The sequence below is a fragment of the Ignavibacteriales bacterium genome (assembly GCA_026390575.1).
Classification (GTDB): Bacteria; Bacteroidota; Ignavibacteria; order UBA10030; family UBA10030; genus Fen-1298.
The window spans coordinates 1-57671 of record JAPLFR010000015.1 but is presented as its reverse complement, the minus strand read 5'-3'; the positions used below and the strand labels follow the sequence as shown (position 1 = coordinate 57671).

43 protein-coding genes and 1 pseudogene (1 of these 44 running past the window's edge) are annotated in these 57671 nt (G+C 44.1%); 37 read left to right on the top strand and 7 right to left on the bottom strand.

The genetic code is table 11. The features are described from left to right. Both NTX44_11470 and NTX44_11465 read right to left on the bottom strand, forming a co-directional pair. On the bottom strand, positions 1-847 hold the 5' portion of the coding sequence (locus tag NTX44_11470) for an EamA family transporter (GenBank protein ID MCX6122221.1). The gene continues 35 nt to the left of window position 1, outside the view; the window shows 847 of its 882 coding nt (coding positions 1-847); the start codon lies at positions 845-847; its stop codon lies beyond the left edge, outside the window. 24 nt (positions 848-871) lie between these two features. Further along, positions 872-3193, bottom strand: a complete 2322-nt coding sequence (locus NTX44_11465) for a TonB-dependent receptor (GenBank protein MCX6122220.1) — start codon at positions 3191-3193, stop codon at positions 872-874. A 1112-nt stretch (positions 3194-4305) separates the two neighbouring features. On the opposite strand from NTX44_11465, the gene NTX44_11460 reads away from it, so the two are divergent. Genes NTX44_11460 through NTX44_11450 form a run of 3 tightly spaced genes read left to right on the top strand, consistent with a single transcriptional unit; the run spans position 4306 to position 9821 of the window. Next, complete coding sequence (locus NTX44_11460; protein MCX6122219.1) at positions 4306-4827, top strand: NAD(P)H-dependent oxidoreductase subunit E; 522 nt, start codon at positions 4306-4308, stop codon at positions 4825-4827. Beyond that, positions 4824-7985 carry an FAD-dependent oxidoreductase gene (locus tag NTX44_11455; GenBank protein MCX6122218.1) on the top strand — a complete coding sequence of 1054 codons (3162 nt, stop codon included), beginning with the start codon at positions 4824-4826 and terminating at the stop codon, positions 7983-7985. Before NTX44_11460 ends, NTX44_11455 begins: the two co-directional genes overlap by 4 nt. Before the next feature lie 9 nt (positions 7986-7994). Beyond that, positions 7995-9821 carry an NADH-dependent [FeFe] hydrogenase, group A6 gene (locus NTX44_11450; GenBank protein ID MCX6122217.1) on the top strand — a complete coding sequence of 609 codons (1827 nt, stop codon included), beginning with the start codon at positions 7995-7997 and terminating at the stop codon, positions 9819-9821. A gap of 90 nt (positions 9822-9911) precedes the next feature. On the opposite strand, the gene NTX44_11445 is transcribed toward NTX44_11450, so the two are convergent. Beyond that, positions 9912-11747 (bottom strand): tetratricopeptide repeat protein, encoded by a 1836-nt coding sequence (locus tag NTX44_11445; GenBank protein ID MCX6122216.1) that lies wholly within the window; start codon positions 11745-11747, stop codon positions 9912-9914. A 186-nt stretch (positions 11748-11933) separates the two neighbouring features. Here NTX44_11445 and NTX44_11440 point away from each other — a divergent pair, with 186 nt between their 5' ends. The 30 genes and pseudogenes from NTX44_11440 to ccsA all read left to right on the top strand — a co-directional run bounded on the left by NTX44_11440 (position 11934) and on the right by ccsA (position 49905). Next, positions 11934-13088: a 1-deoxy-D-xylulose-5-phosphate reductoisomerase gene (locus NTX44_11440; protein MCX6122215.1), complete on the top strand. Its 1155-nt coding sequence runs from the start codon at positions 11934-11936 to the stop codon at positions 13086-13088. A gap of 53 nt (positions 13089-13141) precedes the next feature. Continuing rightward, a complete protein-coding gene (rseP, locus tag NTX44_11435) occupies positions 13142-14455 on the top strand; it encodes an RIP metalloprotease RseP (GenBank protein ID MCX6122214.1) in 1314 nt (437 codons plus the stop codon). Positions 14456-14545: 90 nt separating this feature from the next. Beyond that, positions 14546-15715, top strand: coding sequence for a hypothetical protein (locus NTX44_11430; protein MCX6122213.1), 1170 nt, complete (start codon positions 14546-14548; stop codon positions 15713-15715). Between the two features lie 18 nt (positions 15716-15733). After that, complete coding sequence (locus NTX44_11425; protein MCX6122212.1) at positions 15734-17440, top strand: FecR domain-containing protein; 1707 nt, start codon at positions 15734-15736, stop codon at positions 17438-17440. Positions 17441-17582: 142 nt separating this feature from the next. Further along, positions 17583-18536, top strand: a complete 954-nt coding sequence (locus tag NTX44_11420) for a hypothetical protein (GenBank protein ID MCX6122211.1) — start codon at positions 17583-17585, stop codon at positions 18534-18536. Continuing rightward, on the top strand, positions 18451-20154 hold the full coding sequence (locus NTX44_11415; GenBank protein ID MCX6122210.1) for a hypothetical protein: 1704 nt from the start codon (positions 18451-18453) through the stop codon (positions 20152-20154). The genes NTX44_11420 and NTX44_11415 overlap by 86 nt, the downstream gene beginning before the upstream one ends. Before the next feature lie 94 nt (positions 20155-20248). After that, positions 20249-22489 carry an adenylate/guanylate cyclase domain-containing protein gene (locus tag NTX44_11410; GenBank protein ID MCX6122209.1) on the top strand — a complete coding sequence of 747 codons (2241 nt, stop codon included), beginning with the start codon at positions 20249-20251 and terminating at the stop codon, positions 22487-22489. 295 nt (positions 22490-22784) lie between these two features. Next, positions 22785-24032, top strand: a pseudogene (locus NTX44_11405) (NADP-dependent malic enzyme). 33 nt (positions 24033-24065) lie between these two features. Then, positions 24066-25088, top strand: a complete 1023-nt coding sequence (locus NTX44_11400) for a phosphate acyltransferase (GenBank protein ID MCX6122208.1) — start codon at positions 24066-24068, stop codon at positions 25086-25088. Positions 25089-25427: 339 nt separating this feature from the next. Next, positions 25428-25670 (top strand): 4Fe-4S dicluster domain-containing protein, encoded by a 243-nt coding sequence (locus NTX44_11395; GenBank protein MCX6122207.1) that lies wholly within the window; start codon positions 25428-25430, stop codon positions 25668-25670. 273 nt (positions 25671-25943) lie between these two features. Then, on the top strand, positions 25944-27038 hold the full coding sequence (gene vorB, locus NTX44_11390) for a 3-methyl-2-oxobutanoate dehydrogenase subunit VorB (GenBank protein ID MCX6122206.1): 1095 nt from the start codon (positions 25944-25946) through the stop codon (positions 27036-27038). A gap of 11 nt (positions 27039-27049) precedes the next feature. Then, positions 27050-27817 (top strand): thiamine pyrophosphate-dependent enzyme, encoded by a 768-nt coding sequence (locus NTX44_11385; GenBank protein MCX6122205.1) that lies wholly within the window; start codon positions 27050-27052, stop codon positions 27815-27817. A 90-nt stretch (positions 27818-27907) separates the two neighbouring features. Continuing rightward, positions 27908-28477 (top strand): 2-oxoacid:acceptor oxidoreductase family protein, encoded by a 570-nt coding sequence (locus tag NTX44_11380; GenBank protein MCX6122204.1) that lies wholly within the window; start codon positions 27908-27910, stop codon positions 28475-28477. A gap of 5 nt (positions 28478-28482) precedes the next feature. Then, entirely contained in the window at positions 28483-28797 is a 315-nt protein-coding gene (locus NTX44_11375) for a hypothetical protein (protein ID MCX6122203.1), read from the top strand. Positions 28798-29037: 240 nt separating this feature from the next. Beyond that, positions 29038-29292 (top strand): hypothetical protein, encoded by a 255-nt coding sequence (locus NTX44_11370; GenBank protein MCX6122202.1) that lies wholly within the window; start codon positions 29038-29040, stop codon positions 29290-29292. A gap of 73 nt (positions 29293-29365) precedes the next feature. Further along, entirely contained in the window at positions 29366-30505 is a 1140-nt protein-coding gene (gene ald / locus NTX44_11365) for an alanine dehydrogenase (GenBank protein MCX6122201.1), read from the top strand. 8 nt (positions 30506-30513) lie between these two features. Beyond that, positions 30514-31833 carry a 4-hydroxybutyrate CoA-transferase gene (locus tag NTX44_11360; GenBank protein MCX6122200.1) on the top strand — a complete coding sequence of 440 codons (1320 nt, stop codon included), beginning with the start codon at positions 30514-30516 and terminating at the stop codon, positions 31831-31833. A gap of 317 nt (positions 31834-32150) precedes the next feature. Next, positions 32151-34376: a cytochrome c3 family protein gene (locus tag NTX44_11355; GenBank protein MCX6122199.1), complete on the top strand. Its 2226-nt coding sequence runs from the start codon at positions 32151-32153 to the stop codon at positions 34374-34376. A 21-nt stretch (positions 34377-34397) separates the two neighbouring features. Then, positions 34398-36428, top strand: a complete 2031-nt coding sequence (locus NTX44_11350) for a hypothetical protein (protein MCX6122198.1) — start codon at positions 34398-34400, stop codon at positions 36426-36428. Next, positions 36428-37279 (top strand): cytochrome b/b6 domain-containing protein, encoded by an 852-nt coding sequence (locus NTX44_11345; GenBank protein ID MCX6122197.1) that lies wholly within the window; start codon positions 36428-36430, stop codon positions 37277-37279. Before NTX44_11350 ends, NTX44_11345 begins: the two co-directional genes overlap by 1 nt. A 30-nt stretch (positions 37280-37309) precedes the next feature. Then, entirely contained in the window at positions 37310-38803 is a 1494-nt protein-coding gene (locus NTX44_11340) for a NapC/NirT family cytochrome c (GenBank protein ID MCX6122196.1), read from the top strand. A 14-nt stretch (positions 38804-38817) separates the two neighbouring features. Continuing rightward, positions 38818-39273 carry a Rieske (2Fe-2S) protein gene (locus tag NTX44_11335; protein ID MCX6122195.1) on the top strand — a complete coding sequence of 152 codons (456 nt, stop codon included), beginning with the start codon at positions 38818-38820 and terminating at the stop codon, positions 39271-39273. Continuing rightward, positions 39270-40343: a cytochrome b N-terminal domain-containing protein gene (locus tag NTX44_11330; protein ID MCX6122194.1), complete on the top strand. Its 1074-nt coding sequence runs from the start codon at positions 39270-39272 to the stop codon at positions 40341-40343. Before NTX44_11335 ends, NTX44_11330 begins: the two co-directional genes overlap by 4 nt. Further along, positions 40340-41806, top strand: a complete 1467-nt coding sequence (locus tag NTX44_11325; protein ID MCX6122193.1) for a cytochrome c3 family protein — start codon at positions 40340-40342, stop codon at positions 41804-41806. Before NTX44_11330 ends, NTX44_11325 begins: the two co-directional genes overlap by 4 nt. Positions 41807-42216: 410 nt before the next feature. Further along, a complete protein-coding gene (locus NTX44_11320; GenBank protein MCX6122192.1) occupies positions 42217-42732 on the top strand; it encodes a multiheme c-type cytochrome in 516 nt (171 codons plus the stop codon). A gap of 201 nt (positions 42733-42933) precedes the next feature. Further along, positions 42934-44145, top strand: a complete 1212-nt coding sequence (locus tag NTX44_11315) for a hypothetical protein (protein MCX6122191.1) — start codon at positions 42934-42936, stop codon at positions 44143-44145. A 7-nt stretch (positions 44146-44152) separates the two neighbouring features. After that, positions 44153-45385, top strand: a complete 1233-nt coding sequence (locus NTX44_11310) for a cytochrome C (protein ID MCX6122190.1) — start codon at positions 44153-44155, stop codon at positions 45383-45385. A 15-nt stretch (positions 45386-45400) separates the two neighbouring features. After that, positions 45401-46231 carry a CxxxxCH/CxxCH domain-containing protein gene (locus NTX44_11305; GenBank protein ID MCX6122189.1) on the top strand — a complete coding sequence of 277 codons (831 nt, stop codon included), beginning with the start codon at positions 45401-45403 and terminating at the stop codon, positions 46229-46231. A 93-nt stretch (positions 46232-46324) separates the two neighbouring features. Further along, on the top strand, positions 46325-47497 hold the full coding sequence (locus tag NTX44_11300) for a hypothetical protein (protein MCX6122188.1): 1173 nt from the start codon (positions 46325-46327) through the stop codon (positions 47495-47497). Between the two features lie 158 nt (positions 47498-47655). Next, on the top strand, positions 47656-49905 hold the full coding sequence (gene ccsA / locus NTX44_11295; GenBank protein ID MCX6122187.1) for a cytochrome c biogenesis protein CcsA: 2250 nt from the start codon (positions 47656-47658) through the stop codon (positions 49903-49905). A 175-nt stretch (positions 49906-50080) separates the two neighbouring features. Here the strand turns inward: ccsA and NTX44_11290 are convergent, their stop codons facing one another. Further along, complete coding sequence (locus NTX44_11290) at positions 50081-50794, bottom strand: hypothetical protein (protein ID MCX6122186.1); 714 nt, start codon at positions 50792-50794, stop codon at positions 50081-50083. 34 nt (positions 50795-50828) lie between these two features. After that, on the bottom strand, positions 50829-52250 hold the full coding sequence (gene hemG, locus NTX44_11285; GenBank protein MCX6122185.1) for a protoporphyrinogen oxidase: 1422 nt from the start codon (positions 52248-52250) through the stop codon (positions 50829-50831). Between the two features lie 505 nt (positions 52251-52755). On the opposite strand from hemG, the gene NTX44_11280 reads away from it, so the two are divergent. Together NTX44_11280 and NTX44_11275 are read left to right on the top strand one after the other, a co-directional pair. Then, positions 52756-53466, top strand: a complete 711-nt coding sequence (locus NTX44_11280) for a hypothetical protein (protein MCX6122184.1) — start codon at positions 52756-52758, stop codon at positions 53464-53466. Between the two features lie 641 nt (positions 53467-54107). Next, positions 54108-54740, top strand: coding sequence for an HXXEE domain-containing protein (locus NTX44_11275; protein ID MCX6122183.1), 633 nt, complete (start codon positions 54108-54110; stop codon positions 54738-54740). A 78-nt stretch (positions 54741-54818) separates the two neighbouring features. On the opposite strand, the gene NTX44_11270 is transcribed toward NTX44_11275, so the two are convergent. Both NTX44_11270 and NTX44_11265 read right to left on the bottom strand, forming a co-directional pair. Further along, complete coding sequence (locus NTX44_11270; protein ID MCX6122182.1) at positions 54819-55043, bottom strand: hypothetical protein; 225 nt, start codon at positions 55041-55043, stop codon at positions 54819-54821. 15 nt (positions 55044-55058) lie between these two features. Then, positions 55059-55466, bottom strand: a complete 408-nt coding sequence (locus tag NTX44_11265; protein ID MCX6122181.1) for a hypothetical protein — start codon at positions 55464-55466, stop codon at positions 55059-55061. Positions 55467-55653: 187 nt separating this feature from the next. Between NTX44_11265 and NTX44_11260 the strand changes: the two genes are divergently transcribed. Next, entirely contained in the window at positions 55654-56622 is a 969-nt protein-coding gene (locus tag NTX44_11260) for a hypothetical protein (protein ID MCX6122180.1), read from the top strand. A gap of 285 nt (positions 56623-56907) precedes the next feature. Next, a complete protein-coding gene (locus tag NTX44_11255) occupies positions 56908-57363 on the top strand; it encodes a hypothetical protein (GenBank protein MCX6122179.1) in 456 nt (151 codons plus the stop codon). Positions 57364-57671 lie beyond the last annotated feature (308 nt).

Below are 57671 nucleotides of genomic sequence, written 5' to 3'. Positions count from 1 at the left end.
CGACGATAAGCGCTCCCCCAATAAGTTTTTGTGCAAGCCTCTCTTCAGAAAAGATTTTACCGCCATAGAATGATGCATAGAGTATGGAAGTACGTTTGACAGCTAATACCAATGCTACCGGTGCAAATTTTGTTGCTTCAAGTTGAGTAAAGCGATACGCAATAGTTAAAAATGCCACTGCAACAATAAACGGAAGTTGGAGCGCTCCTTTTTGTACTGCCGCTTGAAAAGATTGTTTGCGAATGAACAAGAGAGAACCGAACATTACACAATAGACAATGTGCTGATAGAAGAGGACGACAAGTGGATCGGTTTTATATCCACTCATAAGAAGTTTGTCAAAGACAGATGAAACCGAAAACAACCCGAGCGCACCGTACATATAGTAATGATTTTTTAAGCGAAGCATTTCTTTGAATGGCTGAAAGAATTTTTGCGCCGGACGCTTTTCTAAAACATAGGTTCCTGCCATCATCATTCCAATCCCCAGCCATTCCCACTGATGAAGTGATTCTCCAATAATCAACAGGGCGGCAAGGGCCGTGACAGCGGGTGTCATACCAAGAATCGGTAACGCAGTGCTAATCTGATTATATTCTAAGGACATCATCACGAAAAGAAATGCGGCTCCACCAAGAATACTTTTTCCGACGATGATCAAGAACATTGATGGTGTGATGGAAGTGACATCCATCGATAATGGTATGAATAATGAAAAAATCAAAATGATGACGGAAACAAAAAACGAAAATTCTAGGGCAGTGAGCCGAAATAGAACTTTTTTCTGAATGACCGCTGCTGCCGCCGAGAGCAGTGCAGAGCAGGAAGCTAATGCGAACCAGAACATTCTCTTGATCCTCTTAAGAATTCATCATACAGCAACGGTGAGAGAAAGAAAATAATTCCTGCCAGGTTCCTCTTTGAGGAGACCGCGCAAGGTTGAAAGATGATTTTGGTACGCGTTGTTCAACACATTTTGAATCCCAGATCGAAGAGTCCATGTGCAGCAGCCGATATTCCATGGAACACTTACAATAGTGACGTCAACAACCGCATACCCGGCTGTGTGTATTTCTCCTGATGAAAGATTTCCTTGTGAAGCAGCACCTGAGCAAGAAATACTCATCGTACCAACACGCCGGATGTAGCTGCTCCATTCAACTCGCCCGTTGAACGGTGCAATCTGAGGCAAATCGGCGTGCTTGCGCGTATCTTGTCCGCGGACGTACGCCAGTGATGTTTTCAGAACGCTCCACGCTGTGAGTTCTATTTCACCGAAAAACTCATACCCGTACAATCTGGCTTCTCCAATATTGGTATTCATTGTGGCTGGACGTCCTTCGAACACACCTGGTGCGACACTCACAAGGTTCCTCAGTTGATTCAAAAAAAAATCCGTTCGAATATTTAAAACATCCGCATGGATATGAACTCCTGAATTTAAACAGAGACTTCTTTCGGGTTGGAGATTTGGATTTCCCACCTGAACACTTCCATTCCCAAGATCCAAAAATTGGTATCGTTCTTCAAGTGAAGGAGATCGAAATGCGGTTGCTGCAAGAAACGTCAGATCCATATGAGAATTGAGCGCATACTGCAATCCCGCGTTTGCGCTCCACGATTCATCGTGCGCGGAGCTACCGTTCCAGAGAATAGTAGAATCTACAGTATTCGTATACAGAACTCCGGAGACGATTACATATTCAGGATTAAATGTTTTGTCATTGCTGACACGAATCCAATCGTATCGAGCTCCTACTGTCATTGTCAATTTGTTGGGCAGGATGCTCCACTCGTCTTGTGCATAGATGCCTCCGCTGAAAAACTTTGATGAAGGAATCGGACGTTCTCCAATAATTTTGTCCGCACTCTTATTGTTTTTTTCTCTCCGGCTGTCTAATTCTCGTTCCCATGCTTCTGCGCCCAGAACAAGAAGATGATCGGTTGTTGGAACTATCTTGGATTCCAGCTGGATGCTCATTGTTGTATGGATTGCATGCGGCGTCACGGTGAGTGTCGGACTTTGAATAATCTCAACATTCCGATCAATTTCCTGTCGCGACATCCGGAACGCGATCAGCGGCAGTCTTGAAAAACTATTTGGAATGTCATATTCTATTGCAAAAAGTTCGCGGCGAGCAAGTGTGTACCGAACTGCCGATGTTGCACCAAAGGCAGAACCACCGGGTATACCGGTATCCTCCGCTTGCGAACGCTGATAAGAAATAAAGAGAGATTGTTCATCAATTGTTTTTATTCCCAAAGAGCCCGTGAGACTGAAATCATGATACTGAGAGTTCGGAAGAACACCGTCGGGTGTGGCAGTATTCCCCGCGTTTCGGTATCCGCCGCTCATTCGCGCTGCATAGTGATCTGACGAACCTTCAACAGCCGCATACTGTGACCATCCTCCATCGACGCTGGATGCACTATTTGTCAATTCGGCTTTCATCTGCATTTGATCGGTGAACGAGGCACGCTTTGTTACGAGATGGAAGACACCTCCCAGCGCTCCCGTTCCATAAAGCACCGACCCGGAAGATTTCAGTATTTCGACTCTTTCAAGATCAAGGATGTTGATAAGAGAAAGCGCTCCGGCAATATCGTTGGCAGTTTCAATTCTTGTATTATCAATTAAAGAGACAATATTGGACCGGCTCATGCCACGGATCGAAATAGCGGTCTCCCATGTTCCATCGCGCACAAGAGCAATACCTGGCAATTTACTCAGTGCATCGGAGATGGTCACAGTGGAAAATTGTGTGAGACGGTCGTTCATTTCAATAACAACGGGATATGGTATATTGCTCATGACAGACGATGTACGTGTGCTTCGAACAACCACTTCATCAGACTTAAATAGCGCAGGACGAAGATTGATGACGATACTATCCTTTTGATGAAGAGAAAGAACGATACGACACTCAGTCTGGGCATAGGCAATATGACGCACGGAGAGTGTATATTGTCCGGAAGAAAGCTGTTCATACTGAAAACGACCTTCATCGTCCGTGCTCTTTCGCTTCCCTGTTTCGAGCACTTCTACGATTGCTTGAGCTACCGGTTGATGCGTCGACGCATCGACAACTTTTCCATTGAGCGAAATTGATTGTGAAAGGGCTAACGAAAAATCAAAAACAAAGAGCATGAAATATACTGATATTTGCTTACGATAGAACCAACAGACTTTCATAGGTACAGTGCTCCAAAAAAAATGCCGGTACACAATGTACCGGCCTACGAGTATACTATTATAAACTAATTATTTTTATCGATTGAAGCAACGATCTCGTAGTGTTCTATTTTCACATAGTTTATTATTTAAAAGATAGATTCTCACCACACTTTTAGTCCGATTCGATGTATGCATCGAATCGAGATCTCGATCCGACTTTAGTCGCGACCGCGACTGCCATATGGCAGTCGGGCAAAGTCGGATTGGCATCTTATTTAAGCCCCCAGTAAGATTCCCTGCCCGCCGAAGTACCTTCGGCACGCAGGCAGGCCGATTGAAACATTCGGGAATGACAAAGGAGGCTCTGTCATTCCCGCGGACTGTAAGCGGGAATCTAAAATAGCTCTCTACTCATGATTTCTATTTCAGTATGAACTTGAACGATGATTCAATGTATCAACCCAATGGCAACAAAAGATAAATTCATCTTACGAGATTATTTCATCGAACTGTTAAGATGAGAACTTGTATTCTCAACAACACTATTTCCAACAGTCAAAGAATTTCTATCGCGTCGATGGATTGTTGAGGTTTATATGAAAACAGGACGTTTGTTGTTTGTATTTTCATCACAATAAAATGAATATTTGAAAAGTACCGTTCAATATATTTTATTTTTACGGTACACGATGAAAAAGTTTAACTGTTTATGTCTTTCTTCTTTATATTATACCCGTGCCTATTGGCATTCGATGAAGTAAAAGTGACATCATATATTGATAAGCAGCTCGTTCCCTTTGAGGATATTCTTGTTGAATTTGATCCAGGAAACCGTTTTTCGTTTTTTAAAATAATTAATCGTCAAGCGAAAACGTTGCGAGTATAAAAGAAGTTTAGAATTCTCTAATCTTCATACATCACCAATATCAAGCACCGCATTCTGCGTACACCGTACTTATGCGATGTGAATGACCAGCCGCTTCACTTTCCGAATACCAAGAACTCAAAGTGCTTTTATATCATTTCTAAAAAAAATGATGACCTTTTGCTCTCATTTCTTTTGGAATGAAAGTTGCAGAGAATAACGCATCGTCTCGATACGCACTGAAAAAATATTATGAGGAGCCATTATGGATGGAACACAAACGTTATCGCGGGAATTGCAGGAAATCGATTCAGTCGTCACAAAACACAAGGGGCAGCATGGGGAATTGTTAAGTATCCTTGAGGAAACTCAACTTCTGAACGAACAAAAATTTCTTTCCGAGGAAGCTCTCAACCACGTTGCACTCCGGACCGGCGTTCCTCTCTCCCGGGTATATAACGTCGTCACTTTTTTTTCATTCTTCAATCTCAAACCTCAAGGCAAACATACTCTCACTGTCTGCCGGGGAACCGCCTGCCATACAAAAGGATCAAAAGCGTTACTCGATGATCTGGGACTCATGCTGGGATGCAGTAAAGAGCTTGAAGAAGGAGAATCTTTTTTTACCACGCCAGACAACCAGTTCACAATTTCCACGGTAGCATGTTTCGGCCAATGTGCACTCGCACCAGTCGTCGCGATCGACGGAATCATTTACAGTAATGTGACAACCGCTAAACTGCAAAAGCTTCTTGGAAAAATTTCTAAGGAGAAGAAAAAATCATGAAGATACAGCAAGCTTCAATGTTAGAAAAGTTGCGGCACGAGGGAATGGCAAAGTTTGTTCCTCCTGTTCCAAAAATTTCAGTCGGCATGGGAACATGCGGCCTCGGAAATGGTGCAAAAGAAGTGTACGAAAGTCTGCAAAAAGCTATCAAAGCAAAAAGAGCGAAGATACAACTTACCTCTGTGGGCTGCTTTGGTTTTTGTGCCGAAGAGACTCTTGTCAATTGTTATGTGCCGGGACAGCCGCTTGTCATCTTACATAAAGTAACCCCAAAAGATGCAGAGAGTATTGTTGATGGTCTGTGCAGGGGTATGATACCGCTGAAGAAGGCGCTGTGTAGAATCGAGAATTGGAATTTCTATACATCCAGAGTAGAGTTTGGGACCGGACTGAGCAGTGTTCCTTTATGGAATGAAATTCCATTCTTCAAGGGGCAAAAGAAGATCGTCCTTCGCGATTCCGGATTGATTAATCCCGAAGATATTGAAGAATACATCGCCGTTGGCGGGTACAGCGCCTTGATGAAGGCATTAACACAAATGACCCCTGATGCTGTTCTCGATGAGGTCAAGAAATCCAAACTGCGCGGTCGCGGCGGAGCAGGTTTCCCGACAGCTATCAAATGGGAAATGATGAAGAAAGTCGAAACAGATAAAAAATATATTATCTGCAACGCGGATGAAGGTGATCCCGGCGCTTATATGAACCGGAACGAAATTGAAAGCGATCCTCATGCCCTTATAGAGGGAATGCTGATTGGCGCATATGTGATGGGTGCTTCTGAAGGCATTATGTATGTGCGCGCAGAGTATCCTCTTGCAGTAGAACGATTCAAAAAAGCGGTCGCCGTTGCGAGGGAATACGGAATACTCGGCAAGAATATTTTCGGATCTTCATTTAGTTTCGACATGTCCTATGTGGAAGGAGCTGGTGCATTTGTGTGCGGCGAGGAAACTGCTCTCATCGCTTCGATCGAAGGCAGAGCCGGACGACCGCTTCCCCGGCCTCCGTATCCCGCACAAAAAGGACTCTGGGGTAAACCGACCAATATTAATAATGTGGAGACATGGATTAATATCCCTCTCATTCTCACGATTGGCGGAGATGCATTTGCAAAGTTTGGAACACAGACGAGCACGGGGACAAAAGTCTTTTCACTTGTCGGAAAAATAAAGAACACCGGTCTTGTTGAACTGCCGCTTGGTACACCGCTGGAAAACATTATCTATCAGATGGGCGAAGGAACGGGAAACAAAAAGAAAATTCGTGCAGTACAAACGGGCGGTCCATCAGGCGGATGCATCCCGGTTGAACACTTCAATACTCCGGTTGATTATGAATCCCTCACAAAGCTGGGCACAATTATGGGCTCCGGCGGTATGGTTGTGATGGATCAGGACAATTGTATGGTGGATGTTGCGAGGTACTTCGTTGAAGTGACGTATTCTGAATCGTGCGGGAAGTGCACACCCTGCCGTGAAGGACTTGCGCAAGCACTCGCACTTCTCAATAAAATCACACGCGGCGAAGCGACGATGCAAGATCTCGACACACTTGAGCGATTAGCATATGTGATTCGGGATTCTGCGCTTTGTGGATTGGGACAAACGAGTTCGAATCCCGTCTTGAGCACGTTGCGTTACTTCCGTGATGAATACGAAAAACATATAATCCAAAAGCGGTGTAAAGCCGGTGTGTGTGAAAGTTTGTTTATGGCGCTCTGTGAAAACAGCTGCCCCATGCATATGAATATTCCTGGGTACCTTCAATTGTTAAAAGAAGGACGGATCGAAGAAGCATTTGAACTGACACTGCGTGATAATCCCCTGCCGGGTACGGTTGGAAGAATTTGCTATTTCCATTGCCAGATGCGATGCCGCAGAGATATGGTGGATGATCCGGTCTCACAAGGCGATATTCACCGTTACCTTGCAGATACGATGTACAAAATGGGCAAGGAGCGAGAAATTTATCAACGGCTGATCAAAGAAAAACTATCACCTACTGGGAAGAAAGTTGCCATTGTTGGGGCAGGACCTGCAGGATTGACAGCAGCATATTTTCTTGTTCGTCTAGGCCACAGCGTCACCGTGTATGATAACCATGCAAAGGCCGGTGGAATTCTGCAATATGGAATTCCCGCATATCGTCTTCCGAAGGACGGTCTCAACAAGGAACTCGAACTCTTTAAAAAGCTTGGAGTCAAGTTCGTTTTCCATACGCGTATTGGCAAAGAATTGTCCTTTAAAAATCTGCAAAAGCAAAACGATGCTGTCTTCCTTGCCATCGGTGCCCAGAAAGATATTGAACTTGATATTCCGGGCAACCATCTTGCAGGAGTTCTTCAAGGTTATGAATTCCTTGAGGAATTTGCCAGCGGGAAGAAACTTCACGTTGGAAAGAAAGTGGTTGTGGTCGGCGCTGGCAATGTGGCAATTGATGCTGCACGTTCATGTCTGCGGCTTGGTGCTGATGTAACAATCGTCTATCGCCGCGATAAAGATGAAATGCCGGCAAATGCGCATGAAATTAAAGATGCCATAGATGAGAATATCCGATTTATGTTTTTGTCTGCACCTCATCGAGTCATTAGTGATATAAAAGGAAGAGTCACAGGCCTTGAAATTCACAAAATGAAATTTGATGGCTTTGATAATACTGGACGAAAGAAACCGATAGAAACCGGCGAGACAGCAATTGTGGAATGCAATACGATTATTCTTTCCGTCGGTGAGAAAGTTGAATTTGAATCTGCAAAGGAAATCGGCTTGGAACTCCGAAAGAATGGTTCAATCAAAGTGCAGCAGCCAAGCTGTCGTACCAACTTATCGAAGGTCTATGCAGGTGGCGATGCAGTGACCGGACCGGCAACGGTTTCCGAAGCTATGGGACTTGCCCGCCAGGCAGCAGAAGCAATCGATATTGATCTCATGAAGGAGAAACGATTCCACCGTTTATTCAGGGATTTCAAATACAAAGATGAAGTGATCCCTGAACCGGAAGGCGGCAAAAAAATCGATCCAAAAAAACTTCCCGTCAAGGAGCGCATTTCAAGCTTCCAGGAAGTTCTCGGCGGATATTCCGGCGAAGAAGCCCTGCAGGAAGCTGCCCGTTGTCTGCGATGCGATGTCAAATGCCACCAAGAAGAGGAAAACTAAGAGGATCCCATGGAAACGAAGATGATCAATATTAAAATTAACGGTACCGATTACCAGGCTCCCGATGGTATAACAATACTCGATGCCTGCAAACGCGCTGGAATTGAAATACCAACACTCTGCTATCTTGAAGATGTTTCTCGAAATTCTTCATGCGGAGTTTGTGTCGTTGAAGTGAAAGGTGCGCGGTCGCTTGTTCGCTCCTGCACTGCTTGTGTACATGAAGGAACCGAGATTGCGACAAACTCGGCACGTATCCGTGATGCAAGAAAAACGAACGTCGAATTGATTCTTGCCAATCATCCAAAAGACTGTCTTTCATGTTTGCGCAATCAGAACTGCGAATTGCAGACGATTGCTTCTGATCTTGGTATAAAAGACGGTCAATTTGTTCGTACCAAAAAAGAACAACTCTGTGACGAGACCTCGTCTTCCATCATCAGAGATCCGAACAAGTGCATCTTGTGCGGCAGGTGTATAGCTGTCTGCGGCACTGTTCAAACAGTATATGCTATCGGTCTCTCCGGACGCGGCATCAGAACAAAAGTCACGACCTATATGGAAAAAGGGCTTGGGAATGTTGCCTGTACGAATTGCGGGCAATGCGCGCTCGTGTGTCCTACCGGCGCCATCGTCGAACGTGATGACACAGACAATGTGTTTGAAGAACTCATGAATCCGGACAAAGTTGTTGTCGTGCAGACTGCACCGGCTATTCGCGTTGGTATTGGTGAAGCGATGGGAATGGAGTCCGGAAGTCTTGTAACGGGAAAAATGGTTGCAGGTTTGCGCCGGCTCGGCTTTAACAAAGTTTTCGATACACAATTCACTGCCGATTTAACAATTATGGAAGAAGGGCATGAATTAATCAAACGCATCACCAACAAAGGTACTCTGCCGATGATCACCTCCTGCTCACCGGGATGGATAAAATTTGCAGAGCATTTTTTCCCGAATTCTCTCGCACATCTGTCTACTTGCAAATCACCGCAGCAAATGTTCGGCTCTGTAGCGAAAACGTACTATGCTGCGAAGATGGGAATCGATCCGCGAAAGATGGTCGTTGTTTCCATTATGCCATGCACAGCGAAGAAATATGAAGCAAAGCGTCCCGAGATGATGAGTGCCTTTGAGCATTGGAAAGATAAAAAAGGATGGTCGCAAGACGATGCGTTTTATGATGTCGATTATGTATTGACGACAAGAGAGCTTGCCCGGATGTTTAAGGAATCTGGAATTCAATTTTCTCATCTTCCAGCCGAAGAATTTGACAACCCGTTGGGCGAATCGACGGGCGCTGCAGTGATTTTTGGCGCAACAGGCGGTGTTATGGAAGCCGCACTCAGAACTGCGTATGAAGTAGTGACCGGTAAGCCGCTTGCGAACATCAATTTCACGGCTGTTCGCGGTATGGAGGGAATCAAAGAAGCTGAAGTTGATATGAACGGTACGAAAGTCAAAGTTGCAGTTGCACACACGCTGGGTAATGCGCGGAAGCTTTTCGAACAAATAGAAAAGAAGGAATCACCGTACGCATTCATCGAAGTGATGACATGCCCGGGCGGATGTCTTGGCGGCGGTGGCCAGCCGATTCCAACAACATGGGCAATAAGAAAGAAAAGAGCCGAATCCATTTATCTGGAAGATGCAAACAAACCAATTCGCAAGTCGCATGAGAATACTCAGGTCGCTGCGTTGTACAAAGAGTTCCTGAAAGAACCCTTGGGACATCTTTCCCATCATCTTCTCCATACACATTATGAGAAACGCGGGATCTTTGTTTGGAAAACAAATGGAGTGGAAAAGAAAAAGAAAGAAACGGAACACGCATTATAGGTACACCAATCCGATCGCTTTAAGCGGTCGGATTGGTTATCATGGAAGTAAATGCAACAAAAGGCTCAGAGAATCTGAGCCTTTTGTTTATTACAGATTATCTCCCCTCAAGAGCCGTATTCTCTTCCGGGATTCTTCCGCATAAAGAGAATTTGGAAATTGTGCAAGCAGTTTTTCGTACGCTTCAATCGCTTGTGCTTTGTCGTTCAAAACCGTTTGATAAATTTCTGCGATCCTTAACTGCGCCCGGTCTTTGAGAATGCTCAACTGAATTGAGTCGGCAATAAAACGAAACGCCGTTATTGCTTCATTGGGACGATTCAATAAAAGATGCAACTCACCAACCTTCATCATCGCGTCATCCACCAACAATGCGGTTGAATAGTGTTTGACAATATCTTGAAACTGCATGAGCGACTCCGAGTATTTACGCTGGCGCATCATCAAGTCGGCTTTGGCAAACTCGGTCAACGCTTGCGGTGCAGAAGTATTATTTTCCTGAATAAAGTATTGCAGCTGCAATGCGTCATTCGTTAAATCCGTCGTGAGATTCGTATTGAATCGCTTCAGCATTGATAATGCCGTATCGAACTTTGCCTCGAAGTAATCCAGTTCCGCTAATTTGAATGCCGCCTGGTCTTGATACACCACCAGTGAAATCTTGCTCAGCCGTTCATATTCTTTCCGTGCTTCGGTAAGATTGTTCCGCGCAATTTGTATATCACCACTCTTGAGCACAGCATCATGAGAAATATTTATTGTTGACGGTACGTCTTTCAATCGGTTGAATGCATTGAGCGCACCATCAAGATCGAAGAGTTTTTCAAACTTGATGACGCCGATACGATACAATGATTGAGCGGCGAGTTCGGAATTCGCATATTCGGCAGCAATCGATTCATACAATGGAATCGAGTTGCTGTACGTGAGCTGTGATCCTGACGACGATGCCGCCGTATCCGTCAGACCAATAGGTTCTTCAAGTGCTCGAGCATATCCGAAACGTGCATAGGGAAGAAGCTGAGGACTTTTATGCTCATCAATAACTTCTTTGAATGCTTCCGCTGCCGTTTTGTATGCTCGTTCTTGATGTAACCGCTGGGCAAAATTGTAGAGTTCATTCCCTTTCGCGTTCGAGAGACGATCGATGATACGATATTGCTCCAATGCTGTATCGTAGCGCCGTTCCTCTGATAAGAGCCACGCATACAATCTGTGCAGAGCGATATTGTCCGGCAAGTTTTTCAATTCATCCCTTACCGTCTCGGATGCGGCACTGAGACCTTCCGGTTTTGAAGTAAAAGCACTAAGGCGCGACTGAATAAAAGGCAATTGATCCGGTGTTGCCTTGATGAGACGGAGATATTCTTTTGTTGCAGATGTGTACTGCTGAAGCGCCGTGTAAAGATTTCCTAATTCATCTGCAAATGCTGCGTCACTCTTACTCATCGAACGTCCGTCAAGATAAACGCGGATGCATTGATCATACATCCGGTGCTGCAGCATTTCGTTGGCAACAACGCGGTACATTTGCACATTTCGCGGATCGATGGCAATGACCGATTTCCACACCGAGTCGGCGGCCGCCTCGTTACCGGAATCATAATAGAGCCCGCCGAGGGTTGTCATCTTACTGATATCTCGCGGTTGAATGATCAGCCATCGGCGAATAACGTTGATAGCTTTGCCGTACTCTTTGATTTGCGTGTAACTGCGCTGGAGTCCATCGAGGAATAAAAAATTAGTTGGTTCTAATGTGCTCAGGTCTTCGTAGAGAGCTACTGCACGTTCCCATTCGCCAGCTTCTTCAAATCCCTGCGCGAGACGAAGCTTCATGAGTTTATCGGTTTCCTGAGCGCGAGCGAATTGGAAAAGTGTAAGAATCCCAAACAAGAATACTATCCAAATTTTATTTTTACTTTTCACTTTCTACTTTCTACTTTATTCTCCGTCAATATACAAAAAGCAATTTCGATTTGCGATGATGGATTGCGTCAATTGGTAGTGACTCGGTGTAGTGCGGTCAGTCCGATTTGTCCGACTATGTTAACACTACCTGTTAATCGCCTTCCTTGACATGCCTAGCGAATTTGATTACCTTGAAACAGCAGCATGAGTCAGAATCCAAAGCATATTGCTATCCTTGGTTCAACCGGATCTATCGGCCGGAACTGCCTTTCAGTTATTCATAATCTCGCAGACAGATTCAGCATTACTTATCTTACAACTAATACCAACATCGAACTGCTGCAAAATCAGATTGCGCATTTTCACCCGCGCGGTGTTGTCGTGTTAGACGAAGCCAAAGCTGCAGTGTTGCGATCGATAGTTGGCGATTCGGTGGAAGTACTCGCCGGCCGCGAGGGATTGCTGGAAATTGTTCGCAGGGATGATGTCGATCTCGTCATCAACTCCATTGTCGGGTTTGCCGGATTGAAGCCGACCGTCGAGGCAATCAAACATCGAAAACACATTGCACTCGCGAACAAAGAGACACTTGTCGTTGCCGGAGACCTTGTTACTTCGTTAGTCAAGGAATACGGTGTTCATCTCGTTCCCATTGATAGTGAGCACAGCGCTATTCTGCAATGTCTTGTAGGCGAAGATCGGAACAGCGCGAACAGGATTATCCTGACAGCATCCGGCGGACCGCTTCTGAACACGCCTCAAGATACATTCGCATCGATTACAGTTGAACAAGCGCTGAATCATCCTAATTGGAAAATGGGAAATAAGATTACCATCGACTCAGCCACATTGATGAACAAGGGTTTGGAAGTGATTGAAGCGCGCTGGCTCTTTGGTCTTCCGGTAGAACGCATTGATGTTGTCATTCACCCGCAATCCATTATTCATTCGATGGTCGAGTTCGTGGATGGTTCCATAAAAGCTCAGCTTGGCGTACCGGATATGAAACTTCCGATTCAATACGCATTAACATATCCTGAACGATGCCCGATGAGCGGCAACCATGTAGATTTTCCAAAGTTGCACTCGATGACATTTTTTGCGCCTGACCGCAATAAATTTCGCTGCCTGCAATTAGCATACGATGCAATGGCGTTGGGCGGAACTGCTCCCGCCATTATGAATGCGGCAAATGAAGTTGCAGTGCAGGCTTTTTTAGAAAAGAAAATTACATTTTGCCGAATTCCAGAACTCATTGAGCAGGCGCTTGCCAAACAAACAAACCACGTTTCGCCTGATCTTGAACACACATTTCAAAGCGACCATAATACGCGCGAATATGTCCGAACTTTATTGTAACCTGCAGTGTTAAAGAGCTTACACAATAATAAAAACAAGAGTGAATTAAATTTATGGCGATAGTAAGTACGATATTCTATTTTATCATCACGATTGGTATTCTTGTACTGGTGCACGAACTGGGACACTTCCTTGCCGCCAAGTTTTTTAAGATGCGTGTCGATACCTTCAGTTTAGGATTTCCGCCGCGCGCGTTTGGCAAAAAAATTGGCGAAACCGATTACTGTATTTCATGGGTTCCCATTGGCGGCTATGTGAAGATTGCCGGTATGATCGACGAGAGCTTCGACAATGAATTTTTGAATAAAGAGCCGCAACCATGGGAGTTTCGTTCGAAGCCTATATGGCAGCGCATGATCGTTATTTCCGCTGGTGTCATTATGAATCTTTTGCTCGCTATTTTAATTTTTTGGGGAATAATTTTCCATCAGGGCAAGACGATTCACCCTGTGACGGAAATCGGTTATGTAGAACCAAATAGTCCCGCCGCAAAATCCGGTTTGCACATGGGCGATAAATTCGTTTCCATCAATAATCATCCTATGAAACAGTGGGATGAAATTGAAAGCACGCTGTATACAGAATCGGTGGCACATGATTTAACGATACAGATACAACGTTCCGGTACAGTCAATACTTTTTTTATCCGTCGTTCAGAACTGCCAGATTTTACTGAAGAACGATTTGGCGTTTTCCCTGCTGGGTTCGTTCCTGTTGTAGATCTTGTGGAGCATGGAAAGCCAGCTGAACAGATTGGCTTACAGCCCGGAGATACACTTCTTGCGGTGAACGAAAAACCAGTGAGCTTTGGTTCACTCCAGGAAGCGATTCGAACAAATGCCGGGAAAGAAATTTTGCTGTCATGGGCACGTGGAAATCAGAAAATGAATGCGCATGTAAAGCCAACTGCCGAAGGACGCATTGGAGTTTCTTTAGATCGAGTATATCAGGGACCAATCATTCACGAACAATATTCCTTCTTCGAAGCTCTTCCGATTAGTATGAGAGAATTAAAAACAATAAGCGTTCTGTTTCTTTCCAATATATACCAAATAGTAGCAGGAAAAGCTTCGCTTAGTAAATCGATGGGCGGACCTATAAAGATTGCTCAGTTGGCAAAGCGCTCTGCTGATACTGGCGTCTTGGAGTTCTTCGGATTCATCAGCTTATTAAGTATTAGTCTTGCTTTGCTGAATATTCTTCCATTCCCAGCACTCGATGGAGGACATCTTGTCTTTCTCGTCTATGAGGCTGTGTTTAGGCGGGAAGTACCAAGTAAAGTAAGAATTGCCATTCAACAAGCAGGGTTTATCTTGCTGCTTGTATTTATGGCGTTCGTTCTTTATAATGATGTCGTGAATTTTTAAACCCTGTCTGTGTGATAGTTGTCAACGTTTTTTATTGCTCCATCGGCTATACTAGTAGAGAAAACAAACAATACGGAGGAGTTACACACCATGAAATGGACAATGAATAGGAATGCACTCATCGGCATCGTTCTTCTGGCCGCTGTACTGAGCTGTTCAAGGACCTTTGCTCAAACCATGAAGGTGTCTCTCGATTTCCAGATGTACGATGTCGTCTATCTCACCGATTTTGTTGATGTTAAAAGCCAACAACTTAACCCAAACATCTCTGGAATATCGCTTACTTTGCAGACAGTAGGTGTCGAACCAACAGCGTGGGTCTGTGTCTATGTCGAGATGCATGTTCAACTTCGCGGTGAAGCTGATCAAGAATTGATGCATGCGTATACAAATAATTTCAGAGTGAATGGATCACGTGTGCTTGCGGCGCGTGATTTTGCAAAAGGCGGGAGCAGCGAGATTTATATCCGGGATGGCGTTGGAACGTATGTAGAAAACGCGACTCTGCGCAAACGCCTGGAAGATATGGCAGCGAAAAACCCGACCGCGCCTCCCGGTAAATATACTGTCATTATGAAAGTGTTTAAAGCGACTTCTGAAAATCCCAATGATAGGGGTGTTCCACGTACAACAGAAGTTCTCGGCGGAGACACGAAAACGATTACCGTTCAGTTCTCAACGGCTGATGAAGTATTTGTGGAGATTACAGATCCGAAGAACGGAAGCTTCTTTAGCAATCTTGCACCTACGTTTAACTGGACATCGAGTGCACCTGTGAGAGTTTCAGTGTACGAAGCTTTAGCGAATCACCGTTCACCACAAGATGCACTCACGGGTGGAAATCCAAGTCTCGTTCGGACATCATACGGCGATCCTCCTGACTTCAGCGGAACATCGCTCACCTATCCCTCTAATGCTGAACGCAAGCTGGAACAAAACAAAGCCTATGTTCTTCAGGTTGAGGCAAAAGTAGCAACGAATCGTGGCGACGTGATGCGTAAGAGTCTTCCGGTGGTGTTCCGCATTACTGATGATAAGGTCGGACAAATGCTGGATAATTTTTTGAACGCTTTCAGCGGTTCCGCATCAGCAACATATGCAACGCTTCGAGCAGACCCGGTGAACTGGGTAGCATGGCCGTCCTACGGAAACATCATACTCGATGGCAGTACGTTAACAGAGACCGATCTGCAAACACTTATCAATGATCTATCTAACCGTACCGATTTGAAACTACAACTTGGTGTTGAAAACCAATAAGCGCTGAAGGAGAAAGCCATGATAAAGAAGATCGTTGTCGTTAGTGTGTTGGTGCTCCTTGGTGTGCTTTCGCTGGGGCAAAAAACACAGCAGGACAAAAAAGATATTTCCGCCTACATTGTGAAAGTTATCCGGGATGTGAATATGAAATCTCCTGCAACAGGATGGCAAAAGGCGGTTCCATTAAGCAAATTAAAATCTGGGTATGAAGTACAAACGGATAAAGGATCCTTAGCAATGATTCTCTTCGCGGATCAATCGAAGCTTATTCTTCGCGAGAAATCTATCGTAACAATTAAAGGTGAAGTGCAGGGAAAAGAGATCCTCAGCCGCAGCGTTCACATGGATCGTGGAAACATGATTTTCAATGTGAAGAAAGCGGAGACTGAACAATTTCGGTTTTCTTCTCCGATTTCGGTTGCATCCATTCGCGGCACTGAAGGCGGATATAGCACCGGCGGCAATGCAGACTTTTTTACCATTTCTCTTGGTTTGGCAGAATTCACTAATTCTATCTCCGGCCGTTCCACACACGTCAGTACGGGTAACACAGCGATTGCTGACAGCACAGGAGGTCTGGATCTTCGCAAAGCGAGTAAAAAGGAACTCGATAATATTAAAAGTGGAGCATCTGAGGGCGAAGGCGAACACAGAGGCAGAGGAGAAACATCTTCGGCAAAAGGTGTCGTTGTTTCCGGTACCATTGCATTCGATCCGTCTCCTTCAGTTGGCAATACAACGACAGCCAAATTAGATTTGAACCAAACGGATACTGTCATTGCAGGTGTAAATTTGTTTTATCGAACAAAGGGTACAACAGACTACACACAAGCAACGATGGCGTTGGATGGGAAAATTGCGTCAGTTGAAATCCCAGCCGCAAAAGTTGCAAGCCCGGCGTTGGAATATTATTTTTCCATTACCATTGGCAAACAGAGCATTACCTTACCATCAGGCGGAGCAAGTTCACCCGGTTCAGTATCGGTTGCGAAAGCGGTTTTTTCCACTAGCGGTACCGGAATTACTATCACCGCCACACCCATGTTTAGTCCATCGCCGATTCGTTCGTTCACGAACCTTCAATCATCGCTCGATCTTTCTTCTGTTGCCGGACAACTCAATTCTGTTACACTCAACTATCGCCGCGGCGGTGATGCGGCTTTCAAATCTTTGGTGATGACGCTTTCCAACAAAGTTGCATCAGGCACAATTCCAGGTGTCGATGTGCGCGCGCCTGAAATTGAATTCTATTTCGTCATTAAATTGCAAGATTCTGTCAGTACCGAAATCACACTTCCAGGTGATGGTGTCACAAGTCCAATGAAGTTGAGCGTTCCGCCGTTGATGAGAATTGTTCCTGAATTTGGCCAGTTAAAGTCGAAAAACGCAGGATCGGTGCGGGTAGATTTTTCCTCGTTACAGGCGAATGTAAGCGCGATAAGTCTTTTCCACCGCAAGCAGAATGAGCCGACATTTACGGAACTTATTCTCACACCTTCCGGACAGGTTGCAACCGGACAGTTAGATGGAGAGAAAGTAAAATTTCCGCAACTAGAATATTATGTTTCCATCCGTTTTGACGACGGATCAACGATTACCGTACCACAAGATGGAGCAACCAATCCTGCGGCAGTGCAGGTGCAATCGGTCCAACGCGAACTTCGCATCCCGGGCCAAACCGGATCGCTGCAGAAAAAAGTTCTCGTCCTGAAATGGAGCGAATAATCTGATCCGAGCTATGCCGGGTCTTGCATTATATAGTTGCTTTTAATACATTGAACGGCGGGCGCAGTACGCACCCGCCGTTTTTTTATTTTCCGATAATCGCCACCATCAATAGCTGCACGTTCATCATGAGGGGATTACTATGAAACGCATTCATCAATCCGCCATTCGTTTATCATTCCTCCTTACTGCTTTGCTATGTTCTATCACCTATGGACAGGTCAGTCAATACGTCATAGAGGTAAAAGTACCGCCAGCTATTGAACAAGAACCGCTTTCTGTGAGCGTTGAGATAGCGCAGAACGCTCAAGTTCAGAGAGTATTACTCAACTATCGTCAATTTGGAGAGACAGAGTACAAAGAACTCGAGATGCTCCTTTCCGGCCGGACAGCAGTTGCTACGCTGCCGGGTAAAGCTGTCTTGCCGCCTTATATTGAGTACTATATCAAGTTTCAGCTTGCAGATAATACACAAGCAACATATCCATCAGATAATCCTGAAGTCAATCCAATTAAGGTTGCAGTAAAAGGAGTGGATCCAAAAGATGCAGAAGTTCGCTTTCTGAGCCCGGAACCCGGAGAGACGTTAGCGGCAGAAGATTTGGCGGTTGCTGTATCGTTGATGTTTGTTTCTGATGCGGTTGATAAGCAGCGAACACGTATCTACCTTGATGGTGCCGATGTAACAAAAGAAGCGTTGCTCTCAGATGATGTGATTCTCTACAGTCCAAAAAATTTTGATAGACCGCTGAATTTGGGAACACATACCGTTAAGATAGAATTGGTTGACACGAAGGGACGGGTGTACTATACGAAACAAGCGGACTTTAACTTATCGACGGCCGCTGCCATAGAAGAGGTGAAGAGCTCGTTGCAGTATATGGGAAATGCTCAAGTTGAATTACGAAATGAAAAAGTGGATGTCACGAGTACATCCTACCAGCGCGCAGATGTCCACCTCAACGGTACATATAAATTTCTTGCTTTTGGATACGATATGCACTTAACGAATGAAAACACCGACGACCGTCAGCCGCAAAAATCGCTTCCTGGGTACCTTGCAGGCGGAAGATTATGCAAAAGTGCAGATTGGTGATGCGTATCCGATGTTCCCGTCGTTGTTCATTAGTGGAAAACGCGTACGCGGAATTACCGGTGCATTGACATTGGGCTTCTTCAACCTTGATGTTTCATTTGGTAAAACGGAACGCAAAATTGAGGGCCCCCTGGGCGGCATAGTTCTCTACAATGATTCTTCGGCCGCATCATCTCGTCCAAAGGAAACATTTTTTGAGAGTTATGGCGGGCGCAATACGAATACAACGCCAGGATCTACCGATACATTAATACAGAACTACCGTTCGTACACAAATGGCACATTTGATAGAGATTTCTTAGCCGTTCGTCCAAGTTTTGGAAGCGGAGAATCATTTCAATTTGGACTCACTTTTATTAAAGCGAAAGATGACAAAAATTCTATTAAATATGGCAATTATCCTGCGGAAAATTTAGTCGCAGGCACAGATTTGTTGATTGCTTTTGATAATCAGAAAATAAAGTGGACTACGCAGGTTGCTTTCAGTCTTGAGAACACTGATATTTCAAAGGGGAATCTGTCTGACGTGCAAATTGATTCCGTAAAAGGTGTCTATGATACGACGAAATCGGCGGCTGATCATGCAAAAGCTTTAAAAGATGCCGATGATCTCAAAAAGATGGCGAAAATTGGCAGCCAGTTCATTACCATAAATGAAAATTTAACGCCTTTGGATCCGATAAGTGGATTGCCATCGTTATCAGTTGAATCCGAGTTGACGTTAAATTATTTCAACAACTATATTCGGGCAATGGCATTTCGCCGCGGCAAGAATTTCAAATCGTACGGCAATGAATATGTTCAAACGGATATCGCAGGCATTAATCTTTCCGATAGGATCCGCCTGCTCGACAACCGGCTCATGACAAGTTTTTCGTACGAGACGAAGTGGAACAACATTCAGAACGAAAGCAGCTTACCGGTTACAACATTTAATACCTTCAACGGATCGGCGACAGTGTACCCGGGTGTGAAACTGCCTACCATGACATTTGGATACGGATTTAATACACGCAAAAATCCTATAGAACTTAATCAGGATACTCTTGTAACAGCTGTGGTAGATACGACGTTCCCATCTTCAAAAGCGGATTCTTTAAATTACGCTGATGAGAAGACAAATCGTTTCTTCTTCGCAGTAAATTATGACTTCAATGTGCTTGCGCGTCAAAGTTTAAATGCAACCGTCAGTATTGCAAACAAAAAGGATAACACGTTCAATTTGCGTAATCAGGATAACGTTAGTGTTGCTACTGCACTGACAACATTCTATAAGATACCGTTACAAACAACTATTGCAATTATCATCAGTCATAATGCTACATATTTTGCATTGCAAGATACGCTCACAAAACGATATCTGAGTACTACTTCTCAACAAACATTTAACTATCAAACTTTTTCCCTGAATGCGCGATATCGGCTCATGAATGATCGCCTTAATTTGTTGGCAACACTGGCACCGTCGTTCGGTGATTTCAAACGGACGCTCATTCAAGCCGGTGTTGATTATCAGATTATGGATGGACATTATATCGTAGGCCAGCTTGATGTAATCCAAAATCCGGGCAAAGAAAACGACGTTATTGCAAGTATTGTATATCGGTTTACGTTCTAACGAAGTATTCACTTGCGTATCAATTCCCGCTTCTCTTCACCGTACATGAGAAGCGGGAGTATTCCTCCCGTTCACCGCAAAAGGAATTAGAATTATGACTTCCTATGAATTCAAAAGAAAAATATTGCCGATGCTTGTGAAGCTGTCCATCGGTCTCGGCATAGGCGTCTTCGTTATTATCATCGGCCAAGGGTGGCTCTTCGAATTGACCTTTCTGAAGAATATCGATTTGTTGACGATTGATCTCCGTTACCAAAGCAAATATGTACGAACCGAGCAGACGCGCGATCTCAAAAAAGACGGTGACGTTGTCATCGTAGGGATTTCGGACGACGATCTAAAAGCTTTTATCGAACCGTTTCCTTTCCCGCGTTCATACTATGCACACGTCATTAAAAATTTGAATGACGCAGGTGCAAGAACAATTGTATTTGATATGACCTGGGAATCAATCCGGGATGTTCAAGGAGATAGTGTCTTACGCGCAACGCTTCAGAAATACAATAATGTTGTCATTGCCACAAAAGTTGAAACAGGCACCGTGTACGAGAAAGCAATAGTGCAAGCTACAGAACCGACGTATAATAATATCTTTTTTGATGTTGATAAAAATATCGGTGTGGTGAATATCTATAAAGATAGAGACGATGTGTGCCGTTCATACTTCCCCATGTTAGACGTGAAAGGCTTTTTAACTCCATCACTCGGATTTGCAGCACTCAATCAATACTTCAAGTTACCCCCTTTGAATACGGTCAAAGAAAGGGACAACTTTTTTTACTTGACAAGAGATTCTGCACGCGTGAGTAAAATAATCAGAACTATTCCCAGCAGTGAGACATCAACATTTCTCTTAAACTATTATGGGCCAGATCATACGTTCCGCTATATTCCATTTTCGCAGGTTATTGACGACTCAACATTCGAAACGAAGGACGAGTTTGATATACGGGAATTAGGAGAGCAGCTCAATACCTTCGACGCGATAACGATGAACCTTGTAAAGAATAAGATCGTCATCATCGGCTCCGTCATGGCTGAAGAGCGTGATTATCACAATGTGCCCCTGTACAAAGAAGAAGGCGGAAAGAAGAATTATGCGATGAATGGTGTTGAAATTCATGCCACTGCCATTCAGAATGTTATCGACAGCAACTTCATCACAACTGCTGATCCGATGATTGAAAGCATTGTCATCATTCTTTTATCTCTCATCTGTTTCATCGGTTTGCTGGCGTTGAAGCAGGTTCGCATACGGCACATGTGGCTGCTGGAGATCGGGGCATTTCTTTTGACCGTCATTCTTGTTGGTGCAGTGTTCGAAGTTTCCATTATCGTGTTTAGTAATAACAATGTATTGATGAATGTTGTGAATCCGAGTCTTGCAGTTGTTTTTGCATATTTCGGTACAGCAGTTTATCAATACTTGACCGAGCGGCAGCAAAAGGCAGTCATCAAAAATATGTTCGGTCACTATATTAATCCCGCCGTGGTGAACGAATTGGTTTCGAATCCAGAAAAGGCAAAGCTCGGCGGCGATCGTCGTGAACTGACAGTGTTCTTCTCCGATATAGCCGGCTTCACAACTATCTCGGAACAATACCATGCCAAACCGGAGGGATTGGTGGCTTTGCTTAATGAATTCTTAGACGAGATGACCCGTATTGTACTCAAGTTCGAAGGAACATTAGATAAATACGAAGGCGACGCGATTATGGCATTCTGGGGCGCACCGCTTCCGCAAAAAGATCATGCGCTCCGAACATGTCTTGCAGCATTGGAGATGCAGAAGCGTTTGGAATCGCTCAGGCCAAAATGGATAAAAGAAGGCAAACCCCCGCTTTCTGTGCGGATGGGTATCAACACCGGTATTGTCATTGTTGGTAACATGGGCGGCAAGGACAGGTTTGACTACACCGTTATCGGCGACAGTGTGAATCTTGCTTCGCGGCTCGAAGGCGCGAACAAACAATATAAATCTAATATTATGGTCAGCGACTTTACCTATACACATGTAAAAAATAAGGTCATTGTGCGGGAACTTGATTTGATCCAAGTGAAAGGCAAAACAGAACCGGTGAAAGTGTACGAACTGCTTGGTACTGCCGACATGGAGATGACCGAAAACCAGAAACAGTCGCTGGAGATGTATCACGAGGGATTGAAACTTTACCGCGCAAGGAAATGGGAAGAAGCGATTGCGTATTTGCAGCAGGCATACTCATTAGACGAGACCTGTTATGTTGCACAGATTTATTCAGAGCGTGCGAACTTGTATCAAATTACTCCGCCGCCGGCTGAATGGAACGGCGTCTTTGTGATGACGACAAAATGATGCTGTTTAACGTCAAAGAAGCCCGATTCTGTAGGTATGGAATCGGGCTTTGTGTTTTACAGGCTGCAGAGTATTGTATTTCGTTTTTTGAGCCTCTACAACGTCTTGATCGAGGTGCTTTATTGAACCAAATTGGTTAAACGGTAGTAGTATAGTAGTTTCAGAGAGAATGAATGCACTTTCTCCATGCTTCAAGAGATGGCAAGATGAAAGCCTGGGTTGCGTTCATTCTTAAAACTCATTATACTTTACCATTACTTCAAGAAGTCACAATAATTCTTTGAACGGAGGTTTTATGGTTCGTAAACAAGAAGCACTCGATTACCATTCGATGGGCCGCAAAGGCAAAATAGAAGTTGTTTCATCCAAACCATGTCAGACACAGCGCGATTTGTCGCTGGCGTACACGCCGGGAGTTGCCGATCCATGTCTCGAAATTCATGCGAATCCGGAAGATGCCTACAAGTACACAGCCAAGGGAAATCTTGTCGCCGTGGTTTCAAATGGAACGGCAGTTCTTGGTTTAGGCGATATCGGTGCACTTGCCGGTAAACCGGTCATGGAAGGCAAGGGCGTGCTCTTCAAACGCTTTGCGGATATCGATGTGTTCGATATCGAGTTGAACACACACAATGCTGATGAGATTATTAAAGCCGTGCAGCTGCTGGAACCGACTTTCGGCGGTATCAATCTCGAAGACATCAAAGCACCGGAATGTTTCTATATTGAAGAAGCGCTGAAAAAGACAATGAACATCCCTGTTTTTCATGACGACCAGCATGGCACAGCTATCATCAGCGGTGCGGCGCTCGTAAATGCTCTGGAAATTCAGGGAAAGAAAATAGAGCAGGTCAGGGTTGTCTTCAGCGGTGCAGGAGCTGCCGGTATTGCATGCGCGAAGCTCTATGAAAAGTTAGGCGTCAGGCGGGAGAACATATTTCTTGTGGATACAAAAGGCGTTGTGTACAAAGGCAGAACGGAAGGAATGAATCAATACAAAGAGTATTTTGCCATTCAAACAAATGCCCGGTCTCTTGCCGATGCTGTCAAAGGAGCAGATGTCTTCTGCGGTGTTTCGGCAAAAGGAGTGTTAACGAAGGAAATGGTCAGGTCGATGGCGGATAACCCGATCGTATTTGCCATGGCTAATCCTGATCCGGAAATTACCTATGAAGACGCAACAAGCGCTCGCGACGATATTATTATGGCGACAGGGCGTTCAGATTTTCCGAATCAAGTCAATAATGTGCTGGGTTTCCCGTTTATTTTCCGGGGAACGCTTGATGTGCGCGCTACGACCATCAACGATGAAATGAAGATTGCTGCGTCGCATGCATTAGCGAAACTCGCGAAGGAAGATGTTCCTGATAATGTTCTGAAAGCCTACGGAAAGAAACGGATCGAGTTTGGCAGGGAATACATTATTCCAAAACCTTTTGATCCGCGCGTGCTGTTTTGGGAAGCGATCGCAGTGGCAAAAGCTGCGATGGATACAGGCGTGGCAAGAAACCCGATTACAGATTTTGAAAAGTATCGCGATCAGCTTGAAGCACGTCTTGGTAAGTCGCGGGAAGTTATGCGATTCTATATCAACAAAGCAAAGAGCGAACCGAAGCGTATCGTTTTCCCGGAAGGCGAAGAAGATAAAATCCTTCGTGCAGCGCAAGTACTGCTTGATGAAGGAATTGCTAAACCGATATTGTTAGGAGCTCCGGATGCAGTAAATCAACACATCAAGGATCTTGGTCTTGAGTTGAAGGATGTGGAAATCATCCGTCCAAGAAAATCTCCGCGCTTTGAAGAATATGTGTCGGCGCTCTACAATCTTCGCAAACGGAAAGGAATGACCTCTGCATCGGCGAGACATCTGTTGAGAAATAATTATAATGTCTACGGCATGATGATGGTGGAGATGGGCGATGCCGATGGTTTAATCTCCGGATTGACGGAACATTATCCGGAAACAATTCGGCCAGCGCTTCAGATTATCGGCACACGTGCAGGTGTACGAAAAATTTGCGGCGCTTATATGATGGTTTTTAAAAACAAAACGATCTTTATTTCGGACGCGACCGTCAATATTGAGCCGGATGCAGAGGACCTTGCGGATATCGCCTTGCTGACTGCGGAGAAAGCACTTTATATGAATGTGATTCCGCGTGTGGCGATGTTGTCCTTCAGTAATTTTGGCAGCACGCAGCATCCTTTAACGGAAAAAGTGAGGAAAGCGGTAGAGATTATCAAAAAGAAAGCGCCTAATCTGGTTGTCGAGGGAGAGATCATGGCAGATACTGCGTTAGATCCTGATATCGTATCTGAAGTCTTCCCGTTCAGCGAAATCAAAGGTGATGCAAATGTGCTGATTTGTCCTGATTTGACATCAGCAAACATTGCATATAAAGTTTTAGCGAAACTTGGCGGTGCAACAGCGATTGGACCGATGTTGTTAGGAATTCGCAAGCCGGTGTATTTACTCGTACCTGGTTGCGATGTCAACGACATCGTCAATATTACAGCAGTTGCTGTTTCCGAAGCACAGCGCATTGCAGAAAATCCTCCTGGATCTCCTGATGAAGTTCTGCGCAGTTATGTAAAATGACTGAACTGAAAAACGTAATGATGAAGTCCGCCTGCGAAGGTGGACTTCATTTTTTATTTGCGAATATATTCTTTTGGTACTATTACAAAAGTATCAAAGATATAATTTTAAAGAGGAAAATTGATCTGCTTACTTTTTCATCAACCTTATTGCTTTCGGGAAACAATTTTAAAATCTTCTTAAAAGTGCCAAGTGTCCTTTTTTTTCTTCTAAAATACAGCATTTAAGCCGTTCTGGCAAGTAATACACAACGTGGCACGCTACTTGAACGTACATCAAAATAATATATGATGTCTTCTTTGGTTCGTCGGTTGAAAAAAAAATCCACCGGAGTGTTACATGATTCGAGGAACAGTTATTGTTGCAACGGAAATTTGTAAAGCATGCGAGTTGTGCATTACAGCTTGTCCGCAGGATTGTTTGGAGCTGTCATCCCAATTGAATTTGAAAGGTTACCGCTACGCACAGTTGAAGAATGATTCTTGTACCGGATGTATCAATTGCGCTATCGTCTGCCCTGACAGTGCTATAACAGTATACCGCCAAATAAAAGCGATGAAATCAGCGGCACCGAAAATCTAAAAGGACGACAGCGGGATATAACAACGCGGTGATACATATATAATAACTTACGAAGATATCGAAAACCCTTTACACACATAACTCTTTGACGCCGTAGGCATCGAACATTTTTAAGATTTGATCTCGAAAGGAATATCCAACTCCGTAGGTGTTGAACGTCTAGAGTGTTCTTTATATGTGAGTGGTTTTCAATTTACAAATCTTCAGCTCCTTATGGAGCTGAAGGGCATAACGAGCAATTACAAAAATTATTCACTTAAGAAATGTGAACCCATGGCAGGTGGAAACGGAAAATCTAACACTCGATTAATGAAAGGCAACGAAGCACTCGCTGAAGCCGCATTGCGGGCAGGTATGCAGGCATACTTTGGATATCCCATCACACCGCAAACAGAAGTAATGGAGTATCTTGCAATTCAGGCGCCAAACTATCCGGGCGTTGTAATCCTTCAAGCAGAAAGCGAACTTGCAGCAATTAATATGGTGCACGGTGCTTCCGGCGCCGGTGCGCGTGCAATGATTTCATCATCGAGCCCCGGCATCAGCTTGATGCAGGAATGTCTTTCCTATATGGCATCAGCGCAATTGCCGGCTGTGGTTGTCAATGTTCAGCGAGGCGGACCCGGTCTTGGCACTATTCAGCCGTCGCAGGCAGATTATTTTCAGGCGGTAAAAGGAGGCGGTCATGGTGATTATCATCTCATCGTACTTGCACCGTCTTCGGTGCAGGAAATGGTGGATTTTGTATTCGATGCATTTCGTTTATCGGAGAAGTACCGTAACCCGGCGATGATTCTTGCCGACGGCGCGCTCGGTCAAATGATGGAGAAGGTCACATTGCCTGCGGCGGGCTCTCTTCCAAAAACGAATTTCCCCTGGACGACGATCGGCAAACCAAATTCGCGCGAACGAAATATTATTACTTCTCTGTTCATCCAGCCGGAGCGGATGGAGAAACTCAATTTAGTCCTGCAGGAAAAGTATCGTCAGCTGCAGAAGGAAGTGCGGTCGGAAGAATTTCAAACCGAAGATGCAGACATTGTTCTTGTCGCGTTCGGATTAACATCCCGCATTTGCAATAAAACCATGACCCTGGCGCGCGAAAAAGGACTGAAGGTTGGATTGCTCCGTCCAATCACGCTGTATCCATTTCCGACAGCTGCGCTTGCAGCATTAGCAGAGCGTGCAAAAGTATTTCTGACGGTCGAAATGAATGCAGGACAAATGGTGGAAGATGTACGGCTCGCGATCAACGGCAAATGCGAGGTACATTTCTACGGACGGATGGGCGGAATGATTCCATCGCCGGAAGAAGTGCTGGCACAGGTGGAATCAATTGCCAAAGAATTTCAAACGGCGCATGCATGAAGGTGGAAGAAATGGAAACAGCAGCGAAAATTGACGGCTTAGAAGTCGTTTATGCAAAACCGAAAACACTTACCGATACCCCGACACACTATTGCCCGGGATGCGGACATGGCGTCGTGCATAAAATTCTGATGGAAGTCGTTGATGAAATGACTATTCAGGAAGAAATCATCGGTGTAGCACCGGTCGGATGCGCGGTGTTTGCATACGACTATATGAACATCGACATGCAGGAAGCCGCACACGGACGCGCAAGCGCAGTGGCGACAGGGGTCAAACGAGTTCTTCCCGATAAATATGTTTTTTCTTATCAAGGCGACGGCGATCTTGCGGCAATTGGTACCGGTGAAACAATCCATACCGTCAACCGCGGCGAGAATATTCTTATGCTCTTCATCAACAATGGTATATACGGAATGACGGGCGGTCAGATGGCTCCGACATCATTATTGGGCATGAAAACAACAACATCGCCATTCGGACGCGAAGTTGCAACCATGGGCAATCCGTTGAAGATCACAGAATTGATTGCACAGCTTCCCGGCGCGTACTATGTCTCACGGCACTCGGTGCACAATACGGCCGCAGTGCGTAGGCTGAAGAAGGCAATTTCTCTCTCATTCAAATATCAAAAGGAAAAAAGAGGAACCTGTTTTATCGAAGTCGTCTCTAACTGCCCGTCCGGCTGGAAAATGACGCCGGTTGAATCCAATGAGTGGTTAGAGAAAAACATGTTTCCAACATATCCGCTTGGCGATATCAAAGTGCCGAAGAGTTAACGCTGAAAAAGTACTGGCTTGGTGGAACAATGTAGAAATTTGTAAAATGATGAAGCAAAAATTCTTTTTGAAAACGAAACGACGAAGAATATGAGCACAACTCAAGAAATAATTATTGCCGGCTTTGGCGGTCAGGGCGTTCTTTCCATGGGGCAAATTATTGCGTACGCCGCAATGGAAGGGAATAAAGAAGTAAGCTGGATGCCCTCGTACGGCCCCGAGATGCGCGGCGGTACAGCAAATTGCACGGTGATCGTTTCTGATTCACGCATTAGTTCTCCTATTATCACAAAGTTTGATACTGCTATTGTGCTCAATCAGCCGTCGGTTGAAAAATTTGAAAACGCTGTGAAACCGGGCGGCATCTTGATCTATGAAAAGTCCACGATCCTCCGGCCGCCGGTAAGAAAAGATATCGAGGTTCTTGCAATTCCTGGATTAGAAGAAGCTCAAAAACTCAAAAGTAAACAGGTAGCAAACATGGTGCTGCTGGGTGCTTTTCTTGAATTATGTCCGATTGTAAAATTGGAACATGTACTAAGTGCTCTGCACAATGTTCTGCCTCCGCATAGACAGCATTTAATTCCTTTGAATGAACAAGCATTAGTGCGAGGCAGGGAATTGGCGATGGAAGCAGCAGCTGAAACGGGGGCACGATGAAGCAGATGGATAAAACACAATCTGCAATTCAAGCGTGGAGTGAACAAGTAATTGAGTCTGGCAGTGCACAATGCAACCACGACTGCCGTATTACGTGTAGAATGTTGACTGAAGCAATGCGAAAAGAAGCAGAGATGATCCATTTCTATGAGACCATCATGGCAGAGTGTGATTATCCGGATGTGAATTCCTTTGTACGGGGACTGTTAGAGGAGAAGAGCCGTATTGTACTGCGCATTAACCAGAAATTGAATGAAATCCGCGCCTGCGGTCAAGTGAGCAATGGTGTTATTTCGGGATGTAATCCGGAATTCTTATAACTCTGCCTGAACGGAAAACAAATCTTCGTTTAGAAATACTATTTCTAAGAACGTTGAACGGAGATTCTTTTATGAATACCAAAATATTTCAACGTATCAAACCCAAACATAATCATCTTTGTGCCCCTTCACCGTACAATAATAAAACAAAAACGAATGATGTAATGAACGGTAGGCGATTCGCCTTTACAAATTTTTGTATTGGAACGGGTTCACGACCTGTTTAAATTGAGAATAAACATGAATTCTGCTTGCGAACAATTAGCTGACTTACTAAAAATTCAAGAAGTTATTATTCGGCGCCACATCGATGTGCATAAATGGCTTAGACATATTCCAGATCAGGAACAGGGTATGATAGATTTTATAGAAACATACGGCTGGTTACTCCGAGAAATGTACTGTGGGCATGTTTGTTCAAAAAGAATTGGATGCTCAATCGCGGCAGAGTATATACCACCTGCAGAATCATCAAACGGAATGTTTTCAAACTGAAAACGCATCTTGCACTTTACGCAATCATTTTCTAAGGTACGGCAAGAAATAAATTACAGGAAGGATTGTTGGCATGAACATCGGCATACTTAAAGAAACGGCTCCATCGGAACGGCGGGTAGCGCTGACACCGGGCGGTGTGCAAACATTGGTAAGTTTAGGCGCTGTTGTATATGTAGAACGGAATGCTGGGGCGCTTAGTTTCTTTAAGGACGATGAGTACATCAGTGCAGGCGCAGTGATTGTGTACAGTCCGGAGGAAGTTATTAATCGTTCCGAGATAGTTTTAAAAATTGCGCCGCCTGCTGAGTCGGAGCTCAAAATTCTTCATGAGGGACAAACACTCTTTTCCGCATTGCATCTTGCCATCTCCAAACGAAAAACAATAGAAACACTTCTTGAAAAGCATGTGACTGCAATCGGGTATGAATTGATTGAAAATGAGCGGGGCGATTTGCCGATTGTCCAAACGATGGCAGAAATTGCCGGGCAGATTTCAATTCAAGTGGCGGCGCATTATCTTCAGGCCCGCGAAGGCGGACGCGGCGTACTTTTGGGAAGTATTCCGGGTGTCCCTGCCGCCGATGTGCTCATTCTTGGCGCTGGAACTGTGGGACGCACTGCAGCGCGTGTCGCGCTTGGAGTTGGAGCGAAGGTGATGATTATCGACAAGAACATTAGCCGCTTGCGCGAAGTGGAGGATTTGTTTCAATGGAGAATCGCCACTGCCGTTTCCGATCAATACAATATTGAGTGTGCGGTGCGCGAAGCAGACGCGCTCATTGGTGCTGTTCTGTTGAAAGGCGAAAGGACTCCGCATTTAGTTTCTGAAGAGTTGGTGAAACAGATGAAACCTGGTTCTGTCATTGTCGATATTTCTATTGACCAAGGCGGGTGTGTAGAAACGAGCCGTCCAACAACATTGACTGATCCGGTGTATATAACTCACGGCATTGTACATTATTGTGTTCCAAATACTCCGGCTTCGGTACCGCGCACAGCAACTGTCGGATGGACAAACGTACTTCTTCCTTTCTTACGGGAAGCAACCGAGCTTGGCCTGGAACAAGTTCTTCGCACTGATATTGGGTTTTCCAAAGGTGTCTGTACATTCCGGGGATGCTGTACGAATAAAGCTGCGGCCAAAGCGTTCGATCTTAAAGCGAACGACGTTCAAACATTACTCAACTCTCCGACAAATAAAATCCAATAGGAATGACTATGAATTGGCTCGATCAATACAAGTCGAAAGTTGTGACGGTTGAGGAGGCGGTAAAGGTTGTCAAATCGAAAGACCGGATTTTTCTCAGCGGGAATGCTGCAACACCACTTCTGCTTACAAACGCACTTGCAAAACGAGCGCCGGAACTTTCCAATGTTGTAGTCAATCACATTTTGTTGCTGGGAGATGATCCGCTTTCCAAGCCCGGCATGGCTCAGCATTTCCGACACAATTCACTGTTTGTCGGCCCCGGCGATCGGCAGTCTATTGCTGATGGAAATTCGGATTATGTACCTGTACATCTCTCACAGGTTCCAGCACTTTTTTCTGAAAAATACATTCCTCTTGATGTTGTATTGATTCACCTTTCACCGCCGGATGCGCATGGATTTATGAGTTTCGGTGCCGAGTGCGCTGCTACGAAAGCAGCGGCGGAAAATGCAAAGATCGTTGTTGCACAGGTGAATGAGCGTATGCCGCGCACGCTGGGTGATGTGTTCATTCACGTTTCACGAGTACACAAAATCGTGGAATGCTCTGTGCCGATCTTGGAACTTCAACCTATCACAGCATCAGAGATTGAAGAGCGGATTGCTGATTTCATTACTCCTCTTATTGAAGACAATGCGACTCTGCAATTAGGCATTGGAGGTATACCGGATGCAGTACTGGCACGTATTGAAGGCAGACAGCATTTAGGCATTCACACAGAAATGATTTCCGACGGTGTTGTGGAAGCAATTGAGAAAGGAATTATTACAAGTCAGAAGAAAACGCTTCATCCGGGGAAAGTAGTGGCTACATTCGTAATGGGCACTCAAAAGCTCTATGACTATGTTCACAACAACCCGCTCTTCGAACTGCACCCATGCGACTATACCAATAATCCCTTCATCATTGCGCAAAACGAAAAGATGGTGGCAATCAATTCTTGCATCGAAGTGGATATTACGGGACAGGTCTGTTCTGATTCTATCGGCACGAAAATTTACAGCGGCTTCGGCGGGCAGGTGGATTTCATCCGCGGAGCAGCACATTCCAAAGACGGCAAACCAATTATTGCGCTCCCTTCGACAACGAAGAATGGTACGGTCTCCCGAATCGTTCCTCAACTCAAGCCCGGTGCAGGCGTAGTAACATCGCGGGCAGATGTACACTATGTCGTAACAGAGTACGGAGTTGCTTCACTCCATGGAAAAAATCTTCACCAACGAGCGGAAGCTCTCATCGCTATTGCGCACCCATCGTTTCGCTCAGAACTTGAAGAGTATTTACGAAATCCCAAACAGTACAATCCAAATGCCGGTGGTCCTGTCTGAGAATTAAAGTATAGACTGAATTAAACTTCAGGTTCCTTCCTTGATGTGGGTGCTGTCTGGGTTCATCCGCTTACATTCCTGTTTTTAGCAAGAAATTCCAATTCTCAAGATATCTATGATGAATTTATCTACAAAAATGCGTGATTTACGCTGAATTATCATACAGTTGCAATCTGATTCTTGGTACAAACATTGCCAATTATTAAGTGTTTTGCATTCTGATGGATGCTGTAAAGCAAGGCAATTGAATGAGATACTTAATCAATAAAGTTTTATTTTTTGCATATAAATTCTCACCTTAAGTATACAATAAGAACGTGAGTATACATATTGTCCAAAAAAAATACATTCCAATTTATGCAATGATGACGAATAAGATATTTTTAAGCCGATCAAAAAGATTTTGTTTCCTGTTGATATTGACTGCGATACCAGCATTGATTGCCTCAGCACAAACAGTGGATGATTGCCTCGCCTGTCACGAAGATTCATCGCTGACGACGGAGCGAAATGGCAAAGTAGTCTCGCTTTTTGTTAATCGTGCTGTACAAAAAAGATCACCACATGCGAAACTTATATGTACGGCTTGCCATACCGGATTCGATGCACAAAATGTACCGCACAAGGAAAAAATTGAACCTGTCAATTGCCTCCCTTGCCACAAGGACGCAATCAATCGACATGCATTCCATGGTCCAGTACTAAAAGCAAAAAGCGGAAGTAATGCTCTTGTATCTGCCTGTAAGCAATGCCATGGTACACACGATGTTGTTGCCGTGAAGGCGAAAGATTCTAAGCATGCAGGTGCTAACTTAATCGAAACCTGTGGTAGTTGCCATACGAAGGTGAAAGACACTTTTATACATTCCGAACATGCCAAAGCGCTTATTGCTGGCGTGAAGGGCGCTCCGGATTGTATCACGTGTCATAAGAATCCGATCTCGAAAATCTCTGCAGGCCTTGATACTGCACAGTTCAAGCGTGCACAAGAAAAAGTCTGTCTCTCCTGCCACTTGGATGACCCTAACGTAAAAGCGAGGACGTCTCCGACGGCGGGATTTATTGCTTCATACGATGCGAGCGTGCACGGTGCGGCAATAACACGCGGCAATGGCAACGCTGCAAATTGCGTTGACTGTCATGGTAGTCACGAAATGAATAAAGGTTCTAATCCTGCTTCACGTGTTTATAAACAAAATATTCCAAAAACTTGTGGTACATGTCATACGAATATTGCTATTCAATTCCAATACAGCATACATGGTTCTGCTTTGCAAAAAGGGGTTAACGCCGCTCCGACCTGCACTGACTGTCATGGCGAACATAACATATTAAAACATACTGATCCAAAATCGCCTGTCGCTGCAGGAAATGTTTCCTCGCAGGTTTGCTCACCATGTCATTCTTCAGTAAAGTTAAGTCAGAAATTCGGGTTTACCAGCGATCGGTATCAAAGTTTCGCTGATAGTTATCATGGTTTAGCCGGTAAGCATGGTTCAGTGGAAGTTGCGAATTGTGCAAGCTGTCATGGTGTTCATGATATCAAGCCATCGTCAGATACGACCTCGCGCATCAGCAAAAATAATTTGGTAAAGACGTGCGGTAAATGTCATCCCGGTGCAAATGAGAATTTCACAAAAGGATCCGTGCACGTTATCGCAGAACAACGCCAGGAGGATCTACTCTATTTTGTAACCAGCACGTACATCATCCTTATTGTTGTGGTGATTGGTGGAATGATTGTTCATAACCTGTTGGATTTCATCAAGAAGTCGAGACGTCAACTGATGTATCGCCGCGGACTCATTGAGCGACATCATCCCGGTCATCGATTATACCTACGAATGACGTTTGAAGAACGAATCCAACACGGAACATTGTTAGTAAGCTTCTTAACACTGGTATTGACAGGGTTCGCATTACGCTTTCCCGATGCGTGGTGGGTTGCCGGGTTTCGGCAAATCAGTCCAGTGATGTTTGAATTGCGCGGGATTCTTCATCGTATTGCGGCTGTGATCTTAGTGATGGCAAGCCTCTATCATCTCTACTATATATTTTTCACCGAGCGCGGGAAACAACTTGTTCGAGATCTTCTGCCGGTCTGGAAGGATGTGACAGATGCGCTTGGTGTGATGAAATTCAATCTCGGCTTTTCGAAGGACAAACCACAGTTTGCCCGGTTCAGTTATATCGAAAAAAGCGAATACTGGGCGTTGGTCTGGGGTACGATTGTGATGGCCGTGACCGGCGTGATCCTTTGGTTTGACAACACATTTCTTGGCCTTATAACGAAGCTTTGGTGGGATGTTGCCCGCACCGTCCACTATTATGAAGCATGGCTTGCTACGCTTGCAATTGTCGTTTGGCATTTTTATTTCATTATCTTCAATCCGGATATCTATCCTTTAAATCTTGCATTCTGGAAGGGTACGTTAACGGAAGAGGAAATGGAAGAAGAACATCCGCTTGAGCTGGAAGAGATCAAGCGAAAAGAAATGAAATACATAGAAATTGACGAAAAGCAGTCTCCAGACAAATTGTAAGGTGAATGTACGTTGGACAAGATGAGTATTCGAACGAAATATTGGGTACAGATGAATATCGTTCGCTGTAGCATGCTCTTGGTAATGCTCCTTTCGTGTTGTGCCTCTGTTCTCGTTTCACAAGAAAATACAGACTGCCTCGCATGCCACAACGATAAATCGTTGACCGGAATGAAGAAGGGGAAAACGATCTCTGTGTTTGTCGACGATAAGAAGTTTGGCGAGTCAACTCATGCCAAACTTGCCTGTATTGATTGCCATATTGATATTGCCGGCAAAGAGCTGCCACATGATGAAGAACTTACTCCGGTGGATTGTGGGAAATGTCATTCAACAGAACAGGAACTCCACGCCAAGTCACTGCACGGAAAAGCAATCGCACGAGGAGATGTACTTGCACCACACTGCAAGGAATGTCATGGTACCCACGAAATTTATTCCGCAAAAGATTCACGTTCATCTGTTTCGCCCTTGAAGGTACCATATACGTGCGGGAAGTGTCACCAAGAAGGTTCCATTGTTCAGAAACAGCGTACTATTCATCAAGATAATATCATCGAAAATTTTTCTGAAAGTATCCACGGTGAAGGATTGTTAAGGAAGGGGCTGATCGTTGCACCGAACTGCGCGACATGTCATACAGCGCATTCAATTCTTCCGCACACGGATCCCGCCTCATCTATAGCAAGGAAGAATATTGCCAAGACATGCACAAAATGCCATGCGCAGATCGAGTTAGTGCATCGTAAAGTGATCAAAGGGGAATTATGGGAAAAGGAAGCACACACCCTCCCGGCATGTATTGACTGTCATCAACCGCACAAAGTACGTAAAGTATTCTATGATCAAGGCATGGCGGACCGTGATTGCTTACGCTGCCATGAGAACAAAGACATCAAGGCAAAGAAAGACGGACGATCCCTGTTTGTCCAGGTGGATGATCTGAATCATTCACGCCATGCCAAAACCGCATGCAGCCAGTGTCATTCGGATGTGAATGCCTCACGGGTTCGTGCGTGCGAAACCATTCAGAAAAAAGTGGATTGTGCATCTTGCCACGCAGAAGTTGGTCAAAAATATTTGAAGAGTACGCATGGTATGCTGCTTGCAAAAGGCGATGCGAACGCACCGAATTGTAAAGAATGTCATGGGACACACAAGGTTCTAGGAAAAGCGGAACAAACCTCTCCCACATTTGCGACAAATGTTCCAGCCCTGTGCGCGCGATGTCATCGTGAAGGAAAAAAAGCAGCTGTCCGTTACACCGGTGATCAACACGAAATCATCGAACATTATGCTGAAAGCATTCATGGGAAAGGGTTGATGAAGAGCGGTTTGACGGTGACCGCTATGTGCACGAATTGCCATACTGCGCACAGTGTGCTGCCCCGCAACGATGAAGCTTCGAGTGTGAATCCAAAGAATCTTCCAGAGACTTGCGGTAAATGTCATAATGGGATTGAGCAGCAATTTGAAAAGAGCATCCACTCAAAGCTCGTGAGCAAAAGTGACAAACCGCTTCCTGTGTGCAACGATTGTCATTCTGCTCATACAATTCGTCGTGCAGACGAAAACGTGTTCAAGCTTGATATTATGACAAAATGCGGCCGTTGCCATGAGCAGATTTCCAAAACCTATTTTGACACATACCACGGTAAGGTATCGCAATTGGGCTATACCAAGACCGCGAAATGTTATGATTGTCATGGTGCGCATGATATTTTACTGGTTTCTGACCCAAAATCACATTTAAGTCATGAAAATGTTGTCGGTACGTGCCAGAAGTGTCATTCAGGTGCAACACGCAGGTTTGCCGGTTACTTGACACACGCAACGCACCACGATCCTCACAAGTATCCGATTCTGTTCTGGGTTTTCTGGGGAATGACAGGGTTACTCGTTGTTACGTTTACCGTCAGCGGAATACATACATTGCTTTGGCTGCCGCGAGCTTTGAAAATGAAACGTGACAAGAGAAAGAAACTCTCCTTGCCCGCAGAAACACCAACTGAGGAAGACAAAAAGGAAGAAACATCAGGGGATAAGAAGTGATGGAATCAGTTGCAGAAAATAGCACCGAGAAACAATATCAGCGGTTCACACGATTGAATCGGCTGCTGCATGTTGTCATGATCGTTTGTTTCTTAAGCCTGGCATCGACAGGGATGACACTGAAATTTGCCTATACCTCTTGGGCTGTATTCCTTTCTCATCTCTTTGGCGGATTTGAATCCGCGGGATATATTCATCGGGTTGCCGCTGGAACGATGATCTTCTTGTTTGTCACTCACATCATCGACCTGATTCGGCGTAAACGGCGCGAGTATGGAACATGGCGTGCAATGTTGTTGGGTTCGGATTCTATGGTCTTCAATAAAAAAGACTTGCAGGATCTCATTGGAAATTTCAAATGGTTCATCGGCAAGGGACCACGTCCCGATTATGGCCGATGGACATACTGGGAGAAGTTCGATTACTTTGCCGTGTTCTGGGGAATGATTGTTATCGGTTCAACAGGCTTGATGCTGTGGTTTCCCGAATTCTTTACGTTATTGCTTCCGGGGTGGCTCATCAATGTAGCAACGATCATTCATAGTGATGAGGCATTGCTTGCTACCGGATTTATTTTTACGGTGCATTTTTTCAACACTCACTTCCGTCCTGAGAAATTTCCAATGGATCTTGTTGTATTTACAGGACGCATGACGCTTGAAGAACTCAAAGAAGATAAACCACTCGAATATGAGGCCATGGTGAAAAACGGTGATCTCGAAAAACATTTGGTAGAACCATACCCTGAAATTGTTGTGCGGGTTATTCGTATATTTGGTTGGACAGCATTGTCGATCGGTGCCAGCATGGTCATCTTGATCATTTATGCAATGGTCTTCGCGTATCAGTAACCACATTATTCATAACACGGTGATCAAACGATGAAACGTTTCTTTCCGCCAGCTTTTTACAATATGCGAACATTGATCGGTGCTGCAATTGCATCGGTCAGCTTCGGACTAGTGCTTTTCCTCACCGTTCTCGATCTTTTCGCAGGAGAGCAGAAACCGTATGTAGGAATACTTACTTTTATTATTTTGCCGATTTTTATTCTCTTTGGGCTGGGACTGGTGTTTTATGGTACATGGCGCGAGCATCGCCGTGAAAAAAGGGGGCTGCCGCATGAGTTGAAACTGCCCCGCATCGACTTGAACGATCCACGGCAGAGAAATGCATTCTTCTGGATTTCACTTGGCGGGTTGATGCTCTTAATCTTTTCTGCTTTTGGCAGTTTCAAAGCGTACGAGTATACGGATTCCGATAAATTCTGCGGCACGATGTGTCATACAGTCATGAGTCCGGAATACACTGCGTACGAATTTTCACCGCACGCCCGTGTTGGATGTGTTAAGTGTCATATCGGACCGGGGGCCGGCTGGTTCGTGCGGGCGAAGCTTTCCGGGGCGTATCAAGTGTATGCAACGCTTTTCAATAAGTATCCCAAACCAATACCGACACCGATTGAGAACCTGCGTCCTGCTCAAGAGACATGCGAACAGTGTCATTGGCCTAAGCATTTTTTCAGTGAGAAAATGCTGAAGAATACGTACTTCCTCTCCGATGAAAAAAATACACGCTGGATGCTGGATCTCCTTATCAAGATTGGCGGCGGGAATATCGAAGCAGGTCCAACATCCGGAATCCATTGGCACATGAACATTGCAAACGAGTTGACGTATATCGCAACGGATTCACAGCGTCAAAGCATTCCTTGGATACGGTCAAAAAACCCGGAAGGAAAAGTTGTTGTCTATCAAAGTACAGAAAACTCTTTGACAGATGAGCAGATTCGCACAATGAAAACTCGCCGGATGGATTGCATAGATTGTCATAACCGTCCTACACATATTTATCATCCGCCTGCAAGGTCGATCAATCATGTGATGTCATTGGGCTGGATTGATCCAAACCTTCCTAATGTGAAGAGCGTTTCTCTAAAAGCACTCGAGAATTCATATTCCACAAAACAGATCGGACTTGACAGCATACAACTGGCAATCGAAGGATATTATCAGATGAATTATCCGGAACTTGCCAAAACGAAACAAGACACAATCGCGAAAGTTATATCGGAAGTTCAAAAGATATTTAGCCGTAACTATTTTCCTGAAATGCATGTAAGTTGGAAAAAATTTCCGGATAATATAGGGCACATGTACTATCCCGGCTGTTTTCGCTGTCATGACGGAAAGCATGTTTCTGGCGACGGAAAAGTTCTGTCACGGGATTGCAATGTTTGCCATACAATCCTTGCCCAGCAATTCGAGAAGGAAGGATTGCGTTTGTCGTTAAGCGGTGTTGAATACCGACATCCGGTCGATATTGGAAACGCCTGGAAAGAAATGAATTGCAGTGATTGTCATAATGCTCAATAGAGAGATATTTTTTCATGAATCAACAACCTGAGATTCCAGAGCAACAAACGAAAAGAGATTTCCTCAAGATTATTCTTTCCGGCGGAGTGATTGCGTTTCTTGGTGCGGTTCTGTATCCGATCCTTGAATATCTCATCCCGCCAAGACAGGCAGAAGTTGAAGTGTCGAGTGTCAAAGCGGGAAAGTTGAGCGAAATTGAAAAAGACAGCGGAAAAATTATTAAGTTTGGCACGAAGCCGGTAATTTTAATTCGAACCACCGATGGCGATTTGCGTGCCTTCTCCGCAACATGTACACATCTCGACTGCACGGTGCAATACCGGAAAGATTATGGCACGATCTGGTGCGCATGTCATAATGGTAAATATGATTTACATGGCAGAAACATCTCTGGTCCACCGCCGCGTCCTCTTGATGAACTCCGGGTTGTGGTTCAGGGTGACGATATTCTAATTTCAAAAAAAGTATGAAATCATTTCTGAAACGAATCTATAACTGGATTGACGAGCGTGTTGAGCTCGAGGGTTTGGTTAATTACATGGGAAAAAAATATGTTCCCGTGCATCGTCATTCTGTGTGGTATTACTTTGGAGGCGTTTCTCTCTTTCTCTTTATTATTCAAGTTGTGACGGGGATTCTCCTGCTTCTCTATTATAAGAGCGGGGAAGAGCTTGCTTTCGAGAGTATTAATTTTATTATGTCGAAAGTTCAATTCGGCTGGCTCATTCGTTCTGTCCATAGCTGGACGGCAAATCTCTTTATTCTTTCGGCAATGATCCATATGTTCAGCGTCTATTTTGAAAAAGCATATCGGAAACCGCGCGAGATTACGTGGGTCACCGGAATGCTTATGTTTTTTCTCTTATTAGGATTCGGATTCAGCGGATATCTTTTGCCATGGAATGAACTTGCCTTCTTTGCTACAAAGGTTGGCACCGACATCGCCGGTGTCGTGCCGGTCATAGGTAAACCATTGTTGACTTTCCTCCGCGGTGGAGATGAAGTAACCGGTGCAACTCTTTCTCGATTTTTTGGTTTCCATGTGGCGGTACTGCCCGGGCTTTTCACAATTTTTCTCGGTATTCATCTTCTTCTTGTGCAGCGACAAGGGATGAGCGAGCCGCTGCATATCAAAGCAGAATCTGAGCGCAAGTCAATGCCGTTCTTCCCCAATTTTATTTTACGTGATCTGACTCTGTGGCTTCTTGTGCTGAATCTTCTCGCAATTCTTGCAGTATTCTTTCCCTGGGAATTAGGAAAGAAAGCCGAAGCATTTGCACCTGCTCCTGCTGGTATTAAACCTGAATGGTATTTCCTTTTTATGTTTCAGACATTGAAATATATTCCCGGCAGGTTATGGTTTTTAGATGGTGAGGTGTTAGGAATTCTTCTGTTTAGCATTGCAGGCATCTTATGGACTGTGGTGCCTTTTTGGGATTACAAGAGTTCGCGGGGCGAGCAGAATCGATTTGTGAACTATCTTGGGTTGTTTGCCGTGATGTATATCATTCTCTTCACTATTATCGGGTGGCTTGCATGAAACAGTACATTCTTATTATTGCCGCCGCCATTGTTGCTGTACTTTTTCCTCTCGAATCTGCATGTGCCAAAGACCAATGTTTAGAATGTCATCTCACGGCGGGAGATAAGCCGTCAGAATTGTTTAAGCATGATGTTCATTACCAAAAAGGAATCACCTGTGCTGGATGCCATGGCGGTAATGCCAAGAGTGAAGACATGGAACAAGCAATGGATAAGAAAGCGGGTTTTCATGGGATACCGAAAGGTGATGATATTTCCAAAGCTTGTGCGGCCTGTCATTCTTCTCTTGAAAAGATGAAATCGTTTGGTTCATCCCTGCCGACAAATCAATGGGAATTTCTGCAAACAAGTGTACATGCGAAACTTTCATTAAAAGGAAAAGAGCACATTGTACAATGCATCACCTGTCATAACGCGCACGGAATTGTATCAGTGAAAAATCCATCTTCTCCGGTGTATCCTTTGAATGTCGTTAAAACCTGCACCCGTTGCCATGCCGACATTGCGTTAATGCGATCCTACAATCCATCACTTCCCGTTGATCAATTAGAAAAATACCGTACGAGTATTCACGGAAAACGTAACGCGAAAGGAGATGCAAAGACAGCCGCGTGTGCAAATTGTCACGGGAGTCATGACATCCGATCAGCAAAAGATGTGAAATCAAAAGTGTATGCTTCAAATCTGCCTGGAACATGTGCAGCATGCCACAGCAATGTTGATTATATGAAGCCGTACAAAATTCCGACAGATCAATACGAGAAGTATGCAAAGAGTGTTCACGGTGTTGCGTTGCTCCAAAAGCATGATCAAGGCGCCCCAGCTTGCAACAGCTGCCATGGAAATCACGGTGCTATGCCGCCGGGAGTAGAATCAATCTCAAAAGTGTGCGGAACTTGCCACGCATTGAACGCTGATCTTTTTTCTTCAAGCCCGCATAAAAAAGCTTTCGATGACCGCAAGCTTCCTGAATGCGAAACTTGTCATGGCAATCATGAAATTATTGCCGCTACCGATAAATTATTAGGGGTAACACGAGACGCAGTATGCAGCCGATGCCACGGTGAACATCTAAACGTCAAAGGGTATCAGGCTGCGAAGAATATGCGCGGATCGATAGACAGTCTGGAAGCGCAGGAACAGCGGGTTCGGAGCCTGGTGGACGAAGCTGAGCAAAAAGGAATGGAGATCAGCGAAGCGAAATTCAAACTTCGGGATGTACGACAAGCACGGTTACAGTCGCGGACAATGGTGCATGCTTTTAACGAAGGAAAATTCCGGGAAATTGTAGATAATGGAATAAAAGTATCTAGTGTGATTGCAGAAGAAGCTACAGCAGCAATCCAAGAATATTATTTTCGTAGATTTGGGCTGGTGATTTCAACATTAATTATTACTTTACTTGCAATATCACTGTACCTCTACGTGAGGCGTCTGGAAAAAAAACAAAATAAGAATTAGCTCATTTGATGTTTTTCTAGCTTTTGCGTGTAATTTTATTCCCAAATAGACCGATTACCAGATAAGCGTCGGATTGGTGTGCATATATCATTTGTTTCCTTAACCAGCTAAATATAACCCAAAATATGACTTCCCCAGTTTCTAAAGTCACATGATCACAAAAAATGTTGTGTGCATTTTGGATTTTCCTATTTTGGATACGTATTTTCCTAAGTGTTGGAACTCAACGTTGAATTTAAGCGACTGTTGAATAATTCATCACTTGAATATCTTTAAACCATTGTGATTTTTGATTTTTTAAATGTTTTAAATAGATAATTTAGGTACGCAAGTTGTTGTGTGTATTTAACTTATACAGCAAGAGGCAGAATGAAATTGAATTATCATAACAATATGCAAAGGAGAGTTCTATGAAAGCAATAAAGTTGTTGTTAATCATTTTTCTTGTCGTTCCTTTTATATTAAATGCTCAAAACAAATACGTCGGTGCAAAGATGTGTAAGATGTGTCATCAATCCGACAAACAGGGCAAACAATTTGACATATGGCAAAAGAGTAAACATGCGGAAGCATACAAAACACTTTCGAATGCTAAATCGGCTGAAATTGCGAAAGCGAAGGGTTTGAAGAAAGCGGCAAACGAATCACCCGAATGCCTCGAGTGCCATGCCATTACAGCTGATGCAAAGCTTACCGCCGATGGAGTGCAATGCGAATTATGCCACGGTGCAGGATCGGCATACAAAACCATGCCCATCATGAAAGACCAGGCAAAAGCAATTGCTGCCGGATTAACAGATTTCAAAGACAAGGGTGCTATTGAAAAGAAGTGCAAGACATGCCACAATGAGAAAAGCCCAACTCACAAAGGGTTTAAACTTGAAGAAATGTGGGCAAAAATTAAGCACCCGATTCCAAAAGGATAACTTTTAAAGAGAGTCTCATTATTCGATCGAGCGCTTCAAGAGATTTTTGAAGCGCTCAATTATCCACGGTTCAACTCAACGTGATCACATAAATAACAATAACCAATGAAACGTTCAATACGATATTGTTTTCTGATACCCTTGACAATGCTTTTTCTGTCTTTCATTGTACAAAGTGAAGCATTCGCTCAACTGTTTCAGATGAGACTTGTCTCGTCCGCCAATGCTTGGCAGCGGCAGGATTCAGTAGGCAAATCATCCAACCATCTGCTTGGATATCAAACTGTGCAACTCTCGCTTGCAGGTGAACATCTCTCGTTTCACACGTACATGCAGGGGTCCCAGGATTTTGCTGGTCCTTTAAATGATCGTGGTGCCTTCAGGTTCTATAATTTTTATTTAAAGTATTCTAATCTCTACGACATTGCTGATCTGAGTCTTGGCAGACAAGCGGTCTTTGCCGGTGTCGGTAACGGCACGATCGATGGCGGTGTTGCATCCGTACGCTTATTGGATTCAAAGGTCAAGGTGCTCGGTTATTACGGCGCACTTCCGGAACCGGGACATCAATTTGAGATGATCAAGGACCAAAAGAATAACAATATGTACGGAGCCCAAGTGGTTGGCACACCGGTTGACTTTGCTCGTTTGTCTTTGAGCTATATGGCAAAGAATATCAAGCCTGAATTATATTGGGCGCTCCGCAGAGACTCACTCTTGAATCCAATCCTGACCGAGATCAATCCCACTGCTTCTTCAGAACAATATGTGAGCGGTGATGTGAGTGTTGACTATAGCAGAGTGTCTGCGTATGCGCGCGGTGACGTTGATCTCAATCTCGAAAAGTTATCAAGGATTCAACTTTTCACTCGTGTCAAGGTCATGGAGCCGCTCTCGTTCACTGGCGAATATATTCACCGAGAGCCGCGTCTCTCATACAATTCCATCTTTTGGGTGTTCGCATACAACACGATCAGTGAATATGAACTTGGCGCAGAATACGCCATCTGCAAAGATTGGCAAGTATTTGGAAAGTTTGGAGCGGTTTCGTACGGCGATGAGAATTCAAACCGTATCACGCTCGGCGGCAGTACGAAATACGCCTCAGCCAGTTTCAGCTGGAATACCGGCTATGGCGGTGAGTTGGCAGCGGTTTCTGCAAATGCAGGCTATCCAATATTGAATAACAAATTAACACCGACAGTAATGATAAGCTATGCGCATTATAAATTAGACAGCAATGCACCGACAGCAAATGCCTTAAGCGCTGCGCTCGGGGCTGTCTACCGTCCGTTGTCCGCTTTGTCGCTTGATCTGCAGCTGCAATGGATTCAAAATAAAGTATACAGCAACGATACGCGCCTCTTTTTCCGGGGCAGCTATTACTTGAGTGAACGTTTGAATATTTTCTGAGATCATCATGCCAACAATAAAAATTAAATCGTTACTCCTGAGAAAACACAGGTACCCGTTATTCAGTTTAGTGCTGATGCTGCTGATTGCTTTCACTGTTGTTCTGACGTCACGCGAAGCAACCGGTATCGATAAACAACCAAAACGGATCAAATTTTCGCACCAGCTCCATAAAGAAAACGGTGCTGCTTGTGCGGATTGCCATAGTGAAGCGGCTGCAAGCGTAAAAGCTTCGGACAACCTGCTTGCCAAAATGGAAGTATGCAAAAGTTGTCACGAACAGGTAAGCAATAATTGTACGTATTGCCATGTCAGCGCCGATTCAACAACATATACAGCAACGCCAAACCCGGTAAGAGAATTAATCTTTTCACATCAAAAACATGTAGAAGAACAAAAGACAGCTTGCGAAACATGCCACACCGTTCTTGATAAAGCAGATGCCGGCACAGGAGAACTCGTTCCGGCTATGGCGACGTGCGCAACATGTCATAATGATGTGAAAGCAACAGGCACGTGCGAAACATGCCACACAAATTTAGCCGCTCTCCGGCCCGCAGAACATAATCGAACCAACTTCGTGCGTGAACATAAGTTTTCCGCAAGACTTGGCGATGCAAAATGCGGCGCCTGTCATACGCAGGAAACCTGTATCGACTGCCACAATGGAAGCGAATTGATGAAAGTGGATGTGCCGGGTAAAGATCTCATGTCGCTTCACTCACCCCGACTCATGGCGATTGACCGCGGACAGGGCATGCGATTGACAAAGGTTCATGATCTGAATTTTAAATTCACCCATGGCATTTCTGCAAAGGGCAAAGCGATGGAATGCCAGACATGCCACAGCGCAGAACAATTCTGTTCCGAATGCCATAAAGCAGGCGGGAATGTAAATCAAGGAGAATTCAAACCGACATCGCATTCCGTTGCAGGGTTTACGACATTGGGTGTTGGAACCGGCGGAGGTGAGCATGCACGGCAGGCGAAGCGTGATATCGAATCTTGCGCAGCGTGCCACAGCATTGAAGGTGCGGATCCAATTTGTATAACATGTCATACAGATGTTGATGGAATCAAAGGTACCGATCCCAAGACACACGATCAAGGATTCATGTCGGACACTCATGGGAATTGGCATACAGACCCGGGAGCAACGTGCTATACCTGCCATACCGATGTCAATGCGCGTCCGGGTGGTGTGAAGGGACAAAAATTCTGCGGCTACTGCCACCGTTAATTGGATGGATTGAATATGAAGAAACAACAACAAGCTCTCATTCTTACGATTCTGTCACTCGCGTTTCTCGCACTCTCATGCAGTGATTTGAAGAAAGATTTGCCAACCGAAACAACCGCAGGGCCGCAAATTCATGGCCAGGGATGGAAGGACACGGCATCAGCTAATTTTCATGGACTTGCAATTCAAAGTGCTGGATGGAGTATGAACAGCTGCAAAGAATGCCATGGCCCGGATTATCGAGGCGGAAGTTCCGGTTCATCGTGTTTCACATGTCATAACAAGCCGGGTGGACCAGAAAATTGCACCGTGTGCCATGGTGGTGTTAATGCTGCTCCACCAAAAGATCTCGCGGGCAATACTTCATCTTCTTCTCCTGGCGTTGGAGTTCATCAATCCCATCTCCTTGGTACAGATTCTATTGCAACACCGATCGCCTGCAATGAATGTCATATAGTGCCTGCGTCGCTTTCTGCGGCTGGACATATTGATAGCACAGCCGGGGCAGAAGTAATGTTCCTGGTTACGCCGCGTTACGCTGCAGGGCAAAGTTTTTCACAATCAACATTGACTTGTACTAATACATACTGTCATGGAAATTTTTCAAATGGTAATAAGCAGTCGGTCGTGTGGAATGATGTTTCAGGTCAGGCAAGCGCGTGCGGCTCTTGCCATGGAGACGTAACAAAATCCACAATTGGTGATAAAGCATTGCCGAAGACATCGCTCAATGGCGGCACTCACCCGAATGATACTCGCTGTGTAAACTGTCATCCGCATGTTATTGACGCCAATTATAAGCTTACTCTTTCGAAACACATAGATGGACAAATTGAATTCAATTAACGAGGAACAAAAAGGAAACAATTATCAACATCGGGCTATCAATTAAAATACCATTAAACAACTAATTACAAACCTGTAATATAAAGGTGATTTATGATGAAAAAAATACTCTGGAGTCTTGCTATCGGTTTGGTAAGTCTCTTCGTAATTGCAAGTCTCTCGGGCTGTAAAGGACCGGAAGGCCCAACCGGGCCGCAAGGTGATAAAGGTGATGCGGGAACAAACGGCACTAATGGTAATAATGGTCTGAATGCTGGTTTTGTTTATTTTGATGGATTCAAAGACAGTTTGAGATGCGCCTCTTGCCATAATCCTGAAACAGATACAACATATTATATTGCCGCCCGTGCACGTCAATGGGAAGAATCGAAACATGGCGCCGGAACTGCATCGGAAGAAAACCGTTCTGGTTGTGCAGAATGCCATACGACAGAAGGATTCATGTTGAAGGCTAAAGGATTGACCTTAACCGACCTTCCAAATGCTACGCCTCCGGGCTGTTTTGCGTGCCACTCACCGCATTCGAAGGGAGATTTTTCGCTGCGCGTAACCTCAACAGCTCAACATACTTTAAATTCCAATATTACCGGCGTCCCTGCTTCTACGTTCAGCCTTGGAAAAGGAGATTTGTGCGTTGGATGTCACCGTCCACGAACATTGAGTCCTCTCCCCGATCCTACAAAGACCGCAACAACAGACACATTGAAAATCACTTCGAATCGTTGGTATGCTCACTATGGTGTACAGGGTCAAATTCTTACAGGTGTCGGTGCGTTCCAATGGACCGATGCTACAACCTATAGCAAAACGTCCGCGCACAGCACGATGGCACCTATCACCACTGATGGCTGCACGGTATGTCATATGGCTGATTATTTACCGGCAAACGCGTACGGTGATCATATTGGCGGACATACAATGAAAATTACATATGTTCCAGAAGGTTCAACAACTGCAGTTGAGATGGTGAACGGCTGTAAGAACTGCCACTCGTCAATCACAAAGCTTGATTACAACAGCAGGATTACACAGTTCAACACAAAAATGGCGACGTTGAAAGCGCAGTTAGTTGCAAGAGGGTGGATTGACGCGAACGATGTAATCTTGGGAACTTCTTCTTCTAATTTAAAGATCGTTCCAGCATCCCGCAGTGGAGCACTCTTCAATTATATGATGCTGCTGCATGACGGAAGTCATGGAATTCACAATCCGGACTATGCCGCGAGCATGCTTGATGCATCGATTGCAGAGCTGAACAAGCCGTAATCTTATTTTGGGTTTATATTTTTGTATCAAGCCGTGTGCGGGAGTTACTTCCCGCACACGTGTTTTATACGGGTTATACGTTGTTCTTGGAACCCTTCAAGCGTACCTCGGTGTTCTATGTCAGAAGCGCATTATTCATTTTTTAAAGGAAAGCTCGCATGATTGGTACAACTGTCCTCTGGATCGCTTTTACGGCATCGCTGACCTCAGCCTGTTTTTACTATCTTTCACTCTCAAAACAAAATTTATTGCAGGTGGCACGCAGCAGCTTCTTCATCTCCGTTATCGGCGTCGCATCAGTTTCCGCTATACTACTTCTTTATATCCTTCAACATAGATTTGAATATCATTATGTATCAAGCTATAGTTCCCGCGATCTCCCGATAGCATTATTGATCACAACATTCTGGGCTGGTCAGGAAGGCAGTTTCTTACTCTGGGCGCTCTTTGCCACTGTGATTGGTTTATTCCTGCAAGCCTACACCCGGCGGACAGATATGGAAAGACCGGCTATGGCGACTTACTCGCTTGTGCTGGCGTTTCTTTTACTTCTCATCGCCATTAAGTCACCTTTCCAATATATATGGGATGTGCAGAAAGATGTTCCAAAGGGTTTTATTCCGCAGGATGGTAGAGGATTAAATCCGTTATTACAGAATTTCTGGATGATCATTCATCCGCCGGTACTCTTTCTCGGTTTTGCATCTCTTGCCATTCCATTTGTATTGGCGATTACAGCGCTCTGGCAAAAAAGATACAGCGACTGGCTGCATGCAGCGCTGCCATGGGTGTTGTTTAGCGCGCTCTCACTTGGTGCCGGACTTATGCTTGGCGGTTACTGGGCATACGGTGTACTCGGCTGGGGCGGCTGGTGGGGATGGGATCCGGTAGAAAATTCTTCACTCATTCCGTGGATCGTCGCGGTCATACTTGTCCATACCATGCTGATCCAGATGCTCACGGGTAAACTTGTCAGGACGAATTTTGTTCTCGCCGTACTTACATACCTGTTGGTAATTTATAGTACTTTCCTGACGCGCAGTGGAATTTTAGCAAATGCTTCTGTCCATTCTTTTGTCGATCCCGGTTCGCTTGCTTATACGCTGCTTGTGATATGGCTTGCCGCCGCTGCCCTCGGTGGATTTGGTATGATTGTGTTTCGCAGAAAAGAATTGAACATCAAGACACTCCCCAGTACCTGGCTCTCACGCGAATCGCTGTTGTCCATTGCGACAATTGTCATGGGAGTTTGCGCGGCGGTGATTCTTTTCGGAACAAGCAAGCCGCTTTTCTCAAACGCTACGGTTGAACCTTCTTTCTACGACCGCACGAATCTTCCCTTTGCTGTTCTCATGACGTTCTTGCTCGGTCTGAGTATCCTCACAAAATGGAATCAAGAAGGCAAACAACAGTTATTCAAGAAACTTATTGTGCCAGGAGTTTTATCCGTCCTTGTGCTTGCAGTACTCGTTGTCTTGGGACTGCATGACATATCTGCTGCATTGTTAGCGTTCACATCTCTTTTTGCACTCGTCGTTGCAGCCGGGCAGGGATATCGAATCGCAAAAGAACAGCCTCGGTTCATCGGCAGTGCACTTTCGCATGTGGGTTTAGCAATTCTTTTCCTTGGCATTATTGCTTCCGGGCGCTATGGACAGAAACAGTCGGTTGTACTTCCGTTGAATCAACCGCAAGTAGTTTTCGGTGACACGTTAACATATATCGGAACCTCGGCTACACCTGATGGAAAAATGAAATGCGAAGTAAAAATGGTTCAGAATGGAACGCCGACGATTCTTCGACCGGTTATGTTTGAAAGTACCTACAACAATAGTTTGATGAGAAATCCGGATTATATCAGTTATCTTACAAAGGATTTCTATATTGAACCAGTCTCTATCGAGGAAGGCAGTGAAGCGGCAGAGCAGAGCGTACTGGTTCTTCCAAAAGGCGAACCGGTGCTGTATGGTCCTCTTCAGATTACGTTTAAGCAATTCGATCTAGGATCACATACTGGCAGCGGTATGATGGGCGGCGCCAGCAATGCGATGACTATTGGTGCGATGCTGGAAGTCAAAACAGAAAAAGACATTCAGACAATTATTCCAGTGACAACATTTAGTGTACGGGGAAAACCTGAGATGAAGACCGGTTATCTCAAAAGCGGGACGATAGGATTCCAACTTGCTTCTATGAATGTTGCCACAACAAAAGGGGGAAAATCAACCGTTCATATAAATGTCGTCGGTCTGGAAAGTATGGCTCATGGCTCGGAACAAAAACCGGAAATTCTCATTGCCGAGGTAAGTATAAAACCATTTATGAGTTTTGTATGGATTGCTGCTGTACTCATCGTCCTTGGATTGTTGGTTGCGATGCTGCGGCGACTGAAGCAGAATACTGTTTAAGAAAATTTTGTAACGTGTCTTTTTGAAACCCAACGGGGTTGTCCAAAAAGAAAGAAAATGTCACCCCGAACTTGTTTCGGGGTCTAATTTTTTACAAAAGACAGATGCTGAAACGAGTTCAGCATGACAACTCCGGACTTTTTAGACAGCCTCACTGGGTTCTCGACAACTACCTTCATTGCTTCTCTTGTATCTCAGTTTTCCAGTAGACGTAATTATTGCTTTTATTTATCAAGGCAATATCTTTTGGAATTATTTTCAATTGCCCGTGAATGGCTGATCCTTCCTGGCTCAAATTTACAACAAAATGAATTTTGAAAAATATATTGGATTCATTTCCTTTTGCTGATTGTGCTTCGTTTCTTCCGACTTTCCATTCAAAATCCGGATTGAATTTCAAAAAGATACTTGATGTCCGATAACCGCCCCGGATGCTGTCCGCCAAATCAACATACTGATTAGACGGAATAAGACAATCCACGGTCGGAACGCTGTACGGCGCTTCGATAATCGTTGGACATTTCAGAGAATATATTTCCGAGTCAGCGTTGTATAAGATAAGCGCTGCTTTAAACCACAAACCAAACACTCTGCGGTCCAGCTTTGTATCCTTGAGATGTGTATTCAGTTTGTTTTGAAGGAAATCGCGGGAACGAGCTACACGAGCTTGAAATTCATTTGTTGTCTCAAATTCACCTTTTTTTTCTGTTTCATTTTTCAGCTGGGTAACGGCATCATTCAAGTACGCCCACTCATCTTTCAGCAGGATGGTGAACGATTCAGACGGGGTATCTTCATCTTGATATACTGCCTGCTGTACTTGTGCCAGCAGCGCAGCGGTTGTTATAAAACTGCACAATAAAACGAAAAGCGGGATATTCTTTTTCATAGCAAATCCTTTCAAGGAGAACATCAAATAAAGTCTAACGTGTTGAGAGTATCTGCGAGGAAATACTCTCTGCAATCTCATACGCATTTTTCACACAGTCGCCAACCGAAATGCCGCCGCGATAGTTTCCAGCCAGCAAAATACCCTGATTGGCTTCTTCAAACTGGGCAAGCAAGTCCATTTTTTGCTGGTATCCTATTTCGTATTGCGGAATGGATTTTTGCCAGCGTGTTATGTTTAAATATACGGGTTTTCCTGAAAATTGCATAATAGATTTGAGCTCATCAAGCGTCATCTGAATAATTTGTTCATCATTGAACCCGGTCAATTCCGGCTGACGGGCGCCGCCAACGAATGCATTGAGTGCCACTAATCCTGCGGGTGCGCGATTTCCAAATAAGCATGAGTTCCATAAACAGCCGAGGATTTTTCGTTTTTCCTTCGATGGAATAAGGAATCCAAAACCATCCAGCGTGTGCCCGATGTCATCTCGCTTCACACCCAAGAATATAGAGATAATCGGGGAATAATAAATGGAGGAAAGCACATGTGCTGTTTCCATCGACAATGATTTGATAATGGGCGCAGCGTCGTAGGCGGGAATAGCAAACACGACGACATCCGCTTCAATCTCTTCCTCTTTGCCGTTGCGGAGGTATTCAACAAGGTAACGCCGCGCATCGGGTTCATCCGACGGCTCTTCGCGTGCAGTTGTCAGGTTGCGGATACCGGTAACTTTTGCGTTAAAAAGAACCGTCTTGCCAAGCGAATCGCCGATAGCGTGCGGTAATGTTTGCATCCCGCTGACGAAGGAAAATGTTTCAGCGCGGTCTTTCGCTTTCTCTGCCCGTTGTTTTCTTTCCTGCGCGCCTTTGATCATCCCTTTTACCAATCCGCCGTACTTTTCTTCCAGCGCATACAGTTTAGGGAATGCGGAGCGTACGCTTAACTGTTCCGGCTTTCCGGCAAAAACACCTGCCACGAACGGATCGATGGCGTAATCAAGAAATTCGCGTCCTAATCTTCGTTCAACAAACTCAGCGATACTTTCCTCTTTCTCTGCGCGTCCAATGAATGGTTCTTTCATGACACGAAATTTTGCAGCGGTGGAAAAGAGTTTGGTTGAGAAAAAAGAACCGGGTCCCAGCGGCATCGAATGTAAAATACCATCGCGGAGGATATAACGATTCTTGCCTTCCGGGTTGGCGTAAGTGAATTCTGATTCCAACCTCAAGTCTGAGATAAGTTCTTTGAAGAGAGGGGTTGTTTCGAGCGCGGTGTTTGCGCCGGTCTCATACAAAAAACCTTGCTCCTGCACCGACTTCATTGTTCCGCCCACTTCACTATCTTTTGCAAGCACCGTAACATTGATACCGCGTTTCTTCAGCCAGTAGGCAAGACAAAGTCCGGTAATGCCTTCGCCAATAACGATCACATCTGTTTTTAGTGGTCCCATACTAACTCAAGTATAAGATATTAAGTGAAAAGGAAAAAGAGAAAAATAATGAGATCCTATCTCAAAACCTTTTCGCAACTCCGGCAGAACGGAGGCAGAATATCGCCAAATTACCCAAGTGATTTATGCAGTACTTGTGAGAAATAAAATATTATTGCATTCGATACTTGATTTTGATTAGAGGAAGAGACATATTTATCGCAAGTGAGGTATATCGGGTAGCTACGAATTTCTTTTTCTCCCATTTCGACAGGATGGCGTTTGTTATGGAAGAGAACAAAGCGTTTAATCCGTTGAGCATAAGAATCTTCCGAACGGGGGCTGAGGTGTTTAAGTTGGGCAGTTCCCGCACTAGGTCAAGAAGTTTAGTCGCCAGGGTAGCCTCCTATATTAGCGATTGGTAAAAGTTACAATTTGTTTTAATAAGAATCTATATTTTACGCTTATAAGCGTGGAACATAGACAATGTCTATCTAATCAGTAGTTAGGCAACAAATTCATAAATATGGATTTCGATAATCTAAAAGAGAAATTCGTCTATTATTTAGACAAGGGCATCGTTCAAGACATTTATATGTCTCGGTTGTCGTATTCGCTCTTAATGTCAATCGGCAAGTATGGTAAACAATTAGAAGGAACACCATATGTTCTCTTTTTTCAGAATCTCCAGATGATTCTTTCTGATCATCTCATAGTTCACATTACCAAGCTATTTGAACCGATAGACAAACGCTATGAAGTAATAAGTGTCCCAACAACTCTCCAAATAATTTCTGAAAATGTTGATAATCTTGAAATAATCGAACGCCCACTGGTTTGTCAGCATTTGGCAAACCTTGGAATTCTCCTCAATAATTCATGGTCAATTACTTCGGCAGAACTAAATAGGATCATTGTTGATCACTTTCAATCAACGATGCCTTCATTGGATAATTCTAATTCGCTTCTTGCCTTGAAGGTAATACGCGATAAACGAATTGCCCATAGAGAGCTTATGGATATTTCTGGATCTCCGACTACAAGTTTCAGAGATGCATATAATTTAATTACTTACGCGCAAAACTTTGTAATCGTTGTTGGGACTGCTTACACAAGTACTGTTCATGGTTTTATCAATGAAGATTTCTTTCTTGGCGAAGATGCCGAAAGAAGTTCTCTGTCTTTGAAAAATATCATTAACGATCTTTTAAAAATATCTGAAGAATTTGTTGCCTAACCAGGCGCTCAAGCTGACGGATTGAGCGTGGGAGCAATTTACATTGCGCGCAAAGTTTTAGATGCTTAATAATATATTTATCAGCATGAACTCGCTTCGTTGGTCGCATTACGAAATTCATCAGCGCCGCAGCTTAGCGCCGATCCGTTATGTTGCACGTGCAGCGCACATTGTTTGCGTTACTTATTTAGATTGGTAATTTCTTTCTACTGGCTTTGGTTATTTATTGGCGTCGTACGGAATTAGAAGTTTGTTGCTTTCTACATGGTCGAGTCGTTAACAAGTTTTGTTTGGTACGAAATCATAAAAGCGGTACACGTTAAGTTCTAAAAAGAATCTCGGTAATGCGCTGCCCGTGCTCAGAATAATTCAAGTTATGATGGCGTGAGCAAGCATTGTTGTGTGGAAAGTTTGTACAACAAAGAAACTATAACATAACCAGTTGCTCAAGCTGACGGTTGCCAGCTGTGTGCGTTAAACATGGCGAGCAATGGCTGGGTGCAAAAGATAAAACTTTCGTTGTGGGACTTGTTTCGTTGGTGCATTACGAAACTTTTCAGCGCCGCAGCTTAGCAACAGTCCGTTAGGCCGCTTTATTTGAACATTAATATGCGCTCAGTCGCATGAAACAGGAAACAGATATGACTTTCAAAGAATATTTCTTCTGGTTCAAGGAAAACTGGCAAAAGACTGGTGTGATCGTTAGCATTTTCCTTACAATCTATCTGGTCGTAATTGTCCTACCAAAAAGTACGGTCTTGTTTGCATTGCTGATGTCCACCCCGCTTTATATGCTCCACGAGATTGATGAATATATTTTTCCGGGTGGCTTTGCCAAATTTATAAACAAGAATATTTACAAGATGGATCCTGAAACTGGACTCGTTGACTCGACCGCTATTTTCTGGATCAATATGGTTGTCTGGTTCTTTTTTCCACTCGCCAGCCTTAATGCAGTTTCCAAAGCTGATCTGACTCAAGCGGCATGGATACCCTATTTCTTCATCTTCCAGGCTGTGATTCATCTCATTCTCGGGATAGTTGGCAAACGGTTTTTTAATCCTGGCATGGTTTCCGCTTGGTTGGTTCATGTTCCGTGGGGGATTTGGACTATCTGGTTGTTGATTCAAGCTGGAGTGATTGTCAATCCGTATTGGAATGAATATCTGTGGGATGGCCTATCGATCTGTTTCTACATGGTGATAGCTGGTGTCATTCTATATATCCGTCACAAATTCAAGCGGCCTAACCAAGCGCTCAAGCTGACGGAATGAGCTGGGTGCAATTTACATTGCTCGTGGTGGTTTACGTTTTTGTTATTCAGTTTTTAGTACCTATAACTTTGAGACTTATTAATTTGGTTTTGTGCATGAACCTGTTTCGTTTTCAGCAACTTGAAAGTTATCAACGCCGCAGCTTAGCGCCCATCCGTTAGGTGGCGCAATCATATATGAACAATGAACAATTACAATCTGTCTATTATGCTTGGTGTCGGGCACAAATTGTGAGAGAATGTTTTGATCAATCGCATACCAGCGATCCAATTGAATCCTATCATGATTTGTTTGCTTCTTCATCTGGCAAATTTGTTATCATTTGGCACGGCTTACTTTTTTCCGTTGTCGAATTTTTGGATAAGTTTCATGAAATTCCGCTCTCAATTGCTGAGGAGGTACGTGTGTTATATGAACCTTTAAAACGTTTTCGAAATGCTGTCTTTCATGTTCAGAATCATCCGCTTTCAATGAAGTATGATGATTTGATTGGTATGCCACACGCTCTTTTGCGTGTAACGAGAATTCACGAGGAATGTGGCCGTTATATTTGCAAGTGTCTCGATTTTCCATTTCCACCCTTCGTCGGAATTCCGCAGCAATTAAACGTCCGTATTTCTCCTGATAATAAAACCATATAGCAAATTGAAATGCTTGTTTTAGTAAAGAAGCATGATAAATAATAAAATATTTTCGATCTATATTGCAATTATCATATTGCGCCACCTAACCAGCGGCTCAAGCTGACCGGATGAGCGTGGGAGCAATTAACATGGCAAATAGAGGTTTTGTTTTTAATAATTCACTTGGTAGCGTGAACCTGTTTCGTTTTGTGTAACATTAAAGTTGGTCACGCGGTCAGCTTAGCCGCAGTCCGTTAGGCGGCGTGACCGTATATTAAAGAAAGAATCTTATGAATCTTATCCCAAATACACGCGATTATCTCGAAAAATTTGTTCGGGCTAAATTGGAGGACTATCGAGAAATAAAAAAAGAATATAGACCTGACAACGGTTATGGTCATTTCCACCGATCTGATGAGATTTATCAGATGATCTTGGATATTTATTTTAACTTGGAAGATAATTTTTCATATTTATCCATTCCAGAGAAACACGCCTCTCCTCAGGCTCTTATCAAGAAAATCGAATGGTTTTTAAAGCTTTTGAAATCAAGACAAGAACTAGTGGATGATATTATTAAACACCATCAATCTCGAAATCTTTTTTTACCAACGCCTGTTGTCGAAATTGATAAAGTCCGTCGGGAAGTAATAGATGCTTTTGAATATGCTTTGACTATAAGTCAATCAGAACTTAACCCCGTTTCTAAAGAATCCAATGCAAAAACAATAAAGCCCCAGCCGCAGATTTTCAAATGGTATAAAAAAGGTGTAAATCAAGCTGCAATTATTGCTGGTCTCTTTTTAATTGCGACTGCTAGCATAAGCGTTTTTGCCCCTCAGTGGTTTAAATCTGAAAATAAAAATATACCAGCAAAAGAAAACAAAAGCACCATTACACTTTATGGCGATATAACAAGTGAAATGAGAGATACAATTGGTCCGGTAGACAGAGGACATGCACCGCTCCATGTTCGTGTGAAAGGGGCAGTATCGAATGCAATGAATTATTATGTGTATATCATAGTAAACGATGACATTGCGGAATGGATCGAACCTGTAACTGGTTTGGGCGCTCGCGTCGACGGATATTTTTCTGGCGATTGTTTCCTTGGTAAAAGCAATGACAAGGCTTATCTCAATAAATTGTACAAAGTTTATGCCGTTGTTACCGATAGAGAATATCAGAATTTTAGTATTCTAGACAGGAAAACAATCATAACCAAATCTAATGAAATCGAATTATTTAGAACAAAATAATATTGTTGAACTTAGATATTCACCCGAACAAGTTTCTTCTACTTAAAATAACGCCGCCTAACCAGGCGCTCAAGCTGACGGCTAAAGCTTGGGTACGTTAAGCATGGCTGCTGGTGGTTTTAGGTTATAAAAATTTACTTTTCAGTACCTCGTTGGTTGATTGCAGATTAATTTGGTTATCAGCATGAACTCATTTCGTTTAGTGTATTTTGAAAATTATCAGCGCCGCAGCTTAGCGCCAGTCCGTTAGGCAGCCATACTTAAATTAAAAAGGATAATCGAAAAATGCCCTTTCTAAAGTCTATAAATAGAAAATATTTGTTTTTTGTCATCTTTGCTCTCCTGTACGGGGCAAGTGCTTATCTTTTAAGTCAATCTAAAACTATTCCAGAAAGATATACAAAGATTAGCAACAATCGTTCTAAGTGTACATTAACATATGATTCCACTACTATTTCTGAATCTGATGCAAAAGTTGCATATACAATTCTTGAGAACATTCATTATTTCACACCCAGGGTTCCAACTGCTCAAGCAATCTTTTTCAGAGATTCAAATAATGTTTATACATTTGAATGTTTTGTTTCGCGAACAAAATTTGAGAAAACTTATGTTGATAGTGGCTTCGTGGGGGGATTGCAAGAATTGCAGACTAATTATCGAAATAGAAAGTACCAATTCCATATATTTACAGTCGATTCAAAGGATTCTATTCTAACAAGAACAATTAAATTAAAATAGCAATGGCTGCCTAACCAGGCGCTCAAGCTGACGGTTGCCAGTTGAGTACGTTAAATCCCGCTGTACGGGATGCCGTAAAGCGGCACATGGCGAGCATAGGATTTAGTCTTAATAATTTCTTTTTCAGCGTGAACTCACTTCGCTGGGTGCATGTTGAGGTTTGGTCACGCCGCAGCTTAGCGCCAGTCCGTTAGCCAGCAATGGAACATTTTAGAATAACAAATGTATACTAAAATATCTAAAATATACGAAACGCCAACCGAGATCAAGATTGATAAGGTAAAAATCCCTACTCCATTTTGGTACAT

What these genes read in the sequence shown, in the direction of transcription:
- NTX44_11465 (MCX6122220.1), bottom strand. Translation starts at nt 3,193, where the DNA reads ATGAAAGTCTGTTGGTTCTATCGTAAGCAAATATCAGTATATTTCATG.
- NTX44_11460 (MCX6122219.1), top strand. Translation starts at nt 4,306, where the DNA reads ATGGATGGAACACAAACGTTATCGCGGGAATTGCAGGAAATCGATTCA.
- NTX44_11455 (MCX6122218.1), top strand. Translation starts at nt 4,824, where the DNA reads ATGAAGATACAGCAAGCTTCAATGTTAGAAAAGTTGCGGCACGAGGGA.
- NTX44_11450 (MCX6122217.1), top strand. Translation starts at nt 7,995, where the DNA reads ATGGAAACGAAGATGATCAATATTAAAATTAACGGTACCGATTACCAG.
- NTX44_11440 (MCX6122215.1), top strand. Translation starts at nt 11,934, where the DNA reads ATGAGTCAGAATCCAAAGCATATTGCTATCCTTGGTTCAACCGGATCT.
- rseP (MCX6122214.1), top strand. Translation starts at nt 13,142, where the DNA reads ATGGCGATAGTAAGTACGATATTCTATTTTATCATCACGATTGGTATT.
- NTX44_11430 (MCX6122213.1), top strand. Translation starts at nt 14,546, where the DNA reads ATGAAATGGACAATGAATAGGAATGCACTCATCGGCATCGTTCTTCTG.
- NTX44_11425 (MCX6122212.1), top strand. Translation starts at nt 15,734, where the DNA reads ATGATAAAGAAGATCGTTGTCGTTAGTGTGTTGGTGCTCCTTGGTGTG.
- NTX44_11420 (MCX6122211.1), top strand. Translation starts at nt 17,583, where the DNA reads ATGAAACGCATTCATCAATCCGCCATTCGTTTATCATTCCTCCTTACT.
- NTX44_11415 (MCX6122210.1), top strand. Translation starts at nt 18,451, where the DNA reads ATGAAAACACCGACGACCGTCAGCCGCAAAAATCGCTTCCTGGGTACC.
- NTX44_11410 (MCX6122209.1), top strand. Translation starts at nt 20,249, where the DNA reads ATGACTTCCTATGAATTCAAAAGAAAAATATTGCCGATGCTTGTGAAG.
- NTX44_11400 (MCX6122208.1), top strand. Translation starts at nt 24,066, where the DNA reads ATGCGATTCTATATCAACAAAGCAAAGAGCGAACCGAAGCGTATCGTT.
- NTX44_11395 (MCX6122207.1), top strand. Translation starts at nt 25,428, where the DNA reads ATGATTCGAGGAACAGTTATTGTTGCAACGGAAATTTGTAAAGCATGC.
- vorB (MCX6122206.1), top strand. Translation starts at nt 25,944, where the DNA reads ATGGCAGGTGGAAACGGAAAATCTAACACTCGATTAATGAAAGGCAAC.
- NTX44_11385 (MCX6122205.1), top strand. Translation starts at nt 27,050, where the DNA reads ATGGAAACAGCAGCGAAAATTGACGGCTTAGAAGTCGTTTATGCAAAA.
- NTX44_11380 (MCX6122204.1), top strand. Translation starts at nt 27,908, where the DNA reads ATGAGCACAACTCAAGAAATAATTATTGCCGGCTTTGGCGGTCAGGGC.
- NTX44_11375 (MCX6122203.1), top strand. Translation starts at nt 28,483, where the DNA reads ATGGATAAAACACAATCTGCAATTCAAGCGTGGAGTGAACAAGTAATT.
- NTX44_11370 (MCX6122202.1), top strand. Translation starts at nt 29,038, where the DNA reads ATGAATTCTGCTTGCGAACAATTAGCTGACTTACTAAAAATTCAAGAA.
- ald (MCX6122201.1), top strand. Translation starts at nt 29,366, where the DNA reads ATGAACATCGGCATACTTAAAGAAACGGCTCCATCGGAACGGCGGGTA.
- NTX44_11360 (MCX6122200.1), top strand. Translation starts at nt 30,514, where the DNA reads ATGAATTGGCTCGATCAATACAAGTCGAAAGTTGTGACGGTTGAGGAG.
- NTX44_11350 (MCX6122198.1), top strand. Translation starts at nt 34,398, where the DNA reads ATGAGTATTCGAACGAAATATTGGGTACAGATGAATATCGTTCGCTGT.
- NTX44_11345 (MCX6122197.1), top strand. Translation starts at nt 36,428, where the DNA reads ATGGAATCAGTTGCAGAAAATAGCACCGAGAAACAATATCAGCGGTTC.
- NTX44_11340 (MCX6122196.1), top strand. Translation starts at nt 37,310, where the DNA reads ATGAAACGTTTCTTTCCGCCAGCTTTTTACAATATGCGAACATTGATC.
- NTX44_11335 (MCX6122195.1), top strand. Translation starts at nt 38,818, where the DNA reads ATGAATCAACAACCTGAGATTCCAGAGCAACAAACGAAAAGAGATTTC.
- NTX44_11330 (MCX6122194.1), top strand. Translation starts at nt 39,270, where the DNA reads ATGAAATCATTTCTGAAACGAATCTATAACTGGATTGACGAGCGTGTT.
- NTX44_11325 (MCX6122193.1), top strand. Translation starts at nt 40,340, where the DNA reads ATGAAACAGTACATTCTTATTATTGCCGCCGCCATTGTTGCTGTACTT.
- NTX44_11320 (MCX6122192.1), top strand. Translation starts at nt 42,217, where the DNA reads ATGAAAGCAATAAAGTTGTTGTTAATCATTTTTCTTGTCGTTCCTTTT.
- NTX44_11315 (MCX6122191.1), top strand. Translation starts at nt 42,934, where the DNA reads ATGAGACTTGTCTCGTCCGCCAATGCTTGGCAGCGGCAGGATTCAGTA.
- NTX44_11310 (MCX6122190.1), top strand. Translation starts at nt 44,153, where the DNA reads ATGCCAACAATAAAAATTAAATCGTTACTCCTGAGAAAACACAGGTAC.
- NTX44_11305 (MCX6122189.1), top strand. Translation starts at nt 45,401, where the DNA reads ATGAAGAAACAACAACAAGCTCTCATTCTTACGATTCTGTCACTCGCG.
- NTX44_11300 (MCX6122188.1), top strand. Translation starts at nt 46,325, where the DNA reads ATGATGAAAAAAATACTCTGGAGTCTTGCTATCGGTTTGGTAAGTCTC.
- ccsA (MCX6122187.1), top strand. Translation starts at nt 47,656, where the DNA reads ATGATTGGTACAACTGTCCTCTGGATCGCTTTTACGGCATCGCTGACC.
- NTX44_11290 (MCX6122186.1), bottom strand. Translation starts at nt 50,794, where the DNA reads ATGAAAAAGAATATCCCGCTTTTCGTTTTATTGTGCAGTTTTATAACA.
- hemG (MCX6122185.1), bottom strand. Translation starts at nt 52,250, where the DNA reads ATGGGACCACTAAAAACAGATGTGATCGTTATTGGCGAAGGCATTACC.
- NTX44_11280 (MCX6122184.1), top strand. Translation starts at nt 52,756, where the DNA reads ATGGATTTCGATAATCTAAAAGAGAAATTCGTCTATTATTTAGACAAG.
- NTX44_11275 (MCX6122183.1), top strand. Translation starts at nt 54,108, where the DNA reads ATGACTTTCAAAGAATATTTCTTCTGGTTCAAGGAAAACTGGCAAAAG.
- NTX44_11270 (MCX6122182.1), bottom strand. Translation starts at nt 55,043, where the DNA reads ATGAAGAAGCAAACAAATCATGATAGGATTCAATTGGATCGCTGGTAT.
- NTX44_11260 (MCX6122180.1), top strand. Translation starts at nt 55,654, where the DNA reads ATGAATCTTATCCCAAATACACGCGATTATCTCGAAAAATTTGTTCGG.
- NTX44_11255 (MCX6122179.1), top strand. Translation starts at nt 56,908, where the DNA reads ATGCCCTTTCTAAAGTCTATAAATAGAAAATATTTGTTTTTTGTCATC.